A 54037-nucleotide genomic window follows, 5' to 3' on the forward strand; every position below is an offset into this window, starting at 1 on the left:
CGCGCGACGTTGTTCCGTCTGCTGGCCACGCTGGAACCGGTGAACCCCGGCTCGACCGGTCCGCGGCGGTACCGCGTGCTGGATGTCGCGACCGCTCGCAGCAACCGCGTGATTGTTGCAGAAATTCAAGCTGTGATTTGATCTCATTGTTGGGGCACAACAGTATCCAGCAGTCAGGTTCGCGGGCGGGGGTGTCGAAATGCCGGTACCCCAAGGAAACCCGAACCCGGCCAAGAAGGCCGAGCAGCACGCCCGAGCGTGGCAGCTGAAACTGGACGGCAAGACCGACCGCGAGATCGCGAAGATCATGGGCGTCTCGCACACCACGGTCCAGAACTGGCGCGACGCGGACATCAAGAAGTTCCTCGCCCCGGCCGCCGCGCAGTACCGACAGATCCAGCTGGAGCAGATCGAGGGCGTGATCGCCGACTGCCGCGAGGTCCTGAGGTCCGACGCTCCGGTCGTATCAATGGGCAAGGTCGCCTTGGTCGACGGGGTTCCGGTCATCGACCAGGAACTCAAGCTCAAAGCTTATGACCGGATGCTCAAGGCGTACGAACGGCTGGCGAAGCTGCTCGGGCTGGACGCGCCGACCAAAGCGGAGTACGAGGACAAGACCCCGCCGCGCCCGGCCGAGCTGGACGCGCTGATCTGCCAGACCCGCGAGCAGGTGCAGCAGCGGGAAGCCGAGATGACCGGCGAGAGTCAGTCGAGCTGAATCACTAGCTTGTCGCGAGCGGCCATCCATACGAATTGGTCGGCGCTGCCGTCGTATGGCGTCTGACCGCCGGTGTTCGGCATGGCGATGACGATCTGCTCGGCGCTGCGCACATGCCACTCGTTGTGGGAAATGGGATCGACGTAGCGGCCGGGCACCGGACGGAATCGTTTGCGCAGCTCCTCCTTCGACAGTCCGAGCGCTGCCGCGATGAGCGTCCAGGACCGATCGAGTCGGACGCATTCCGACATGGCGTCTCGCCAGATCTGCTGATCCGACATGTTCGTCATCTGCCCGACATTGCGCAGGTGGATCAGATCCGGCTCGGAGCCGGACGGCAAAGCCACGTTCTCAGTCATGGCTGGTAGGCCGCACGTGCCCCGCCTGGCGTTTCAGTTTCGCCGATCACGATTGGGGTGCTCGTGAAGATCTTCGGATGGCTGGCCGACCGGTCCGGCTGCGGCTACTACCGGCTTATGCTGCCGGGTGCGGAGCTGGCGAAGCGCGGGCACGACGTGATGCTGGACGGCGCGCTGCCTGCGGCGGCGAAGAGCGGCGAGTGCGACGTGGTGATCGGCCAGCGCACTTGCAACGAGGGCGCGTCGGTTACCTGGCAGAAGATTGCGCGCGCCGGGCACACCAAGCTGGTGTTCGAGACCGACGACCTTCTGTCCGCCGTGGACCCGTCGAACAGAGCGGCGCACCGCTTCTACGACGCCGAGACCGTGCGCCGCTACCACGAGAACATGGCCGTGGCGGACGTGATCACGGTGACGACGGACCGGCTCGCCGAGCACGCGCGCACGGTCAATCCGACCGCGGCAATACACGTGCTGCCGAACATGATTCCGGCGTGGCTGCTCGGCCACGAGCGCCCGAGTGCCGGCGACCTGGTGACGATCGGCTGGCGCGGCGGGCTGAGCCATGGAAGAGACTTCGGCGAGCTGGCCAAGCCGCTGCGCCGGTTCCTGCAGCACCCGAGCAATCGCGACCGCGTGGAGTTCCACGCGATGGGTGCGCCGTATCACGAGCGCGTCGCCACGCGGCACGGCCGGACCCGCTGGACTGGCTGGCACGAGGCCGTCGGCGACTTCCTGCGCGCCGTCGACTTCGACGTGGCGGTGATCCCGCTGCGGCCGTCGGTCTTCAACGAGGCGAAGTCCGACCTGGCGCTGGTGGAGATGTCCGCGCTCGGCATCCCGTCCATCGTGTCCGTATGGCCAGGATCCCCCTACACCGCTCACGCCGCCGCTGGCCCCGTCGCGCGTTTCGCCGGTGACTGGGCCGAGCACCTGCACGACCTCGTGAACGACGCCGAGGCGCGCGAGCAGCTGGGCAAGCAGGCCCGGGAATGGGCCGCTGGCCGAACGATCGAAGGCAACGCATACCGGTGGGAAGAGGCGTACTCATGATCGCGTTCGTGTGCTTCAGCGACGAGCACCGCGGCGGCGAGGAACACACGCTCACCGACGAGCAGACGAGGCGCATCCTCACCTACGCGTCGCAGGACTTCTTCGAGGAAGGCGTGGGGTGCTGCCCGCTGGTGACGCTGCGGCTCGGCGACGAGGCTGTGGCGTCGGAATCGCACGTCTTGCGGTACCGGGAGGCACACCGGCCGCACAGCGTCGAGCCGGGCCGGTGGACTGAGCTGCCGGACGCCGGAACGGGCGGGCCGTGCTGATGAGCGTGTACACCGACTGTCCGCCCTGGGTTCTCATCCTCGAGGACACAGAGAGCGTCCGAGGCCCCGGTTGGTACCAAGGCGACTGCCTTCACTGCGGAGTCTTCACCACCGGAGCTGAGCCCGTCGTCGAGGAATGGGCTTCGGAGCACTGGGATTGCCGGGAGGCCAGCGAATGAGCACTGCCGTGATTGTGCCGTGGGGCACCGACAACGGCCCGCGCGAACGAGTCTGGACTTGCGTGCGGAAGCTCTGGGAGCGGACCGACTGCGACCTGATCGTTGCCGCTGACCCACTGTTCACCGAGCGCGGCAAGTTCTCCGTGAGCCGGGCAGTCAACCAGGCCGTGCGCCTGGCCCCGGCCGAGTACGACCGGTTCGTGCTCTTCGGCGCGGACTTCCTGCCGTGCGTCGCTACCGTTCGATGGGCAGCGACTGAGCTGGACGGCCAGCCGTGGACGCTGCTCTTTGACCGTGGCGTCGGCCTGTCCGAAGAGGACACCGCGCGCTGGATCGAGGCCGGTAGCCAGGTCGCCGCCGGATTCGGCGAGCGGTTCTCCTCGCCGTGCGTCGGCCCGATCGCGTTCACCCGCGTCACCTTCGAGAAGGTCGGCGGGTTCGACGAGCGTTACGAGGGCTGGGGCTACGAGGACGTGGACCTCTGGTACCGGCTGCAGCGCGACGTGCCGCGCACCGCGGCGCAGAACTACCCGGGCACCGCGCTCGTGCAGTTCTGGCACCCGGTCACGCATCACGACATGTCGCAGGCCAACCCGAACGTCCGGCTGTTCGCCGAGACCTGGGGCTGAGCGGCTGCCTGGCGGAGTCGGGCAGAGCCCTCGGCCCAGGCCAGCGCACTGGCAGGACGCGGAGGGCACCTCACTCAGTAGACGGACGGCCCGGCTGATTCGTCCTTGTAGCTGTCAGATTCGTGTGCACTGGTCCATTCGCCGGGAGCGAACACGGCGATTGGGCTGACGGTGCTTCCCTGCCTGTAGACGTACAGGTGTCCGTTGTTCACGTTGAACATCGCGGCGTTTTCGTACGTGTGTTTGTCGCCGTGGTTGTGAACCTCGATCGCCATTGATCACTCCCTGCTCGGTCTGGTGCCTTTAGGTCGGGCGGGCAGGCGCGGTCGTTACGGGTGGTGAGCAATGTTCGATCTCGTTGCCCACCTCGCCAGTATCGACCGGAGGCTGCTGGACGATCCGGAAGGCCGCCGGCTGTTGACCCGGCTGGACCCGTTGCTGTTCGCGCTGGTCTACCTGCCGCGACACCTGAAGGGCCAGGAGACCGGGGACGAGATCACGTTCTCCGAAGCGCACTTCGAGTGGTGCGAGCTGGCGAAGCGGTACGTCCGGCCGATCAGCTCGTACGAACCGGGGGCACTGCGGGACGCGATCATCGCGCCGCGCGGGCTGGGCAAGAGCACATGGTGGTTCTTGATCATCCCGATGTGGCTCGCGGCGCACGGGCACCGGAAGTTCATCGCCGCGTTCGCGAACAGCGACACCCAGGCGACGGACCACCTCGGGACGTTCAAGCGCGAGGTCGAGGGCAACGAGCTGCTGCGCGCGGACTTTCCGCGGCTGTGCGTCGCGGCCCGCCGTCCGTCCGGGACCACGGTGTCGGACTCGCAGCACATGTACGTGTCGGTCTCGGGTTTTGTGTTCGCTGCCCGGGGGATCGACTCGCAGGTGCTCGGTCTGAAGATCGAGAACCGGCGGCCGGATCACATCATCCTCGACGACGTCGAAGGCACCGAGGGCAACTACAGCCCGGCACAGAAGGAAAACCGGCTCAAGACGATCACCTCGGGCATCCTGCCGATGAACAACCTCGCCTCGGTCACGATGGCGGGCACTGTCGCGATCCCGGGCGCGATCATCGACGACGTGGCCGCGAAACAGCGCGGCGAAAAGTACCCCGAGTACGTGGACGACGAGCACCTGGTGCCGCGCTACTACGACATCATCCAGACCGACGACGACGGCACCGAGCGCAGCCTCTGGCCGGAGCGTTGGCCGATGGACTGGATCAACACCGTGCGGCACACGCGGTCTTTCCGGTCCCAGATGCGGAACAACCCGATGGCCGCGGACACCGCCTTCTGGTCCGGCGATGACTTCGCCTACCGCGAGGACCTGCCGATCACGCACCAGCTGCTGAGCATCGACCCTGCCGTGACTACCAAGGCGAAGTCGGACTACACCGGGCTCGCGGTGGTCGGTGCGACCGCGCCGGGCCCGCGTCGGGCGTGCGTGGTGCGCTATGCGCGGCAGGTGAAGATCCCGCCGGGGGAGCAGTTGCGGTCGCTGGTGCTGGAGATCCTGACGGAGTTCCCGGACATCGGCGGCGTGCTGGTGGAGACGAACCAGGGCGGGGACGCGTGGTTGGCGATCCTGCACGACCTGCCGGTGAAAGTGCGCACGGTGTCGCAGTCACGGCCGAAGGAAGTCCGCGCCGGATCGCTGCTGGCGAAATACCAGCGTGGCCGGGTGTTCCATCATCAGCGGCTGCACCAGCTCGAAGCGCAGATGGTCGGCTTCCCGCTCGGCGCGCACGACGACCTCGTGGACGCGGTCGGCAGTGGTGTGGATGTGTTCCTTAAGGACGTGCCCCCGCAGCAGGTGAGCGCGCGGGAAGCAGCGTGAGGGGGTTGCGGTGGCGGATCTCGACGACGCCCTGAAGTCCATGCAGGACGCAGAATCGGGCTACGACAAGGCGAAAGCGTATTCCGACGGTCCGGTGGAAGAGGTGTTCACCTCCCGGCGGGTGCGGCGGCTGCTGCGCGACCAGGGCGTGAGTTTCGAGACCCTGCACGGAAACGTCGTGATCAACGCGGTGGCGAACAAGCTGCGGATCGAGTCGATTGCCAGCGACACCGACGCGCGCACGAAGATGATCGCGGACGCGGACGAGGCCAATCACATGGCCCAGATCCGGCCCGAGGTGATGCGCCGCGCGCTCCAGCTCGGTGACAGCTACCTGATGGCGTGGCCGGTGCTTGACGAGAGCGGCGGCGTGGTCGCGGGGGAAGTGCAGATCTCGGTGCACGGCCCGAAGACTATGCGCGTGATCTACGCCGAGGACGGCGCGGAACGGTTCGCAATCCAGAAGTGGTGCGTCACGACGCCGCTGGGCGTGAAGCGCACGCGGGTCGACCTGATCTACGCCGACCGCATCGAGCACCTGATCTCGAAGGGCGCGCGGGCGAGCAAGGCCGGGGACTTCCAACCGTACGAGACCGACGGCGACCCAGCCGAGGAGGACAACCCGTACGGCGAGCTGCCGGTGTTCCACTTCCGTGCCTCGGGCCTGCCCGGCGAGTACGGCACGCCGGAGCACGCCTGCTTCTACGGGACGCAGAACAAGCTGCTGAAGCTGGAGATCGGGCACATGGCGGGCGTGGACTTCTTCACGCTGCCGCAGCGGCTGGGCCTGCGCGACGCCGGGAAGGTCGGTCCGTCCTCGGTAGACGACCTGGACGAGGACGACTTTCTGGCCAGTCCGGATGGGCAGCGCACGGAAAGCGCGCTCGGAGACCGCAAATCCAAGCTATCGAGCGAGCCGGGCTCCTTCTGGGACTTGACGGGCTACAAGGATGTGAAGCAGCTCGACCCGAGCGACCCGGGCGTGTTCCTCGACCCGCGCGAGGCGTACTTGCGCGAGGGCGCGCTGGTGTCCTCCACACCGCTGCACATGTTCGACCGCACGGGCCAGATCCCCAGCGGGGAGAGCCTGAAGACCGCGAACGAGCCTCTGGACGACAAGAGCCGGGCGCACAAGACCGTGTTTGACGGCACGTGGCGCGCGTTCTACCGCTTCGTGCTGAAGCTGCTGGGCCAGGATGACGCCCCGGTGTCGATCTCGTGGGCTCCGATCGAGTCCACCGACGAAACGACGAAGCTCGCCCAGGCCAAGCAGAAGGAAGAGCTGGGCGTCCCGCTCGACCAGGCGCTGACCGAGGTCGGGTACAAGGCCGAGGACGTCAAGCGCTGGCTGGATGAGGGCGACGGCGGGCTGACCGTGCGCGTGGGGCTGCTCGCGCAGCTCGGTGACGCGGTGGCGAACTTCTCCACTGCCGTGGCCGGCGGCCTGATGGACGCGGCCAGCGTGCAGGCGGTCATCGCCAAGATGATCGGCGACGTGACGGGCCCGAGCGATGACGGCACCGGTTAGCGTCGTCCCGGCCGTGATCGTGGCCCACGACGGGCAGGCGCTCCAGCTGGAGGACGCAGCCGCGGCTGCCGCGGCCGGTCCGGTCCGGGACGCGCTGAAGTCGGCGCTGTCGTGGGCGCACGTGGTCTGGTCGCAGCGCTTCGGCAAGCCTGCCGGTCTTCGGTCCGGTGAGGACTTCGACGCTTACGTGGTCGAGCTGGCGACGCGTATTCGTGAGGTGAGCATTGCCCCGGCACCTGCGCTGCGGGACTTCGCGCATCGTGCGCGGGTTCTCGGTGCGGTGCAGGGCCTGGCCGAGGCCAACGCTCCGCAACGGAATCTCGGCAACGAGATCCGGGAGGAGACCGGCCAGCACATCGACGAGGCCACTGCGGCGGCTCGGGCGAAGCTCGCGCAGGCGGCAGACCTTGTGGAGTCGTTGCGGCGCGGCAGCTTCAAGACGGTCAACCGGCAGCTGGCCGTCGCGGACCAGGCCGGGAACATCATAGAGCGCACCGCGCGGACCGTCACCAACGACGAGCTGAACGAGGGACTGGCCGCCGCTGCCGAGCACGTGGGCGGGCGGCTGGTGTGGATCGCCGAACGCGACGCGTGCGTGATGTGCCTGGCGTTATCCGGTCATGTGGTCGAGCCGGGCGACGCGTTCGACTGGCGGCTGACCTTCGGTGCCAAGGCGTATCCGCCGATGGACTACAACGCCGACGGCGAACTGGTCGAGTCCGAGCTGGAGCGCCCGCCTCGACATCCGTACTGCCGGTGCCGGGTCTCGCCCTGGCTCGGGCACGACGAGGCCGGAGCGCTGTCGGTGACCCATGACTGGGCCGACGCGATCCGTGACGCGGTGGCACGGGGCGACACGGTAGCCGCAGACGCCGCGCGGCGGGCTGCTGCAGCAGCAGCCGACTCGGCCAGCTTCGACCTTCCGTCGGCACTGCGGCGCGAGGCGGAGCGCTCGGTCTTGCGCGGCGATGCACTGCCGTCCGAGTCCGAGAACGTTCGCTTGCAAGCCGCCGACCGCCTGCTGGCGCGGATCGGCTCCGCGAAGAACTCCCGCTCTCCGTCCGGCTGGCGTGTCCCGGCCTCGGTGAAGCAGCGGGCTGAACGCGCCGTGAAACGCGGCGCATTCACCAGATAGCCCGTGAGGGCATTCGAGAGAGGACGCCGTGATGGCGGTCAAGACGCTCAACTCCCGGTTCCGCCAGTTCGCCCGCGATGCGGATTCCGACGGTGGCACGGGCGGCGGAGGTACCGGCGGTGGCGATGGCCAGGGCACCGGCGGGACCGACAACGGCAAGAACGGCGGCGCTGAGTGGACTCCGCCGACGAAGGCCGAGTACGAGGCGCTGCAAGCGAAGTTGTCGGCCACCAACGCCGAGTCCGCGCAGCGGCGGGTGAAAATCCGCGAGCTGGAGCAGCAGCACGAGACCGACGCGGAAAAGGCCAAGCGCGAGGCCGACGAAGCCGCTGCCGCTCGGTACAAGCCGACGGCGGTGAAGGCCAGCGCCCGCGCGGCGCTGCTGGAGGCCGAGGCGAAGACCGACCGCGTGGCCGCGCTGATCGGTCTGGTCAACGTGTCCGCGTTGGACATCGACGGCAAGGGCGAGGTGACCGGGCTCGACGCGGAGGTGAAGCGCGTCAAGGCCGAGTACCCCGAGTTCTTCAAGGCCGAGGGCGAGGGCGAGAAGCCGCGGCCCGGACGGCTCACGGCGGGCGGCAAGCAGACCACGTCGACCGAAAAAGACCCGTGGGACATCATCGCCGCTCGCTACGGCGGCTGAGCCTGCCCACCCAGAACCAAGAGCAGCCCGTGAGGGCATCCAACCGCACCCGTGACGGGGATCGCGGTGCCTTTCCCTGCAATCCCAAGAGAAACGGAGAGCCGTCATGGCTGTCGCTTTCACCGGGGCGGGCTGGATCCCGATCGAGACCAACCCCGAAGTCATCCAGAAGGTCCAGCAGGTTTCTGCTGTCGAGCGTTTCGGTCACCACGTGCCGATGGGCTCGAACACCAAGTACACCCCGCGTTCGGGCGGTGTGCACCTGGCGCGCTGGGCCAAGTCCCAGAGCGCGCCGGCCGACAGCTCGCCGAACGACTCGGTGCTGCTGGCCTCGGACAAGATCGGTGGCAAGGTCACCGTGGCCGAGGAGGACATGAGCGATTCGCTGGCGTCCATCGCCAAGACGAAGTCGCTCGACGCGGGCACGAGCTACGGCAAGCTGTTCGACAACATCTGCCTGGGCATCACTGCGGCGAAGGCGTCGAGCGGCTGGCTGTTCGACTCGCTGTACTACGTCCTGACTCAGGCCGATGCGACCACGGGCTACACCGCCAACGCGAACCTGACGCTGGCCGGTTCGGGCGGCATCACCTACGACAACCTCTCGGCGTCGCTCGGCCTCTACGAGGTGGGCGACTTCTTCGACGAGGCCGAGACGGTCGTCATCGCGCACCCGTCGTTCAAGCAGGTTCTGCGCGGCATCAAGGACGCCAACGGCGCGCCGATCCTGAACGAGTCGACGGGCGGCGTCGCGGGCGGCGGCCAGGGCGGCACGCCGAAGCTGTTCGGCTACGACCTCCAGTGGTCCATGGGCTGCAAGACCAGCGCGTCGGGTTCGGATTCCCCGACCGGGAATCCGTTCATCGTGTCCGGCAACCGGCAGTTCCTCCAGGTCGGCGACCGCAACCCGCTGGCGGTCAACTTCCAGGACAGCCAGACCGGCATCGGCGTCGACACCGACGAGAACGTGCTGTACTTCCGCGCCCGCAAGGCGTTCGCGGTGGGTGCGCCCGGTGCGTTTTCGATGCTGGTGAAGAACTGACGCTCGGCGTGACGGGGTCGCGCAGCGAACCGCGCGACCCCTCCCCGGAAGGGAGAGCGCCATGGTCGACAGCTGGGCCACGGTGGGTGACGTGTTCACCTACGCCAAGGCCACTGTGGACGACGACGCCGTGCTGCGCGCGCAGGCGACGATCGACCTGCACGCAGGCCGGGTCTATGCGGATGCGGCCAAGGTCGGCGCGCGGGACAAGTACTGGCTAAAGCTGGCCGTGGCGTACCAGGCCGCGTGGCAGCCCTCGCAGCCGGATCTGTTCGAGCGGCAGGAGATCACGAAGACCGGCGGCAGCAACTCGACGCAGGGCACCGACACGTGGCTGACTCTCGCACCGCATGCGGCGCAGGCGCTGCGGATGGTGTCGTGGCTCGGCTCCGGTTCGTTCCACGTGCGTGCACCGGGCGAGCCGGTGAGCCTGCGGCGCGAGGTGTACGGCGACGACGGGGGAGACCCCGGCACCTGGCGGAGCCTCTGATGTGGGCGCTCGCGACGTGCCGGGCGTCGATCTTCCGCGGCTCAACCCCTTCGCCGTACGGGGATCCGGTTCCGGACAACACCACCCCGGCGGCCTCGGGCGTGCTGCTCGCGGTCGACGAGCGCATGGCGCGCACGTGGGACCCGGCTACGCAGACGCCGCGCGTGGTGCGGGTCGTGTCCGGCGCGGTGCCGTCCACCACGGACATCCGCACGGGCGACCGGATCCGCGACGACACCAACGGCGTGCTGTACCTGGTGCAGAACGTCATCCGCCCGCGCACGCCGGGCAGGACACCGGACACGGCGCTGGAGCTGAAGCGCGTCGGCGACGACGGGGGGTGAAACCGTGGCGGAGTACCGCGAAGAGCCCGGCTGGCAAGAGAAGATCGCCGCCGATGTGCGCGATCTGTTCGGCAAGCTCGTGGGCGAAGTGCTGGACGACGCCAAGCGGCTGGTCCCGGTCGACACCGGGCACCTGCGCGAGTCGCTGTCCAGCGAGATCAACGGCGACACCGCGCGCATCGGCTCGGACCTGAACTACGCGCTGTACGTGGAGGAAGGGCACCGCGTCGGCTATCGCGGGCCGGACGGCGAGACGGTGTTCACGGGCGAAGTCGTTCCGCCGCAGCCGTACCTTCGCCCTGCGCTCTACCGCAGGCGGGGCGCGTGATGACCCCGTTCATCTACGCCTCGGACGAGGCAGTGACGCGGGCGTGGCTCGCGCAGCTGGACGGGCTCTCGGCCGCGATGGTCGGCGAAGTCCTTCCCCGCGAAGCGAGCAGCTGGGCCGCAACGGGTTTCCTCACCGTCGCGGTGGCCGGTGGCGGCACGGTGCCGGAATACCGGTTCGAGTCGCCGGTGATGGACGTGCGCGGCTGGGCGACGACGCCGGGCACGGACGCGCCGCCGTGGAATATGGCGCGCAACCTCGCGACCTCGGTGCAGGCAGGGACCTATCGGCGGGAGCCGCGGTTCCTGGAGCTGGCCGGGTGCGGCGAGAACGCGGTGGTGAAAACCGCGTGGGTCCTCGGGAAACCGAGGCGGGCGTACGGCGATTTCGGCGACTACGCCGTCTATGCCCTCGACCTGGTCCTGAACTGGGTCCCGGTCGCCAAGAGCACCCCGTGAGGGGACTGGTCAACCAACCGTTCGGGCCGCACGGCCCACAGTCCTCTTTGGAGTGATCATGGCCGATACCGCTGGCCTCCAGCCCGGGAACCTGGTGATGGGTCCGGCCCGGCTGTACATCTACCGTTTCGCGTTCGACCCGACGCTGGCCTACGAGCCCGCGCTGACTGACGTGAATCTCGCCCCGGCCGCGAGCGCCTGGTACGACACCGGCATCACGCTGGGCGGCACCGATGTCTCCGTCGAGTCGAAGTGGACGCCGCTCACCGGCGATCAGCTCGTGGACAAGCTCGGCGCTCGGCTGACCGACCGCGACATCAAGGTGACGGGCAACCTCTCTGAGATGACCCGGACCAACCTCGCGTACGCGTGGAACATGACCGCAGGTCCGACCGGTGCGAACTACGCCGTGTCGGACCTGAACGCCGGACAAACTGCGAACCGCGCGCCGTACCGCACGCTGATGGTCGACGGGCTCGGTCCGGACGTGACTGATGGTTCCCGGTCGCTGAAGCGTCGCGCGATCCTGCGCAAGGCGCTCCCGTCCGGCAACACGAAGCTCAGTTGGACCAAGACGGACCAGCAGGTGCTGGCGATCGAGTTCCAGACGTTCTTCGTCTCCGAGACGGTGAGCCCGATCCGGATCATCGACGAAGCCTGAGCCTGATCCATCCCCAGACGCAGCCCCGCGTCCGTGCGCGCCTGACCGCCGCGGACGCGGGGCTGCCCCCATTCCTTTGTCCTGTCAGGAGGACCGCGTCATGGCCGCATCCGCGCCCCGCAAGACCGCCGCCCGCAAGAACGCCCCGCGCAAGCGCACGGCCGCGAAAGCGCCGGCCGACCTCGGGCTGGTGCTCGACGACGACGCCGCGCGCGCCGAAACCGACAAGCTGATCGCCGACCGGGAACCGCTGTTCACGATCGGCGGCACCACGTACACGATCCCGAAGCAGGTGCCGCCGTCCTGGTCGGTGAAGGCGTTCACGATTGCCGCCACGCAGGGCGAGTCCGCGGCGATCTCGTACGCGGCGGAGAAGCTGTTGACCCCGGCCGCGTGGGAAGCGCTGCGGGAGTGCGAGACGGTCACCCCGGCCGCGTGGCAGCAGGTGTTCAAGGCGCTGATGGACCGGATCCTGCCGGAAAGCGGGTTCGGCCCAAAAGCCTGACCGACGCCTGGCACGAACGGCTCTCGGCGGTCGGCTGGTTCTTCCAGCACCTCGACGACGTGCTGAGTGACATGTCGGTGTTCCACCGCGTAGACGAGCTGGACCAGCTGCCGGTGTCGGTGTTCCTGCCACGCATGGTCCGCCTGCCGGTCTACGACGGCGCGGTGCGTCATGCGTTGCGTCTTGAGGCCGAGGGCACGGCGGGATCCAGCGAGTTCGTCCCCGGCCAAGCGGGATACCAGGACGAGGCCCCTTCGGTAATTGCGCACAGCCGGGACCAGTTGGCCGCGCTGAACCAGACCCGCGAGTACGGCCCGCGCGGCGTGAACGAGGCCGGGGTGTTCGACCTCGGGTGAGGGGGTTCCGGTGGCAGGCGAGTTCAAGTTGGCCGGCGCTTACGTCGAAGTCAATTTGCGGGACAACACCTCGGGCGACGAGAAGCGGATCCGAGCCCGGATCGAGGGCGAGTCGGCGGTCCGGTGGGACACCGCGCTCAACGACCCCAAGAACACCGAGGCCGTCAAGAAGAAGGTCTCGGCCGGGAAACCGGTCCAGTTCGACACCGACCTGGACGACAAGCTGGCGCAGGCCAAGGCGGAAGAGTTCGTCGCCAAACGGCGCACTGCCGTCATCGACCTTGACGCGGACATCGCCAAGCTGCGCACCAAGCTGGAGGAGCTGAACAAGAAGCGCGGCACGTCGGTGGAGGTCGACGCCGACATCCGCAAGGCCGAGGCCGAACTAGCGGCGCTGGTCGCCCGGCGTCGCACGGTGCAGCTGGAAGTCGAGGCGAAGACGCGGCCCGCCGAGGACGATCTGGCGCGGATGGCCAAGCGCGCCAACGCCCAGTTCGATGCGCTGCGGTTCACTGCGCTGTCGGTGGGTCTGCCCGCTGCTGCGGCTGCCGGTGCGGTCGGTGTCGGCGCGTCGCTGGCGTTGGTGGCCGGTGGTTTCGCCGCGCTGGGCACGTACATCGCCTCGACCGACGAGGGCATCGCGACGAAGTTCACCGACCTGGTGGACCACGTCGAGAGCGACGCGAAGCAAATGGGCGGCTCGTTCAAGTCCGAGGTGTCCGGCGCGCTCGACGACGTGGGCCGGTCGTGGGAGCGATTGAGCCCGCAGGTGGAGGCCGCGGTGGGCGCGTCGGCTCCGGCCGTGCGCATCCTCACCGGCGCGGTGACCGACTTCGCCGAGAACGCGATGCCGGGCGTGGTGACTGCCGTCGTGGCGTCGGAAGCGCCGCTGCAAGGCTTCCGCGCCCTGGTCGGGCAGACGGGTACCGGCGTCGGACAGTTCTTCGCGAACGCCTCCGCCGGAGCCGCTGGTGCCGGGCAGGGAATGGCGCTGCTCGGCGGAATCGTGCAGTTGCTGCTCGCCCGGTTCGGCACCCTGTTCGCCAACCTGGCGCAGGGCTCGGCCGGTCCGCTGCACTCGCTGTACGTGATCACCGACGACATCACCGGGGCTCTGGTCGACCTGACCGCGCAGGGTTCCGGCGCGATCGGGTTCCTGCAGGGGTTCACCAACACCGGCACCGGTGCCGTGGCGATGCTGCGGCTCGTGCTCGGCCTGGTGTCGTTGCTGCCGCCCGAGCTGACGCAGCTGGCCGGATCGCTCACCGCGTCGACCATGATCCTGTCCAAGCTCGGGGTGGACGCGGGCAAGGGGTTCGAGGGCTTCGCGGACAAGGTGCGCGCGGCCGACGGCGTGGGCGGGAAGTTCAAGGCCACGGTCGGCGGGCTGGCCGCCGGTGCGTTCCACCCGGCCGCGCTGGCGGCTGCGGCGCTTGGAATCGGGCTGGACATCCTCGGTCAGAAGCAGCAGGAGGCCGCAGCGAACGCCGCCGCGCACGCCGAGCGGGAGCGGAACCTGGCGCAGGCGCTGCGGGATTCCGGCGGCGCGATCGACGGCAACGTGCGCTCGCAGGCGGCCTACGACCTCGGAAACTACAAGGTCGCCGACGGTGTGCGGAACCTGAACAAGGACGTGCTGAACCTGGTGGGGCAGCAGGGTTTGCAGCAGCTGCAGGACGCCTACTTGGGCAACACGCAGGCGGGCGACACCCTGAAAGCGTCGCTGACCGGCATCGCGACCGAGCACCGCAAGGTGGCGACCGGGTTCCAGGCAGCGCGCGCCGCGTTCGACGACCACATCAACTATGTGGACGGCGTCGCTTACGCCTACGACGGCACCGGGTTCGCTGCGCAGCAGCTGCTCGACATCATCGGCACCGAGGGCGGAACGTTCGCCAACGCGTCGCAGGACGCGAACGCCAACGCGCAGGCGCTCAACGGCGTTGCCAAGGCAGCACAGGAAGTCACGCCCGCGCAGTACGCGGCCAAGGTCGCGGCGGCCGGTCTCAGCGCGGCGTTCGTCACGCTCAACCAGGCGGCCGGTGACACGGCGGCCAAGGGGCAGGCGGTCATCGACGTGCTCGACCGGCTCGCCGGGCGGCACAAGTCCGAAGAGGAGGCGCTGCAAGCCTGGAACGACCACCTGCGGGGGATCGGCGACTCGTTCAAGGACCTCGGTTTGTCCAAGCACACCAAGGATCTGATCGACAACTCGGGTGCGGTCAACACCGCGTCCGAGGCCGGGTCCAAACTGCAGGACACCTTGGAACGAGGGGCCGCGGACATGGCCTCGTACGCGCAGTCCCTGAAGGACGGCGGCGCGTCCGCGTCGGACATCACCGCCAAGCTCGGACCGATGCGGGACGCGTTCGCCCAGCAGCTGAAACAACTGGGGCTCAACGATTCCGAGATTCAGACGCTGCTGACGCACTACGGCATGGTGCCCGCCGACATCACCACGACGCTGGGGCTGGAAGGCGACGACGCCGCTCAGAAAAAGGTGCAGCAGGTTGTCAGCCAGCTCAAGGCGCTGCCAGCGGGGCAGTCGGTCAAGCTGTCGGCGGACGACAAGCCCGCAGCCGATGCGCTGGCGAGGCTCGGGCAGCTGGTGGTGTCGCTACCGGACGGCACTTTCCAGGTATTCGCGAACACTGCGGAAGGAAAGCACGCTGCGGACGTCCTGATCGGGAACGTCAACCAGCTCAAGGGAACCGTGTCGGTCTACGGCAACACGGTACCCGCAGGCTCGGCGGTGGCGAACTGGCAGACCGTCACCAACAGCACGGTCGGCAACACGCGGACCACGACCGACATCGACCCCGCGACGGGGAAGGTCCGGCAGTGGAAGCAGACGACCGATTCCACCGGTGCCGTGACGACCACGTTCGCGACGACCGACCCGGCGACGGGCGCGGTGCGGCTGTGGAAGCAGAACGCCGACGGCACGTGGGCCGAGGTGCACGCGAAGGCCGACGTGGCGGCAGCCGAGAACGCGCTGAACAACGCTGCGCGGGACCGGCAGGCCACGATCCGGGTCGTCACCGTCGGGAACACCTCGTACGGAGTCGGGGCCGGAGGCGCGTCGACCAGCATGCAGTACGGCCCGCGGGCACTGGGCGGGATCGACTTCCCTGGCGTAGTGCCCATGGCTGCCGGTGGCGTGCTGGACAGCATTCCCCGCATCCCCAGCATCGCGACCGTGGTCCCGCCGGGGACGGAACGCATGATCGGCGACAACAAGCGGGTGCCCGAGGCGTTCGTGCCGATCGACCCGTTCTCGCCGCGATCGCAGGCGATCACCGACGAGCTGAACATGCGGATGCGCCGCCCTCGCGGTTCGGACGGGGCGAGCATCGAGCAGCACTTCCACATCTATCCGCCGGCCGACTCGGATCCGCAGCGGATCGCGGCGTCGGTCTCCAGCCAGGTCGGCTGGTCGATGAGGGGAGTGTGAGGTGCCGACGCAGGTCATCCTCCCGACGTATTCGATCGGTTCGTGGGCGGCCAATGTGGACGACGACCAGGGGTGCCGCTGGGTGATCTCGCCCGGCGGTGCCTCGTTCGTCACCGACGGCCTGTCACGGAAAATGCACACCAACGAGAGGCCGTTCGGGTCGGGCGCGTACCGCTCGCGCTCGTACCCGGCGGCCCGCGCCGGTTCGCTTCAGGGATGGTGCGACGCGGGCGACCGGGTTTCCCGCATCGCGGCGAGGAAGCGCCTGATGGGGATCTTCCCGGAAGGCGGGCAGGCGCTGCTCGTGGTCGACGACGGGATCGACCCGCAGCAGATCACGGTAGAGCTGGACGCGGAGACGCCGCGCTGCTCGGTGTGGGCGGACGGTGGCGGGTTCGACTGGCAGCTGCCGCTCTACGCGGCCGACGGACGGCTGCTGTCCACTGTGGAACGGAAGGCGACCGCGGACCTGGCCAACGGATCCACGGACGGCCTCGACTGGGCGGGCGGCACGCCCGGCGGTCTCGACTGGGGCAACGGCGGCCTGGACTGGGGCATCAGCGGCGCGAACAACGTGCTGGCGCTCCAGAACAACGGCACCGCGACCACGTGGCCATTGCTGCTCGTCACCACGCCATCGACACTGACGAACCCCGCGTGGACAGACCCGGTCACCGGCGGAGTTCTCACCTATACCGGATCGATCACGGCCGGGCAGACGCTACGGATCGACTGCAGCCCGTTCAACCCCGCGCCGGTGACGCTCGACGGCATCGACCGCACGGGCGCGCTCGGTTCGGCGCGCTTTATCTCCATTCCGCCCGGCTCCTCTCGGGCGATCCAGTTCACCGGCGTGGGGGCCGGATCCACTGTCGCCTTCTGGCGCGACGCGAACAACTGAAAGGGGGCTGTCATGGCTGCAGTGAACGCCGACGCCGACGGCACCTGGTCCGCGATGCCCAACGGCAACCGGGTCAACAACGCGAGGCAGGGCCGCGCCCTGATCCAGTCGCTGTTCCTCGGCGGCTCAACCACTTCTCCGCTGTCGGCGGTCCGTTCCGGCGTGATTTCGACGGCGTCGGACGGCACGCAGGCGTACGACCTGCGGGTGACCGTCCAGTCCGGCCGGACGCTGCTGGTGCAGCCGGGGTCGGCGATCATCGGCCGGTCCGGGCAGGGCGGCTACCTGTCGTGGGAGCTGCCTGCCGCGCGGTCGGTCACGTGCGACACGCCTCCGGCGTCCAACCCGCGCAACGACATCGTGGTGTTCCGCAACTACGACACGTTGCAGGGCGACACGATCCCGGCGAGCGGCGGCATCCCGGCCCGGATCGAGATCATCACCGGCACGCCCGGAGCGGTTCCGGTCGACCCGGTCACCTGGGACGGCCTCGGCCTGATCAGCTCGTGGCCGGCGGCCGCGTCCGGCGGCGGCACCGGTATCCCGCTCGCGCGGGCGAGGGTCGCCACCGACGGCACGGTGACACTGACCGACATCCGCCGCAGCACGGCCCCGATCGGCGGCGTGCGGGTGCTGCTGCCCGGGGACTCGCTCACCGATCCGTCGTACATGCCGGGCGATTTGAGCTGGTACAACGGTCTGCGGGTCTGGGACGGCACGACCTGGCGTGGTATCACGCCGAAGCAGTACCAGACGGCCACGTTCGCGACGCAATCCAACGTCTCCGCGTTCCCCTGTGTGCTGGGTTCGGTGGCGATCCCTGATCCCGGCTGGCCGTACCGGCTCAAGTTCGACGCGATGGTCGCCATGAGTTCGGGCACCAGCGGCGGTTTCGACTTCGTGCCCCGGGACGGGTCGGCATCGGGGGCGAACCTCGCCGGACCGCTGTCGATCGCACCTACCGACGGCCGAGCGGGCGGCACGAACCCCGTGCCGTACACCTACAACGCAGCGTCGGACGCCGTGCTCACCGGCGGGCGCACCGTGTACATGGTCGTCAACCGCTGGACAGGCGTCGGGAACAACATCGGCATCAACGGGGGCCCCGGCAACCGGCTGACCGTCACGGTGAACCCGGCGTGAGCACCGAACGCGAATACTCGGCGATGGTGTACCAGACCACCACCGGCCGGGTGCTCTACGACCTGGACCTGCTCGCCGAACCGGACTGGTCGGCGCTGATCAACGACGCGGGCGGCTGGAAGGTCGCCGTCCCGCTCGACGGCGGACCGCGGACCGCGCGCATCCGGGAGTGGTGCGTGCCGGACCGGCACTCGGTCGCGGTGCTGCGCGGAGACGACTTCGTGTGCCAGGCCGGGCCGATCACCCCGTATCAGCCCGACTCGGAGACGACGGACTTCGTCGTGTCCGGCAAGGGAATCTGGGACATCCTCGACCGGCGGGTGCTGCACAACGCCGGATGGAACCCGGCGACGCAGCGGCTGACCGATCCGGCGGCGGACATCACGATCAACGGGACGCTGCCTTACATCGCCAGGGAGATCGTCAACCACCAGATCAACATGTCCTATATCTCGGGCAGCAATTTGCCGATCGATCTGCCGACGATCAGCCCGGGGAGCGGCAACACGCGGACATATCACGGATACGACCAGGCGTACGGCGGTGCGCGGCTGCGCGAGCTGACCCAGGTCGACCAGGGACCGGACGTGTTCTTCCAGCCCTACCTCACGACGGTGAACGGGCAGCGCTACATCCGGCACCGGATGCTGGTCGGCAGCCCGTACCTGGTGCAGCCGGGTGTTGATCTGCGCTTCTTCTACCGGCGGACGCTGACGAAGCTCGACATTGTCGGGGGTATCAAGCCAGGTGCGGTGCGGTCGTTCGTGAAGGGCGCGGGCCAGGACGCGGGCCAGCTCTACGGCACGGCCACAGCCGCGGACCTGATCGACGCCGGGTGGCCGCTGACCGACGACGTGGACAGCAGCCACGCCGACGCGTCCGTCCAGTCCACTCTGGACAGCTGGGCGACCGCGAACGTTGCGCTGTCCTCGTCGCAGCCCGAGCAGTGGCAAGCCACTGTGCTGGCGGACGCGGACCCGCAGCTGAGCACCTACAACCCGGGTCACTTCGCCACTTACTCGGCGACCGATCACCACTACCTGCCGGACGGGAACTACCGGTGGCGCGTCATCGGGATCTCGCGTACCAGCACGACCCCGCGCGACCGCGTGGACCACCAGCTGCAGGCCGTGCGTACCGGATAGGAGGCGCGCCCGTGGTCGCCAACCACCCCGTCGAGCGTCCCGGCTCCGCGGACTACATCGTCAACCAGCTGACCGCGCTGCAGCAGCAGGCCGAGACCCAGGCCCGGCAGTCCAAGTTCCCGTTCGTCGTCTCGCACGACGACCCGGTGCTGGGGCGGATCACGGACATGCAGATCGTGCCGAACCCCAGCGGGTCGGGCGGCGCAGTGGTGTCGGTCTTCGACGGTTCGGGAAACCTGGTGCTGGGCACCGACCCGGACGCCGGCTACGGCCTCGCCCAGCCGCAGGCACAGGTCCCGATGTACCCCACCAACCCGGGACTGATCTTCAACTCCGGCAACACGTTCGCGTCCTATTACACGGGCCAGGTCCAGCAGAACAACAGCTGTTTTCTGGCGCAGTGGCGGATGAACAACAGCTGGGGCGGGACCGGCGCGGCGAGCGTTGTGGAGAGCTACGTGAAGGTCTTCGACTCCGTGACCGGCTGGAACTGGACATCCCCGACTGTCACGACGGGATCGTCCACCACAACCGCGCCCGGTTTGCTCACCACGGCCGGGCCGTACGCGGTGCAGGTGCCGGAAGCCAGCATCGGTCATTACTTCGGAATCGACATTTTCACCCGCGTCGTGTCCGGCGGAGCCAGTTCGGCGATCGCGGTCACTCCGGTCACGATGATCGGTTGCGGCTACGCCTTCGCGCAATCCTGGTTCGGCGGAACGACATCGCCCTAAGGAGAGAGGGGCTCATGACGATCACGTTGCGGCGCAGCCGGTCCCCGTTCCAAATCGGTGTTCTGCTGGCTCTGTTCCTGCTCTCGGCAGCCTCAGCGCTGTTCTTCGACGCGATGGCCACGAGCAGCGCCCGCGAGCTGGGGCCGCTGCTCGGCAGGCTGATGTACGGCGGGATGGCTCTGGCCGCGTGTGTCGGCCTCGCAGGTGTGTGGCTCGACGACGTGGTGGGGCTCCTGGTCGAACGAGTCGGTTTGCTGTCGCTGTCCTGTTGGAGCCTCGCGGCCGGGCTGGCAGTGCTGGCGAATTCCGGTATCCGCGGCGGCCAGTTCGGCGGCTACATGCTCGCCGTAGCCCTGATGTCGTTATGGCGCGCCTGGCAGATCGGCCGGGAAGCCCGCGAGCTGGCAACCGTCCGGCATCTCACCACTGTGGACAGACCCGAGGGGGAAGAGTGAAAGACTGGATCCCGGTCGTCGTGGCGTTCCTGGGTGCTGGCGGTGTTGGCGTGCTGCTGGACCTTGTGCGAGCGCGGAAACAGGCGAAGAAGATCACCGCCGAAACGGAACTGACCGACGCGAACGCCGCGGACAAGCTGACCGGCGCGGCACTGAAACTGGTCGAGCCGTTGACCAAGCAGTTGCAGGCGGCCGAGGACCGGTGCGGCCGCCTGAACGACCAGTTGCAGGCGGCGCAGGCCGAGGTGCAGCAGCTGCGTACGCAGGTCGAGTTGCTGACCAAGGACGTGGCCGCGAAGCAGTCCGAGATCGACCGCCTGCGCGGCGGGGACGCGTAACCGCAAGAGGAGGAATCCCGATGTCAGAAGCCGAATACCACCCGGCCGACCCGCACTTCAACCCCGCACACCCGGATCACGACGGCTGGGCGCGAGGAGCGAAAGCGCCGCAGATGCCCGCCGAGGCGCAGATTGTGCGCGATTTCGCCGCCGACCCGGACCAAGCGCCGGCCGCCGAGGCAGGGATCGTGCAGGCGCTCGCCGACGGTGTAATCGCTGCCGAGCACGTGGCCCTGCCGGACGGCGAGCCCGACGACAAGCCGAAGCCCAAGACCAGCCGTAAGCAGTCTCCCTGACCGCAAGCACACAAGAGCCCCCGTCTCCTGCATACGCAGGCGGCGGGGGCTCTTGTCGTCTGGACCTGCGGAAAGCAGGTTGCTGTCGGCCCCGCATGTAGAGTATGGGTGACCGCTTGTTCCGTCGGGGAACGTCATCTTGCGGTCCTGATCCCTGTCGGAGGGATAACTATGGTTCTGTCACGTCGCGCCCAAGAGTTCGCTGCGGAGATCAAGCAGCACGACTGGTCGGATGCCCCTTACCGCGCAGATCGCGCAGGCCACCAGCGCGAGACCGATTCGAATATCGGCGGTGCTCCGCAGCTGCTCCAGGGCCAGACCGACACCGTGCGGATGAACGTGATGTGGGTCGTGGCCCAGGTGCTCGGCTACCAGGAGGGCGAGGCGTTCAACCTGTACGAGTTCGCCGAAGCCTGTGGAGTAAACACCCGGACGCGCTCCGGAAACCTGGACGGTTCGATTCGGGCGGGCCTCCGCTTCCACACGCCCGGCCAGTACGCCATCCCTGGCACCTGGTGGTCGTTCGACACGAACGGCATTGTCTGCGGGGAAGTCCTTCCCGGGCTCATCGGCGAGCAGGGACCGCAACTGTGCCGTCGCGATCGTGATCACGAAGGCCCGCACTCCAACAAGGTCGTCTGACCTATTGCAGTAGAGAAGCCCCGTGCCGACCGTTCGGATGCGGGGCTTCTCTGTTGTTCCAGCGCGCGGTCGTGACGATCAGCGCCCGGCCTTCTGCTTGAGCGTGGTGAGGACGTCGTTGGCGACGTCGGCCGCGAGCGGGCAGGGGTCGACCTTGCCCATCTTGCCCGTGCGCGGTGCGACGTCGACCAGGAAAGACAGCCGGTCCGTGACGCCGACCAGTACATCGCAGGTGTTGGGGGTCGGGCCCGGCTGAGTGGCGTAGGCGACGGCGGGGAAACCCTGAATCGGCGGCAGCACGTCCCAGCGCTTCATCTGCGGTTTGACGTTCACGTAGGCGTTGCTAAGGCCGTCATTGCTCGCAGGGTAGTAGGACACGCCGATGGAGGCGGTCGTCTCGGTGTTGGTCCACGAACAACTCGGCACTGGATGGCTGTCGGGCTTCCCGGCGAGCGCGGAGCCGAGCTGGTCGGTGATCTGCTGCGAGGTGAGCGCCTGGCACGGATCGCCGGAAAGTGCGTTGTCCGGCAACGGGTTCTCGACTTTCGGCGCACCGCCGTAGGGCGGGGTCTGGCTCGACGGTGCGGTGGCCGACCCCGGCGGGGTCGCTGTGCCGTCCGTGGGCGACGAGCAAGCCGCGGCGAGGAGGGCGAGGCCGAGCACCGCTGTGATGGCGCGCAGATTCATCAGATCTTTCCTGGGGGTTCGTTGCCGGGGTCGACGTTCTTGACCGTCTTGGCCTGGTCCTGCTCGTTCTGGCCGATCGTGGCCAGCGCCTTCTCGATGCGGTTGGCCAGCTCGGTGACGTAGGCCAGCTGCTGGTCGATCGCTTCGGCTCCGTGGGAGTACGCGCCGAGCTGGCCTTTTCCGTCGCCGACCATCGCGACGTTCGCGGCCACAGTCGACGGGTCCTGCGACGGCGGCTTCATCGTGAGCAGCTGGGCGACCTTGCGCTTCATGTCCTGAAGCCGGACCTTGTAGCCGTTCAGCTCATCGAGCATCTTCTTCGCGGTGTCCGGTTCCAGCGCGAACCCGTCCTGCCGGGGCTGGCTCTCCCACGGGTGGTAGATCGAGAAGTTGGTGTCCTCCCACACGAGCCCTCCCCACTCGGTGTCTGCATTTGCAGACAGTCACGGATGGTATCGGATCGCCGACTGCGCGCGTGGCGGAATCGGGGAGGTAGGTTGCGCTGCATGGCGAAAGAACCGCAGTCGGAAGCCACGCGTGAGCTGGGCGTGCGCGTGAGGGATCTGCGGGAGCAGCAGAGAATCGGCCAGGAGGAACTAGCCCGGCGGGCGGGGGTTCACTGGACCTTCGTGAGTCAGGTAGAGCGCGGCCTGCGCAACCTCAACCTGCACAACCTGCTCAAGTTCGCTGCCGGGCTGGGTGCCGATCCGGCCGAGCTGGTGCGGGGGCTCAGGCCACCGGAGAACTAGGTATCAGCTGTCCAGGGCCATCAAGTACGAGGCGAACCTGTCAAGCTCCGCGGCACAGGCCAAGTAGAGGATCCGCTGCTTCTCGTCGCCAATAACACCGAGTGCGCCGAGGATGGCCGCGACATCGAGCATCTTGGGTGGGCGCTGCCCGAATTCCCAGCTGGAGAGCATGGACGGATTAACGCCGATGCGCCGGGCCAGCTCGCGGACACCCCACTTCCGGGTCTCCCTGGCTGCGCGGAGCGCGCTCCCCAGCATGTTCGGCGGCGGCCCTTGCTCACCCGCGACAGGTCTTGTCTGCACGCCCGCCTCCGCCAACTGGTAATGACGTCCTGATGACACATCGTGCCATGTGTCCACTGAACTGGTCAAGACAAGCGGACCAGTGTCAGAATGGGGAGCATGGTGGATCGGACGAGTGGCGTGCCCGCGTTCCGGTAGGTGGCAGCCGACCTTCGCGGGAAGATCGCATCCGGCCAGTATGCAGCCGGCGACCAGCTCCCGAGCGAGCGTGAGCTGGTAGACACCTACGGCGTGTCCAGGCCGACGGTGCGGGACGCAGTCGACGTGCTCCGGCGCGAAGGTCTCGTGATCGCCGAGCACGGGCGCGGCGTGTTCGTGCGACCGCCAGCCAGCATCCGACGCATCGCGCGTTCCCGGCTATCGCGCGAGGCGCGGGCGAAGAACCGCGGTGCGTTCCTAGCTGATGCTGCGGAACGTGGTTTCGCACCCTCGTCGTCGGTAAAGATCCGGTTCGAGCAGGCGGACTTGCGCACGGCTGAGCACCTTACGATCGAAGAAGGCGTGGAAGTGACTGTGCGGGACCGGGTGATGCGGGCCGACGGCATGGTCGTTCAGCTCGCGGTGTCGCGCCTGCCGCGCGAGCTGACACTCGGAACAGCCATCGAGCAGGCGGACACGGGCAGCGGCGGCACATACGCCCGACTGGAAGAAGCTGGGCACACGATCGGGTCGTTCGCGGAGCATGTCGGCGCTCGGATGCCTACGCCGGAAGAGGCGTCTTTGCTCCAGCTCGCCGACGGCGTCCCAGTTCTGACCGTCACGCGTGTGGCCTACGGCGAAGACGGGCGACCGCTGGAGATGAACGACATGGTCCTTGCCGCCGACCGATATGAACTGTCTTACGAGTGGCCCGCCGACTGAGCGCATGAAGAAGCCCCAGCGACCCGACTGGGACACCGGGGCTTCTTTGCTGTCGCAACTACTTCTCGACGATCGTGACTCGAAGGGTATTCGCGTTCAGCTCTGGCTTGCCGTCGTCGAACGTGATCGACGTGTTGGCTCCGGGGCCCGCGCTCACGGCCGTGACCGTCCGCGTGTTGTTCTCCGGCGGGTTCGAGATCCAGACGTCGCCGACCTTCAGGTCGCCCCAGCCGACTTCGCGCCGAGGGGTGTTCGTGTCCTCGTTCATAGCCTCGAATCTTTCCATCTCAGGCGAGTACTGACTACGGCTCGCTGTTGGGCTAGGCGGCGTTCGCCCGGTTGACTCGGCAGGCCACGGTGTTGGTGTGCTCCAGCGGAACCCGCTCGGTGTTCGCGATCCGCCGATCGTCGTAGAAGACCGCGCACCCGATGGTGGTGTCTCCGATCGGCGCGGCCACGTACACCACCAGGTCCAGCTGATCGGCCGCCTTCTCGGTCTGGAAGTGCGCCGAGTCTCCGCCGGACTCCGGCAGGTTAATCGGCCCCGTGTCGCCGAATACCTCGCCCTTGACGCGGAAGACGGTTCCGGGCGCACCTGTAATGGACACGACGACCTCATGCTGTACGGGCGGACCGCATTTGCGGTTACCCATCGTGTGGCAGTCCCAGCACGGCTCGTCCTCCGCGCAAGGGGTCGCCGTTGCCGGGATGGTCTTGCCGGGCACGGACACTGCGAGCGAGCCGGAAGCCTGCAGCGCCAGCAACGCTAGACCGACGATGACGAGACCGAGCCCGACGAGGATGGCAGCGATAGCCGCGATGCGCTTCATCGGTCCGACTCCGAGTCATTGTCCGCCAGTTCGCGCCAGAGCGAGGCGGCAGTGTTCTCGCCGAGCGCGTCGAGAAGGTCCGCGATCGCCCCGGCTTCTCCGCTGGCCATGGTCGGGGCCAGCTCCCGCACGGTGTCTTCCGCTGTGAATGCCTCCGCAAAGGCGGTGAGTGCCTGATTCATTTCGGGCTCCGTTCGGGATTGAGGATGTGCACGCTGAGACCGGCAACGGGCGAGTGCTCGAACCGGCCGACGACGGCGAGCCCGGCACCGTGGACCGACCGCACGATCAGGTCGGGAGTGTTCGTAATCTGGTAGAGCAGCACCGCGCCGGGCAGGTTCAGTAGCCCGGAGGCCGCGAGATTTTCGGCGTAGTTGCCTTCGGCCAGCCGCAGACCAGTCGGCAGCTGATTGCGCACACCGGCGTGACGCATGTGTGTCGAGGCTTCGGCGCTAGCCGCGGCAAACGTGCACGCGACGATCTCCGGGCAGCGTTCCGGCGCGTGCGGCATCAGCAATTCGCGGACCTCGCGGCTCACGTTCAGGCTGCCGGGGTAGTTGTCGTAAAGGTTGACCGGCGAGCCGTGTAGGTAGCCGCGTACGGCGTCGGGGTTCACCGGGCGTCCCACTGGGCGTCGATCTGCTCGGGGGTGATGCCGGTGTGGAGGGCCTTGTTGACGCGCCCGGCCAGCCGAGCGGCCGCTTCGCGCACGTCCCCGTCGGCGGCGGTATGCGTGCCTTGTCGCACTGCGAGCAGGTACCGCAGCACGCGGGACGTGTCGTTGGCCTCGGTGATGTTCATCGGGTGCTCCTTTTGCGCCCGGCACGGACGGCGCGGGTAGCTAGTAGGTTGAAAGTGATGACCCACGTGCCGATCGCGAACCAGGCACAGATCGCGATGAGCAGCAGGACAAGAAGCCACGCGGGCATTGCTAGTTCTCCTTGATTAGCTTCATTTCAGGGATCTCGCGGTAAGGCAGATTCGCCCATCCGCGGTAGCCGTAGTCGCCGTCGCCAGGGTCGCCCTGTTCGATGGCGACATTGTTTTCATGTGCGCTGATCTCGATTTCGTCGCGAGCCAAGAGATCGGCCCACTTCTGCAATGCTGAACTCATTCTTTCGCCTCCAAATACCGGAAAGCCTTCTCGATTCGGCGGCGGCCAAGCGGGGCGGCAGGACGAGGTATCGGGAGCAGGGCGGTCAGCTGGTGCGGCGGGCCTTGGCGTACGCGCGGCCTTTGTGTCGTACGCAGAAGCCGCGAGCGAAGTGCCGCAGGTCGCAACCGTCAACCTGGCATCCGCGATTGCCCGGCGGCGCTGGCTGCAGGGCACGTTCGCGGTGCCAGTGGTTGCGGCACAGTCCGTGCGACTGCTTGCGGCGGGTGCAGCCGTCGCGGCCGCACTGCTGATCCGGGTTGGTCGGATGCTCGCCGCAGCGCTTCGCGTGCAGGTGGCCGTTGCATAGGCCGTTTGCGGCGTGGGTCCGTCCGCAGCCGTCTCGTTCGCATTCTCGGTATTGCGCAGTTTCCATTGTTGTCACCTCCTGTCGAGTAAGGAAACAACAGTCCATCATGCAGAAACTGCGCGGCGCAATTATTGTGTTTCCGCGATTTGCCGTGTTGGAATTTGTTTACCAGCTTGGTAAAACAACACGGAGGGCGACAATGACCACGAACGAAGAAACGCGCATCGGGTTCATGAGCGATGCGGTGCTGACCGGAAAAATCGCCTCGATGCAAGCCGAGCTGGACAACGCCAAGCTGAAAGGCGAGGTCCGCCGGATCACTGCCGAGGCCATCGACGCGATGCAGGCCGAACTGGATCGCCGCCACCCGGCGGCCCAGCAACACGGCGAAGCGGGCGAGTGTGACCGCGTTGACCAGAAGCCCGTTCGTGACGCGGCGCTGGACCGACTGGCGCTCGGATCGCGCTGTCACCGGTGCGGGGCCGGAACCGACGAGCCGTGCCGCACGCCGAAAGGCAACCCCACGGTCCCGCATCAGCGCCGGATCGACCGCGCGGTTCGGCAATACCAGTCGCCCGTGACCAAGGGGCCGACCGAGGACGACTGGAAGCAGGGCGACGTCGTCTTCTGGCTGACCGGACAGAACCCTGTGCCGGTCGTGGTCGTATCGCGCAACGGTGCGTATCCCGAGACGTTGGTGAAACCCACCAACGGCAAGCGGACCATCTGGGTCGCCGACCGCTACCTGACCGGCAAACACGCCTCTGGGTAGTCGACCGGTAGACGCTGCAACCTACAAAAACCGAAATCGAGTTAGCCTCCGAGGCTCGGCTACAAACGAAGGACCCGAACATGGCGAACACGACCACGAACCTCTGCGCCGACGGCTGCGGCGAGCGGACCAAGGGGGCGAAGTCCCGTTTCCTGCAAGGCCACGACCAGCGGCTCATTGCTGCGCTGTCGGACGTCGTGACCACCGGGCGGCTGAGCGCCAAGCAGCGCCGCGCGTTGGGGCTGCAGTCCTACGACGAGCAGGACGACATCCAGGAGCGAATCAACCAGGTGGCGGCTGCTATCGCGACTAAGTTCAGCGAGGGGCTGGCGCGCAAATTCGATTCGGCCGCTCACCGCAAGTGGGAGCAGGCGGGCAAGCAGATCGTTCCCGACCCCAGCCCTGTGCAACGCAAGAGCGAGCCCGCGAAGCGGTCGCGGGCGGTGCGTACCCGAAGGGCCGCAACGAAATGAACCGCATCGACAAGGTCTTCCGGGCCGCGATCTACGCCCGGGTCTCGACCGAGAAGCAAGCCGGGCAAGAGCAGACCAGCATCCCGGATCAAGTGCACCGCGGCCGGGGAGTGTGCAAGGCCAACAACTGGCCCGTGGTGGACGTGTACATCGACCCAGGTGTATCGGGCGAGGCTCTGGAAGAGCGGCCCGAAATGATGCGGCTGCTGCGGGACGTGCAGCTCGGGAAGATCGACGTCGTGATCGTCATCGACCTGGACCGCCTCGGGCGGGACGAGCTGGTGTTCGCACAAATCTTCCGGATCCTCGACACCTCCGAGACGTGGGTGCACGCGGAAGGGCAGCTGTTCGACCCGGAAAACCTGTCGCAGCGGCTGACGCGCGGCATCAAGGCGGTTGTTTCGGCCCACGACCGCCGCGCCCTGCTCAAGAAGATGGCAAACGGCCAGCGGGCTCGGGCCCGCGCCGGTGGCTGGCCAGGCGGTCCGGCACCGTACGGGCGTCGGCTGACCTGGCCCGAGACCGCGGGCGGGACCAAACCGAAGGCGGTCGTTGCGCTCGATCCGAAGGAAGCCGAAGTGGTCCTTACCGCTACAGATCTGCTGGTCGACGGCGACGGTACGAAGGTCTTCACCCTGGACCAGGCTTCTGCCCGGCTGAACGCGCTGGGCTATCGGACCAGGGGCGGCAACGGGTCGCTGGACCAGCGTAGTCCGAAGCCCTTTACCGCCCAGATCCTCGGATTTCTGCTGCGCAACAGAAGCTTGATGGGCGAGGCCACTTGGGGCAAACCGACCCGTTCCGGACGTCCCCATCGGGGGCGGACCAAGCTCCGGCGGGACGGAAGCCCGGTCTACGGCGAGTCGGTCACGATCGAGCTGGAGCCGATCCTGACTCCTGAACGGTTCGATGAGCTACAGCGCGCCCTGAACCGCAAGGACCACAAGCCCAAGGACGGCAACCGGCCCTACCCGCTATCAGGCACCCGCACACCGTGCGGCGGTCGGCTGAACGGCGTCTATCGCAACGACCGCAAGATCCGCTACTACCAGTGCAGCGGTGCCAAATGGCGCTCGGCCGACCAGCCCCGATGCGACTGCGCGCGATTGGAAGCGGACTTATTGGACGCCCGGGTGTGGGCCGAAATCGTCGGGCTGCTGACCGACCCGGACCGTCTGGAGCAGATGGCTGCTGACTATCTGTGCCAGCAACAGCGCATCGCGCCGGCCGCACCGCGCCAGCTCAAGAAGGTCGCCGAGAAGATCGAACGGCTGGAGCAAGCCCGCACCACCCGCGTGGCTGACGCGCTGAAAGCGGGACTCGATCCGAACGTGGTGGCCGACGCGGTCGCACAGATCGAGACAGAGCTGCGCGAGCTGCGAGACGAGCACGCCGCCCTACAAGTGACCGTGCGCCAGCTCGGCGCGGGACGTAAGCAGGTCGAAGCGGTCACGGCAATCACCGGGAAGGCGGCCCGCCGGTTGGCCGTCGCGTCGCTGGCCGACCAGCGTCGCATCTTGCAGCTGCTGCACGCGGAGGTGATGTTGTTGGAACGATCCAACAGCCCGGACCTGCAGGTCCGCGGACTGCTGCCGGGGGAGGCTGGTCGTTTTTTAGCCCGACCGGCTGAGTCGGCCGGTAACCCAACGAAGGTAGCGCTAAGGGCGTGCACGTGTTCGTGCCACTGGTTCCCGGTCTGTCCTTTGAGGACGTCGCGGCGGCGACCCGGGCGGTCGGTGCGCGGGCGGAGCGGATCGATCCGCAGCTGGCGACCACCGCGTTCATCCGGGAAGACCGGCACGGCAAGGTTTTTCTCGATTCGACCCGCGCGGGCGGGGCTACCGTGGCGGCCGTTTACAGTCCGCGAATCCGACCGGGTGCACCGGTGTCGTTCCCGGTTCGCTGGGCGGACGCGGACAACGTCAAACCGGCGGATTTCACCGTGAAGACCGCGATGGGGCTGCTGGGCAGCGCTGACCCGTGGGCGGAGGAATTGCCGGAGCCGCAGGAACTCCCGGCGGATCTCGTGGCCGAGGGGCATACGATCCCGGTCGCCCGGGTCGCGGCGATGCACGAGGGCAAACGCCGGGCCCGGGCGCGACGGGAGTCAGGGGAGAGCGAGTAGATCCTGGTGGTGCACGGTGACCTCGGTGATCTGCCGGTTCTCGGGCACTGCCAGCGTCGCGTCTTGTTCTCGTGCCGCGGCAACGAATCCGCGATACCAGGTGTCGATGAGTTCGCGGTGTTCCGGCCCGAGCCGCCACGGTGACGGTCTGGTGTGGACTGTCCAACCGTGTCGCTGGAACTCCGCCGCGGCGAAGGCGACGGCTTCCGGGCCCAGTTTTCCGTCTCGGCGTTGGTGGTTGTTGAATGCGTCGTTGAGTGCTTCGTCTGCCGCGTCCGAGGGCGTGAGGTGAGCTGATCCTGTCACGGACAGGGTGAGCAAAGCTGGACATTGAGCGTCTACACAGGACTTCACCAATCGCTGAATCTCCTCCTTGGTAAGAAGATCCAGCAACGCGGAAGCCGTCACTAAAGAAGTGCCGCTGATGTCCAGTCGGGTCACGTCAGCTTGTTCCGTCTCGACGCTGATCCCCTGGGGAAGGCTGCGCGCGGCGATCTCCAGCAACTGCGGGTCCTGGTCGTGCAGGATCCACCGCTGCGGCTTCGGAAGACGACCGCTCAACCAGCGTCCCATCGCTCCGGTGCCGCAGCCGAGATCCCGGATGACCGCCGGACTGGGCGGGAGCAACGCGACCAGATCGGCTGCCCGGGCCGCGGTGTCGGCGGGTTCTCTGAGTGTCAGCCATTCCGGCGCGTAACCGGAAGAGTCCACTGTGGTCACAACGAACGCTCGTATCCGGCCGAAGCGGCGTGGGATTCGTGCAGCGTCACCGAGATCTGCGCCAGCCCGCGCGCGTTCTCGCCGAGTTCCCCGGCGTGGATCCGGTCCGCGAGCCGGTCGGCGATCACCTTGGCGAGGTATTCCGTCGACGTGTTGACGCCCGCGAAATCGGGTTCGTCGTCGAGGTTCCGGTAGTTCAGGTCGGCGAGCACCTCGCCCAGCCGCTGCGTGGCGAGCCCGATGTCGACGACGATGTTGTCCGAGTCCAATTCGGACCGCCGGAACGTCGCGTCGACCACGAATGTCGCGCCGTGCAAGCGTTGCGCCGGGCCGAAAACCTCGCCGCGGAAACTGTGGGCGACCATGATGTGATCGCGCACGGTGACACTGAACAACGCGTTCTCCTTCAGGGGTAGGTGATCCGGTGAGCCAGTCCGCGCAGAGTTCCGTCCGCCAGTCGCGCCGCGACGTCCGGCAGTTCGGCGAAGGCGGATTCGCCGGTGACGAGAACGTCGAATGCCGGGTCCGCGAGCAGCCGCAACGCCAGCGCCATCCGATCGCCGTACCCGCGCCGCGCCGCGCGAGCAGGGGAGACGGTGCCGACCTGGCTGCCGCGCACGGTGAGCCGCCGCGAATGGAAGTTCTCGCCGAGCGGCACCGACACCTGACGGTCGCCGTACCAGCTCAGCTCGATCACCGTGCCCTCGTGGCCGAGCAGTTCCAGCGAACGCGCGAGCCCGGCGTCGGTCGCGCTGGCGTGCACCACGAGGTCGAGGTCGCCGGTCGCGGTTTCCGGGGTGGCGTAACGGATGTCAAACGCGTCCGCGACCTCCGCGCGGTCCGGATCGGGGTCGACGAGCTGGACGTCCACGCCGGGAAACCGGGACAGCAGCCGCGCGACACTGCAGCCGACCATCCCCGCCCCGACCACCGCGATCCGGTCGCCGACCAGCGGCGCCGCGTCCCAGAGCGCGTTGACCGCGGTCTCGACCGTCCCGGCGAGCACTGCCCGCGCCGCGGGGACGTCGTCCGGCACCACCGTGACCGCCGCCGCCGGCACGACGTACTCGGTCTGATGCGGGTAGAGGCAGAACACCGTGCGGCCGGTCAGCTCAGGCGGTCCGGAAAGGACCTCGCCGACGTTCAGGTAGCCGTACTTGACTGGCCACGGAAAGTCGCCCTCCTGATACGGCGCGCGCATGATGTCCTGCTGGCTCGCGGGCACGCCGCCGCGCAATACGAGACTTTCCGTACCGCGGCTCAACGCCGAAAATCGCGTTCGGACCAGCACTTCGTCGGCTTGTGGAGCAGGCGCCTCCGCTGATCGGACCTCCCCGCCCGCGGCCGAAGTGAACCAGAAAGCCCGCACCGCCCGTGTCAAGGTTGTCCTCCGTTGCTGCCGGATCGAGGCGAAATGGCTGTCTCCACCTGTACACGAACCCCGGCCGAGCTGGGTTCAACTGTCGTCCAGCAGGCGCCCGCGCTGCTGGCGCAACTCGCGCTCCTGACGTTGCTGACCGTCACAACCGGCCTGGGCCTGGCCGGCTGGGCAGTCGGCGTCGCCTACCTCCTCGGCCTGTTAGTGCTGCTCACCCAGGGCGCCTGGCGGATCCGCGTCTACCGGCTGGGCCCCGCCGACCAGGTGACCCTCGCCCGAGCGGCCCTGATCGGCACCGTGACGGCCTTGGTCGCCGACCGCCTGGGCGGGCACCCGCCGCTGGCCCTGATCGTCCCCATCGCAGCGGTCGCCCTGGCCTTGGACGCACTAGACGGCTACGTCGCCCGCCGCACCGGAACCGTCTCCGCGCTGGGCGCCCGCTTCGACATGGAGGCGGACGCTTTCCTGATCCTGGTGCTGAGCGTCCTGGCCGCCACGACGGTCGGCCCGTGGGTCCTGGCAATCGGCCTGATGCGCTACGCCTTCGTCGGGGCAGCCCGCCTGTGGCCGTGGCTCCGAGCACCGCTGCGCCCGAGCCGGGCCCGAAAGGCAGTCGCGGCCTTGCAGGGAATCGCTCTGACCGCCGCGGCGGCCGGACTCGCGCCGGTGGTTTTGGCGGGAATCGCGGTGGCGACGTTGAGCTGGTCTTTCGGTCGCGATGTGTGGTGGCTGTACCGGAACCGCGCCGCCTGAATTCCACTGCCGCGATTCTCCACGGCCGGGGTTTACGTATCGGAAACCGCGCTTCTCGCACTGTCGTGGCTCTTGTTTCCGCAGTACCGCGAAAAGGGCCAGCCGTTCGCCCCGTGCAGCTCTGTCTCAGCAGACTACCGCAGGTAGAACGACTGGCCCCGGGATGCGGTATCGGCCCCCCCTCCGGCTGATCGCCAACCTCCCAAAGCCCACTCTAGCGGTGCCCGAATATCTCCGCTTAACCCGTCCGTGGTTAACCGGCGCGTATTCCTTTTCGGGGTATTTGTCGGTGAGTCAATAGTGTGGGGAATTGCGCTCGAGCTGCGGATCCCTGGTGATTAGCGATCGCAAAAAGAAACCGTACGGGGATCTTGCTGGCTCCTCCGGTCAGGGGCGGCGGGGGTCGGTGACGCGATAGCTGTCCCACAGCGGTCCGCCTGCGCGGTCGAGCACCGTGCGGGCGACAGCGCCGAGCCGTGGCGCATCGGGCGCGGCGGCGGCCAATTGTTCGGCCAGCCGGGGGTCGTGGTCGTGGAGTTCGCGCCACAGCCATTTGCCGCTGCCCTGCCAGTGCTGTCCGGCCAGCAGGGCCAGCTGCGCGGTCTTGGTCAGCACCCGAGCGGCGATGAAGGCGATCTCGGCCGGGTCGCTGGCTCCGGTCAGGTCGTCGAGCAGGTCGGTGAGTTCGTACCGCTGAGCGTCGAGTTCGCCCGACGTCGCGGCGGCGGGGCCGGCGGTCAGCCGTTTTCGCATCTCGGCCTGCAGCCGGGAGCCGAGGCCGTCGCGATCGGCCACGAGCACTCCCTCGGCGATGAGCCGGGGGATTCCGGGCCAGCGGCGTGCCAGATTGTCGGCGCAGTAGGCCCGCAAGGTCTGTTCGTCGTGCACCAGCGCTTCCACCGGCCAGTTTTCCCAGCGAAACGAATGCCGGTACGGGGCGTCGCGGGGCTCGGTGATCACCACGAGGTCGAGATCGGACGTCGGCGTGCGCCGGTCGGTCAGCCCGCTGCCGCCGACGACCACGACCCGTGCGTCCGCGAACAACCGGCTGGCAAGCTCACCGGCGGCGGCGACTGGCTCACTGCTCCGCGGGTCCAACGCGCGGTCCCCCTTCCGTCAGCGCCTCAACCCTTGGCGCTCAACTGCCAAGACACGCCCCACCGGTCGTTGACCCACGCGAACGGGCCGAAGCCGTAGTCGTCGAGCGGCATCAGCGTTCCGCCGCCTTCGCCGAGGGCCTCGTAGATCCGCTTGAGTTCGTCGGCCGATTCGACGGTGACGAACAGCGAGGTCGACGGCGTGAAGTCGAAGGCGTGCTGGACGAAGCTGTCGCTGCACCGCACGCGCTGCCCGGCGACGGTGAACTCGGCCATCACGATCGTTCCCTCCGGGCCGGGGCCGCCGGCGGCGTAGCGCTCCTCGGACAGCACGGAGTCGCCGGGGAACAGCGAGGTGTAGAAGGCCATCGCCTCGGCGGCGTCGCGCTTCTGGAACATCAGGAACGGCACCAGGTCGGTCATCGGACTGCCCTTTCGCAGGTGGGGGGTCAGGTCCGAACGTGGCATTGACAAGAAGTTTTGTCAAGCGCGCAGCACGACGCAGGCGAAGCCGAACGAGTGCCGGTAATCCCGGAGCCACTCGTCTCGATGAGTGGCCGCGGCGGCGAGGGCTTCGGCCTGGTCAGGGTCTTCCGGGTGATCCAGGGCCCATTCGGTGAGGCTGCCGGTCCACGACCATTCGTAGGCGTCCAGTTCGCCGCGCGTGCTGGTGTGGCCGTGGGTCGGCGTCCAGCCCGCGGCAATCACCTGGTCGAGAAGTTCCGGCAGGTCGGGCAGGTCGCCGAAGATTTCGACGGCGGCGGGCGTTGGTTCGGATTCCCAGTAGGCGTCGCCGATCAAGGCGCGGCCACCGGGGCGGACGTGGGCTCGCAGCGCGGCGAGGGTGTCCGTCAATCCGCCGAAGGCGTGGGTCGAGCCGATGCAGAGGACGGTGTCGAATTCGGCTGCGGCGGGGAATTCGGCGGCTGACTGCCGGCGGAGGGTCAGGCGGTCGGCGACGCCCCGTTCGGTTGCGGCGGCGCGGGCGCGCGAGAGGGCGAATTCCGAAGTGTCGACGCCGACCGCGCGGAGTTTCGGGTACGCGGCGAGGGCGCGGATGAGCCATTCGGCACCGCCGCAGCCTAGGTCCAAGACAACCGCGTCCTCGTGCGGGATGCTGCGGTCTAGCAGGCGTTGGACCTCGTCGTCGCTGATCGGGGACGCGATGGGGTGCCGGGTGTGGGCGAGTGCGGAAAGTCGTTCACGGTTCACGCGCGCCACGCTGGCACGCGCGCCCCGAAACGCGCATCTCGTTTACGAGCGGGTGCGCATCGACGCCGACGGGGCGGTGCCGAGCACGCGAGTGGCGACCCAGGCCAGGCCGTCTGCGGTCTCGGCGGGTGTGCCCGACGGCTGCATCACGTGGCTCAGCACGGTGCGCACGACGAGGTCCATGACCACGGTGAGCTGGCCGTCGTCGAGCGGCGGCGAGTAGCTGCGGACCCGGCCGCGCAGGACGGCTTTCGCTTCGGTGAGCAGGGTGCCGGCGCGGGTGGTCAGCAGCGGCAGGAACTCGTTGTCGGTGCCGTGCGTCGCGGAGGCGATGGCGCGCAGGAGGATGTTGTCGTCGGCCAGTTCGAGGACCGCGCGGACGGCGTCGTAGATCGCCTCGACCAGGTCGTCCGGATGCCGGTCGAACGCGGTGCTCACGACGGCGAGGAACCGGCGCAGCTCGTGCGAGATCATCGACTCGGCGAGCGCGGTTTTCGAGCCGATCTCGTTGTAGACGGTCTGCCTGCTCACCCCGACCAGGTCGGCCAGCCGCGCCATGGTGACCGCTGACCAGCCGGATTTCGCGGTGAGTTCGATGGCGGCGGTGATGATGGGCTGCCGGTACTGGCCGCCAGTGGGCACCGGAAGGCTCATGGCGGTCATTCTAGGCGGCCGTTTCCAGTGCGAAGGCGACTGCCTCGGACCACGGCGCCCGCGCGGCGATCCGCTTGCGGTACTTCATGATGTCGCGCGGCCGGTCGACGGTGAACGCGCCGACGAGCCGGTCGCCGCGCCGGTACAGCGCGGTGAAGCCGTGCTCGGCCGGGACGGCGACGACGACCTCGTCTGCCCGCGGCGTCCCGACGAACTGGATGCGGTGCGAGTACCAATCGGACCAGAAGTACGGCACGGCGCTGAACACCCGCGCGCTCGCGGGGTCCAGCGCGTGCCGCGCCGCGGCCGCACCCTGCTCGGCCGCGTTCGTCCAGTGCTCCAGGCGCATCAGCTCGCCGTCGAACAGCGCGTTCGCCACGTGCGCGACGTCGCCGGCCGCGTAGACGCCGTGCGCGGCGGCGAGCGTGCCGTCGCAGATGACGCCGCCGTCGCGGTCGTGCAGGAGGAGTCCGCTGTCGCGCAGCCAGCCGGTGGCCGGTGCCGCGCCGATTCCCGCGACGACGAGGTCTGCGGGGAGGATCTCGCCGGTGGACAGCCGGACTCCGGTCACCGCACCGTCTTCCGTGGTGAAGCCAGTGACCCTGGTACCCAGCCGGAGGTCGGTGCCTGCCGTGCGATGCAGGTCCGCGCAGACCTCGCCGACTTCGGGGCCGATCGCGCGCACCAAGGGCGTCTCTAGCGTCTCCACAATGGACACGGGAAGGCCGCGTTTGCGAGCGGCTGAAGCGACTTCCGAACCGATGAAACCGGCACCGATCACGACTGTCCTAGCACCACTGTCCAATGCGGATCGAATAGCAACCGCGTCGTCCGCAGTGCGCAGCGAGTAGATGCCGGAGATCTCCTCGGTGTCCGGAAGAACCCGGGCAGTGGCTCCGGTAGCGATCACGGCTGCGTCGTAGGGGACTGTCGTGTCGCCGGTGCGGATCTCCCGGGCGATCGGGTCGAGTCCGGTCGCGGGAGTGCCCAACTGGAGTTCGACGCCGAGGTCGCGCAGGTCGTCCGCGCTGAGAAACGGTTCCACCGCAACGGGTCCGTCCGCCGCGAGGAACGCCTTCGACAGCGGCGGCCGGTCGTACGGCAGGCGGTCCTCCGCGCCGATGAGCACGATCCGGCCGTCGTATCCGGTCCGCCGCGCCGATTCGACCGCTCGCAGTCCCGCCAGCGACGCGCCGACCACCGCGAGCGTCATGACACCAGTTTCAGCGCGAGCACCGGGCAGGCGTCGACTGCCGCGGCGAGGTCGGTCCGGTGCTCCTCGCCGGGGTTGCCGTCGAGCACGACGACCGTGCCCTCGTCGCCCACCTCGAAGAAGTCCGGAGCCATCGCCTCGCACATGCCGAGGCCGTCGCACTTGTTCACATCCGCTTCGATCCGCATCACACACTCATCCTTCCGGGAGCGACGAAGTCGACCTTTTCCCTTACCCCGCAGTCGGGACAGCACCAACTGTCCGGAATGGACGACCACGGCGTACCGGCCGGGAAGCCTTCACGCGGGTCGCCGCGCTGCTCGTCGTAGACGTATCCGCAACCGGGGCACATCCCGCCTTCGCTGGCGTCGCCGCGCACGTCGTCCGGTGCGGAAACCGTTTCGGGAGCGGAAGAGCCATACCGGGCAAGGACTTTCTCCCGCTTCGACGGCTGGATGTTCGCCCGGCTGAGGTCGCCGTCGAAGTGGTTGAGCACCCGCTGGTCCATCACGCGCCGCCACAACGGCGGGAACAGCGCGAGCACGATCATCCCGGCGTACCCGGTCGGCAGCACCGGGGATTCGGCGAAGTCGCGCAGGGTCTGGTAGCGGCGCGTCGGGTTGGCGTGGTGATCGCTGTGCCGCTGCAGGTGATACAGCAGGACGTTGGTCGCGATGTTGTTGGAATTCCAGCTGTGGCTGGGATCCACGCGCTCGTACCTGCGGCGCTCCGGCGGGCCGACCTTCTGCCGCCGCATCCCGTAGTGCTCCATGTAGTTCACGACTTCGAGCAGCGAGAACCCGATCACCGCCTGGATCACCAGGTACGGCAGGATCCCGACGCCGAGCCACGCCACCATCGCGACCCACAGCACCGCGGACATCAGCCACGCGTTGAGCACGTCGTTGCCGATCCGGAACGGATGCTTGTCGCGGCGGGCGTACCGCTTGCGCTCCAGGCCCCACGCGGATTTCAGCGAACCGAACACCGTGCGCGGCCAGAACCGGTAGAAGCTTTCTCCGACGCGGCTCGATGCCGGGTCCTCGGGAGTCGCGACACGCACGTGGTGCCCGCGGTTGTGCTCGATGTAGAAATGCCCGTAAAAGCTTTGCGCCAGCGCGATTTTCGACAGCCAGCGCTCGTGGCTTTCCTTCTTGTGGCCGAGTTCGTGCGCGGTGTTGATGCCGATCCCGCCGATGCAGCCGATCGAGATCGCCAGCCCGATCTTGTCCGCAACGGACAGTTCGCCGCGCGCGATCAGCCAGAACGCGAAGACGAACCCGACGTACTGGATCGGCAGGAACAGGTAGGTGATCCACCGGTAGTACCGGTCCTGTTCGAGCCGCTCGATCACGTCGTCCGGCGGATTGCTCCGGTCGAGGCCGGCGACCAGGTCGATCGCGGGCACGATCGCCAGGATCACGATCGGCCCGATCCAGAACCAGACGCCCCAGCCGGTCGCGGCGTGCAGGCCGATCGCGAGGAACGCGAGCGACGGCACGACCAGCCCGATCAGCCACAGGTACCGCTTCTTGTCGGTCCAGCGTTCGGTCGACCCCAGCGGCACCGTGCCGGTCATCTCGCTCATCGCGCCCTCCTCCGTTGGCTGGCTTTACACGAAGGTAGGTCATGTACACCTCGGTTGACAAGGGGAGATGAAATGTAAAGTTGCCACGGCTGGGTGAATCCGCAGGCGGAGCGGTCAGCGAGCCGCGGTTACTCCGCGTCGACCGACAGAAGCTGGTGCCCGTCCCAGGTGAACCGGGCAGTGGTGACCGCGTCGTCGCCGTCGGCACCGGTGATGAGCTGGTGGATCCCGATCCCGCTGAGTTCCGCGTAGACGCACCATTCGTGGTCGGACGTGAGCATGAGATCCAGGTCCAAGGCGGACAAGAGGGCGAACACCTGGCCGCGGTTCGTCGTGTCGACGCCGACGAAGACCTCGTCGAGAAGGATGACCCGGGGCGCCTCCGGCACGGCCTGGTAATGCGCGGCGACGGCGGCGAAGAGCGGCAGGTGAAGGGCGATGGCCTTCTCCCCGCCGGACAGCGCGCCGTGCAGTTTCCGGGTCAGCGGCTGCCAGCCCTCGCCGTTGGCCCGGTCGACCTTCACCACGAACCGGTGCCACGCGGTGTAGTCGAAGACCTTGGCCAGCTGCTGCTCCCAGCCGGTGGCGGTGTCGTCGGCCTTGGCCTCCTCGATCCGGTCGCGGAAGAACTGGTGCAGGGATTCCCGATCGGCCGCGGTCAGCCGGACCGGATCCTTCAACAGGAGGTCGCGGGCCGCCTTCGTGCCGGGCGGAAGGTCGGTGGCGACCTGCCAGACCAGCCGGACCGCGACCTTCGACGCGGTGCGCACCTGCTCCAGCCGGTTGTTCATGTTCTCGACCAGTTCGTTCGCCTGGCGGATCCGCGCGGCGAGGTGCCGTCGCGTGTCGCCGGTGAGCGTCTGGTCGAAGAGTTCTCGCTCCCGCTCGGTGATCTCGCGGCGGCTTTCCTCGGCTTCCGCGTGCAGGATCTTCAGCAGTTCGGCCGCCCCGACCCGGATCCCGTCCACCACGGCGGTGAAGATCTGCACGTCCTCGTCTGTTTCGAGGTCGAGGTCGGCACGGGTGTGGAGGACGTCCCGGCACGTGTGCATGGACTCGGACAGCCGGTGCAGCGCGTCGCCGATGTTGCTCGGGGAGTGCGGGACACTCGGCCAGGCAGTGGCTACCAGCCGTGCGGCAGCCAAAGCAGCGCGCACGCCGTCGCTTGAGCCGAGGACGGTCTCGAATCGCTCAAGGTCGCTCAGCCCGCTGTCCGCGGGAAACACCCCGGACGCCAGCCTGCGGAAGCGGAGCGCTGCCGCGTCGCGGGCGGCTACCGCTTTCTTGTGTTCGGCCGCGTCCGTCTCCTGGCGGTTGCGCCATTCCCCGACCTCGATCGCCAACTCGGTATGCCGGCTTTGCGTGGACTTCCGCGCGGTTTCGAGTTCGTCGAGGTGCCCGCGAAGCTTTTCGATCTTGGCCGCGACCTCGCGATACTCGACGCCGGCGGTGCTGTCTACTGCTTCGAGGGTCGCGGCTAGCTCCCCATGCTCCTCCTCGGCTTCCTGCGCTTCTTCTGCCCGCTGACGGGCATCGCCGGCAGATCGGTCCGCCTGTGTGGCCAAAGAGGAGAGCACCTGCCGCGCCGAGCGCAGTCCGTCGTGGATTTCCAGCCAGTTCTCGCACGCGGTGCGGAACGCGCGGGTGGCCGAGGCCAGATTCGCCAGCGCGGCCCGTTCGACGGGCATCCCGTATTCGGCGGCGCAGGCGGTCAGCGTCCGCAGGGCATCCGCGACCTCGCGTTCTCGCCTGCCTACCCGATCGATGCGCTCGCGCACGAGCCGATCGGCCGCGGCGAGCCCGATCTCCGCTCGGTCGAGGTGCCTGGCGGCGGTGTTGAGGACAGTGTGCGGAGGCAGGCTCGCTCGCTCGTCGCGCACGGTTCCCCGGCGTAGGGACAGCGCGGACAGTTCCGTCTCGAGGCTGGCTATTTCCGTGTCCAGCAAAAGAATTTCGTTCCGCAGTTCCTCGATCCGCAGCTCGCGAGCGCGCCGGCGGGCCGCCGCGCCGATGTAGGCCGGGCGCTCCTTGCGCCAGCTGCCGGTGAGGTTTCCGAGCCGCCACGATCCGTCCGCCCCGATCGCGGCGGGGCCTTCGGCCGGCAGCACGTCGCCGAAACCCACCGAAGCGAGCAGCCTGCGCATCACGGGCGCCGGGACCTCGCCGTCGGGCTCGGGGGAAAGAACGTCCGCGAGCGAACGTCCGGCCGCCGCGGGCAAGGAGTCCGGGTCGGCGAAGACGTCGTGTCCCTGGACCTCTCCGCGCGAGCCGACCCAAGCGTCCAGCAGTCCCGCGCCTTCGAGAGCGGCTTCGATTCCGGCACGGTCGCTCTCCGGACTGGCGGTGGAGAAGTCGACAAGCCGCCACAACGGCGCACCGGTCATCCGCGTCCGATCAGCGGTGCGGGTCGGCGGTGCGGGCGGGGGAAGGTCTTTCTCGGACTGGAGCCGGGCGATCTCGGCGCCGCAGTCGTCCCGTCGCCGCCGCAGTTCGGCCGCCCGCGCTTCGCGGGAAGCTTCCTGCCGGGTGATGTCCTCCAACGCCGTGTTGACCGCGCGCTCCGCCTCGGCGTTCAACGCCCGCTCTGATTCGAGGAGGTCCAGCAGCAGGTCAGGCTCGGGAAACGGCAGTTCTCGGCAGGCATTTGCCCACGCGAGCACATCGGTTCGCAGCTGTTCCAACGCGGCTGTCCGCTGCTGCGCGGCAAGATCCAGTTCTTCCTTCGCCGCGGAGAACGCCGACCTCGCTTGCTCCAGTTCCTCCTCCGCCTGGCCTCGTCGCTCGACGGCGCGCTCGTGGCTGTCCAGCGCTTCCTCGACTGTCCGCAGCTGCTCCTCCCGGCTTTGCCCGGCGGCGCGCAGCAACGGCCGGGCCTTGGCCGGGTTGTCGCCGTCCAGTTGCGTCGCGATCTCGCCGTGCACGCTGGGCATCCCGGCGCGCACGGCGGCCTGCCGGGTCTCGTCGGCCAGGTTCCGTACGTGCTCCGTCCGGCGGCGGACGTCTTGTTCCGCGACGCTCCTGTCTCGCTCGTCTTCCTCCGCTGCCTTTTTCTTCCGGCTGGACTCGGTCAGCAGCCGCTCCGCCCGGGACTTGGCTTCGCCCGTTCGCCTGCGAAGAAGTTCCAGTTCGGACCCGCGCTGGTATGCCTCGCTCTCGATCAGCCCGGTCTTGCGAGCCGACGAGGTGCGGATCTGCTTGGCCAGTTCTTCGATCTGCTGCTCGGCGGCTTCCTTTTCCCGTGTCGCGGTTTCGTACCGGGCCGCTGACTCGTGCGCTGTCGAGGCTCGCTTCTCCATCTCGGTGGTGGCTGAGGTGAGCGTGCCCGCGCCGGCGCGCAGCACTCGCTGGGCGTACGTCCGTTGCCGGGCAGCCAGCGCGCGGGTCGATTCGACCAGCTCCTCCAGCTCTTTCAGCCGCTCGTGATGTTTGTCCAGCCTCTCGAAACCCTCGGCGAGGTCGGCGATTTCCTGCTGGCCCAGCGGCGGGAGTGCCTTGGAAAGCAGATCGGACAGCATGCCCGGGTCCAGCCGCTGCGACAGCTTCGGCATGCGCAACTGGAGCAGCGCGAGGATCAACGCGTCGAACCGCTGTTCGCTCAGCCCGGGGAAAAGCGTGGTGCGGACTTCGGCCCGGTAGTCGGTCGCGTTCCCGTAGAGCGTGCCGTCGGAGCCGAGCCGTTGTTCGAGCACCTGGCGGGTCAGCGGCTGACCGGAATCGTTGACCAGGCTGAGGCCGCCGGGGACCCCGATCCGCTGGGACGTCGTGAAATAGTCCGGGTGCACGGCCGAGGTGCGGGAACTGGCCTGAAGCCGGGCGCCGCAGGTGAACCGCCTCTCGGGGGTTCCCGGGAAACGGAACTCCAGCCAGACGTATCCGACCCGGGTCACACCGGTCGCGCCTTCGCCCATGAGGTTCCAGTGCATCGTGCGCTCGCCGGTGCCGAACGTGGACAACCTGTTCGCGCGGAGGCTCGCGTCGAAGAGGAACGGAAGGAGCAACTCGAGCGCCTTCGACTTGCCGCTGCCGTTCGGGCCCCGGAGCAGGAGCCGGCCGTGGTGGAATTCGAAGACCTCGTCGTAATACCGCCAGATGTTCAGGATCCCGGCGCGCGCCGGTTGCCAGCGGTCCGCCTGACGGGAGAACGGGTCCTCGGCATGCCGGGGGAGTTCGGTGACCGTCATCCTGACGCTCCTTCGGAATCGGCGGTCCGGGCCTCGCGGACGGTGTAGCGCGCCGCCGCCGGAAGCGGCCGGACGATTCCGGAAGACAGCTGCGCCAAACCGAATGCCATCAGCACCTCGATCGCGTCGGCGGCCAGCCGCTCGGCGCCGTCCGGACCGCGATATCCCTCGGCCCATCGGGGAAAGCGGCTGAGCAGTTCGCCCGCCTGGATCCGCAGCTGCTCGACGGTGACCGGACCAGTGAGCGTTTCCAGCAAGAGAAGTGCGGCCACCTTCGCGTTGCCCGCGTCGTCGGGGAACCGAGAATCCGTCGCGACGCTCTCGACGTCCACCAGCAGTACGCCCTCCGCGCGCTCTTCCAAGACAAAGCCGCCTTGTTCGGCGGCCCGGCGGAGCAACTGCCGTCCGGTGGGCGAGGCGAGGTACGCGCGTTCGGCATCGCTCAGGTCGTCGAAGTAGAGCACGGGATCGTCGACCAGCCGGCGGAAAACCGAGTGCCGGAGCCACAGATTGCGCTGCACCTCCGATTGCCCGGGGCGATCGCTGTGCGCGCTGGAGACGCCGTAGCGACGTTCGCGGGAAACCGCGGCGAGGAGTTCCTCGAAGCGAAGCGCGACTTCGTCGAGCGGCACCTCGAGACGAGAAGGCCCGATCGGCGCGGACAACAATCGCAGCACCAGCGTGCCGTCGATCTGGTGCAGCGCCTTGGCTTCGGCCGATTCGACGAACGATTCGGTCGAGCCGTCGACCGCGTCGAGGACGCCGTAGTGCTCCAGCAGCCGGAGGACGTCGACCAATGCCCTTCGTTCTTCGCGGCTGGCGGTGTCCAGCGTCGTGATCGCCTCGTCGGCGGCGGTGGCTTGAACCACTCGCTTCGCGAGCAGCCCGATGGTGGTCACCGGCGTCGCGAGCAGCTCGGCTGCGGTAACGCACAACAGCACGTAACGTCGTCGGTCGAACGGAGCTTTGCCGGAGCGGAGCCGGCGCAGCGGCCGACGCGGGTCGTCGGCTATCCGCACCTTGGCCAGACGCGCGTAACCGAGCCGCGGCTCGATCGTCAAGGCCCAGCCGCAGTAGTAGTCGAACCATTGCCGGATCGGCTCGCCGCGCCGCCGGATCAGGTCGAACGCGTCCGGCTTGCCGCGTTCGGTGATCAGCGGGGAGGCGAGGAGCTGACGGATTCCGAGCGCGACCTCCTCGCGCTCGGCCGCGGCCAGCTGATTCGCCAGCTGGCTCATGATCCGCCGCCTCCGCTCGCCCGCCGGGCCTGGCTGCTGCCCGCGGTGCGGATCTCGATCTCGTAGTCGGGGCCGTGGAAGAGCCCGCGCGGAGTGGAGAGCCTCGCGACGGCTCCGTCGGCAGGCGGTCGAAGCAGAATCTCGATCCGGCCGTCGGAAGTAGTGCTCTGGCGGACACCGCCTCGTCCCGGGGCGGTTCCGAGGGCGCGGCCGAGCAGGTCGAGCAGCCTTTCGAACACGGCGTGGTCGAGCCCGCCGAAGGCGGAGAGCCGGATCGGCCCGCCGGTGTCGAGCAAGTCCCAGGCGGCTTCCAGTTCGGCTCGCTCCGCACGGGCCTGTTCCGCCCTCGCTGCCTTGATCGCGGCGACGTCGCGGACCTTGCCGGTGCGGCTGAACCGTTCGGTTTTCCCCGAGGTGCGCAGCAACGGGGAGACCTCGACCGGCGGAGCTTCTTCCCAGGAGGTGCTCGAGCTGATCAGCTCGGGATCGTGATGGGCGAGATGCGCGTGCCGAGCCGGGCTGAGCCCGAAGACCGTCGACCACAACCGGTGCAGGTCGCCCTGCGCGGGGACGACGGCGAACCACCTGGCCAGCTCGCGGAAATCGGCCGCCGCGCTGCTGGCCCGGCGTCGTGACTCGGTGATCCGGTCGAGGACTTGCAGCAGCGTGATGATCGCGCGCCGGGCGACGACATGCAGGTGCTCGGCCCGGGGCGTCGACCCGTCCGACGGCAGGAACCAGGCGCGGAGTCCGTCCCATCGAGCCCGGCGACGCGCCAGCCATTCAGGACCGGGATCGGCTCCCGACAGCCGGGGGAGATCCGCCCCGACCAGCGCGCGCTGGTGCATCAGCCCGGCCCCGCGGTCTTCGACCCGCTGGATCCGGACGCCGATCGTGTGCCTCCGCTGCTCCAGATCGGTCAGGAATTCCTCGAGATAGGCCACGGTGGACGCCTTGACCTCGTGGAAGGTGGCGAGGGTGGTTCCTTCCGAACGCAGCAGCCGCTGCAGTTCGCCGTTGAACTGCTTGGTGTTCGCGCGCAATGCTTCGAGATGGCTTTCCAGTTCGGTCAGCGCGGTGAACACCCGGCGATCCGAACCCGCGTCCAGTTCGCGCGCCAGGTCGGCGAGCCGGTCGGCGATCGCGTCGAGAACCGCTGTCTGCAGCGCTCCGGCCGACGCGAGCATGCTCATCGCGTGCACGACGCCGGCGAACGCGGCTTCGCCTTGCCGCGTCAGAGAATACTGCAGGTTGCGCCGCTCGTACTCGGCGGCTGAGCGGTAGTTCTCCGAATGGTTTTGGACGATGTCGACGAGATGCCACGCGTGAAGCTGTTCCAGCGCGCGCCGGAGTTCCTCGTCTTCGAGCGCGTCGAGCCAGCCGACCGAACGCAGGCGGGCCCGGACGTCGTCCACTCCGAGGGAAGTCTCCAGCCGCTCGTTCGCCTCGCCGAAAGCGTGCAGCACCGACACGTACAGCCCGGCCAGGTCTCCGCTGGTGAAGCGGAACATCTCAGGCGGGACACGGATCGGGTCCATGCGTCCTCCTGCCATCGTCACCGGCAACGGTACGGGAGGGCACCGACACTTCAGCGGTTCGGCAGCGCCAGCCCGCTCCAGCAGAAAGTCCGTGAGGGGAACCCTCACGGACTCTGATTCCCTCAGGGTTCCCCTCACGGACCTCCGCATCACGCACCGGACCCGGCGGCCGACTCGGCGATCTCGTCGAGCAAGCTGTCGGCAACGCGTTCTTCCGGCACCGTTTTTCCTTGCTCAGCCAGGTGATTCGCCAGTTCCGGATCCCAGGGAACCGGGGTCGCCCGTCCCGTCGGAGGGCCGTCGGCGACCGCGGCGAGGTAGTCGGCGCTCGTCATCCGCCAGGGCTTCGCACCGGTTCGGGCTACGACATTCGCGGCTATTCGCAGCCCGTCGCCATCGAAATCACCGTGGTAGTAAAGAGTTGTTCCGATTTTCGCCAGCTGCTTCAACAAGGCGACTCCGGCGCTGCTCGGCCAGCCGGAGGTGCACATCAGCGGAGGACAGGAACTGCCGAAGCGAGCCAGCGCGAGGGCCAGCACGCTGGGATTCTCGAACACCCAGACCGCGCTCGGCGCGGCGGTCAGCCTGCTGCCGCGGAGCTGCTGCGACGTCAAGACCGCCGCGGTTCCCGCGTCGCGGCACGCGTCGAGGATCCGGCCGACGACGTGGTCGCCGGGGAGCCGGAGCCCGGCCGCGAGCACGGTTGACGACAGTTCGTCGTCGGCGATGCCCGCTCGTTCCCACAGCGCTCGGCGTTCCGGCGCGTCCGCTGGCGGCGGCACGTCGTAGATCGCGGTCAGGGCTTTGAGGACGAGATTCGCGGTGCGGGTGCCGTCGTCCAGCGCATGAGTCGCGTCGAGCACGGAATCGGCGAATACCGGCAGCGGCACCCCCGTGGCCGGCAGTTCGGAAAGCACGCGCAGCGCGTGTTCGAGTTCGAGCCGGGTGCGTTCGATCGAGCTCTCGATCAAGCCCGCCCGGCGAATGCCTGCCGTCCAGGACCGCAAGGCCGGTTGCGCGGTGACCACGGGATGGCCGTCCAGCCAATCCCACAGACCCGCGCGGGCCTCAGCGGCCGTCCGGCGATCCTCGGCGCGGTTGCCGATCGGGCCGACCAGCCTCGCGACGACTTCGCGCGCCCCGGCTCCGACGGCTTCGCGAAGGGTCTCGTCCAGCCGGGCCAGGGCGATGTTCGTGTACTCGCCGGGAAACTGTGCCAGGCCGAGCAGGTCGGCGACGGCCGTTTGCTGCTCGGAATCGAGCGGGCCGACCCGGACGCGGCTGACCGGGAGTCCGGACGAGAGCCTGGCGTGCACCGCTTGCCACACCGGAGCCAGTGCCGCGGGAAGCTGGCCGACGGGGTCCACTGTGGCGAGTGTAGGGGTCCTGAGCGGCAATACCGGTTCAGGCGCTCACGAGACGCGGGCGTGCCGCAGCACCTCGACCACCGGGTCCAGCCGCGTGTCGGCGGTGCGCCGGATCAGGAAGGTGGTCAGCGTGGCGGCCAGATCGTCGACCGGCAGGACCGCGCATTCGTTCGGGTCCAGCGCCAGCGCCGTCGCGGATTCGACCGGCGCGAGGGTGAAGCTCTTGGTGCTGCGCAAGAAGATCAACAGCCCGCTGACGTCGGAGAACTGCGCCTCCGGATCGACCAGCACGCCCTTGGCGGCGAGCTGCTCGGCCCGCCGGGAGCCGAGATCCCAGTGCCGCGGACCCTGCAGATACTGGAATCCGCGCAGGTCGGCGAGGGTGAGCGAGGTCCGGTCGGGGAACCGCGACGCGTCCACCACGGCGCCGAGCGGTTCGCGGTAAAGCACGATCGTGGACAGCCGGTCGTCGGAGGTGCCCAGGTGCGACACGGCGAGGTCGAGCGAGTTGCTGAGCAGCGCGGATTCCATCCCGAGCGACGGCATCTGCCGCAGCGTGAACCGGTAGGAGCCGTCCAGCGCGCGGATCGATTCGCTGAGCTGGCGGCGGTGCGCGGGATTGAGCACGTCGGGGATGGCCAGGCGGACGTCGGCGCGCTGGTCGCGGGTGCGCATCCGGGCCGGAATGGCGTCGAAGCCCGAAACGACCGATTCGGCGAGCGGCAACAGCGCTTCGCCTGCCTCGGACAGCCGGGTGTGGTGGGTGGAGCGGTCGAACAGCGGCTCGCCCAGCTCGCGTTCGAGGTCGCGAATGCGCTGGCTGAGCGGCGGCACGGACATGTTCAACGCCCGCGCCGCACGGGTGAAGTTCAGCTCGCGCGCGACCGCGAGGAAGTACCGCAGGTGGTGGATCTCCACGCTGAGCAGCGTACCCACGGTGTTATCACCGTGGTCATACCGATCTGATGCACTCGGTCATTCCCTTCTGGTGAGCAAGCGCTTAGCGTCAGTGCTGAAGCAAAGATCGTCAACGGGAGGACCGCGAAGATGGATGCCACCGGACCGCTTTCCGGGGTTAAGGTGCTCGACCTGTCGTCCGCGGTGATGGGCCCGTACGCCACGCAGATCCTCGGCGACTTCGGCGCCGACGTGATCCGGGTCGAACCGCTGCGCGACGTCGCCCGGCACTCGCCGGCCAACACCGGCCGCACGCCCGGGATGGCCCCGCTGTACATGCAGGTCAACCAGAACAAACGCAGCATCGAACTCGACCTCAAGGACCCCGCCGGCCGCGAAGACCTCTTCGCCCTGCTCGCCGACGCCGACGTCCTCGTCACCAACATGCGCGCCGCCGCGCTCGACCGGCTCGGCCTCGGCTACGAGCAACTGCGCGAACGCTTCCCCCGCCTCGTCTACGCCCACGCGCAGGGCTTCGCGCCCGGCTCGTCGCGCGCCAACCGGCCCGCCTACGACGAGGTCATCCAGGCCACGTCCGGCCTGGTCAGCCTGCAGGACCGGGCGGGCGGCACGCTGCAGTTCGTCCCGACTTTCATCGCCGACAAGACCGCCGCGCTGTACCTGCTCAACGGCGTGCTCGCCGCGCTCTTCGACCAGCAGCGCACCGGCAAGGGCCAGCAGGTCGAACTGGCGATGGCCGACGCGATGATCGCGGTCAACCTGGTCGAACACCTGGCTGGCGACGTCTTCGTCCCGGCCGCCGGCGACGTCGGCAACCCGCTTTCGCTCAGCGACACGCACGCCGCGATGCGCACGGCCGACGGCGGCGCGATTTCCGCGGTGCCCTACACCAACGACGCCGTGCGGACGCTGCTGATCGGCGCCGGCCTCGACGACGCCGCGGCCGATCCGGCCTGGGACTCCCCGGTGATCGACCGGGAGATTTTCACCGCGGGAGTGGAGAAGGTCTTGGCCAACTCCGCCAGCCGCACCACCGCGGAGTGGGAGGAATACCTGACCTCCCGCGACATTCCGTACGCGGTCGTCGTCGACATCGCCGACCTGCCGACCGACCCGTACGTGCGGGAAGTCGGGCTGATCACCGAGCGGGAACACCCGACCGAGGGGACGATCCGCGTAGTGGAGAGCCCGCTGCATTTCTCGCGGACCCCGGCCGGGTTCCGCAGGCACGCCGAACGCGCCGGAGCGAGCACCGCCGAAGTCGTCGGAGCCGTACGCACCACTGAAGGGGTTTGATCGATGGATCTCGAACTGTCTAAAGAGGACCTCGCGTTCCGGGACGGATTGCGGGAGGTGTTCCTCGGGGCGATTCCGGAGGAAATCCGCAAGCGCAGCGCACTCGGCCTGATCACGCGCGACGACATCGTCACGAGCCAGCGGATCCTGAACGAGCACGGTCTCGCCGTGCCGCACTGGCCGACGCAGTGGGGCGGCCAGGACTGGACCCCGACCCAGTCCCACATCTACGCCTCCGAACTGCAGCGCAACGCGGTGCCGCAGCCGCTCGCCTTCAACGCGAGCATGGTCGGCCCGATCATCGCCGAGTTCGGCAGCGAGGAGCAGAAGCAGAAGTTCCTCCCCGCCACCGCGAATCTCGACATCTGGTGGTCGCAGGGCTTCTCCGAGCCGGAGGCCGGTTCGGACCTCGCCGGGCTGCGCACCACCGCTCGTCTTGACGGTGACCACTACGTCCTCAATGGACAGAAGACCTGGACCACGCTCGGCCAGTACGGCGACTGGATGTTCGTGCTCGCGCGGACCAACCCGGACGCGCCGCGCAAGCAGCAGGGCCTGTCCTTCCTGCTGCTGGACCTGAACACGCCGGGCATCGAGCGCCGTCCGATCAAGCTGGTCGACGGGTCCGCCGAGGTCAACGAGTTCTTCTTCGACAACGTGGTGATCCCGGCGGAGAACCTCGTCGGCGAGGAGAACAAGGGCTGGACGTACGCGAAGTTCCTGCTCGGCAACGAGCGCAACGGCATCGCCCAGGTCGGCACCGGGCAGCGGATCTTCGCCGACCTCGCCGCGGCGGCCGCCGATCTGCCCACAGAGGACGGTCCGCTCGCTGACGACGCGGAGTTCCGCGCGGCCATGCACACAGCGAAGACCACGCTGCTCGCGCTCGAAGCGACCCAGATGCGGGTGACCGCTGCGTCGGAAAACGGCCAGCCGAGCCCGGTGTCGTCGCTGCTGAAGATGGAGGGCACGCAGACCCTGCAGGCGCTGACGAAGCTGCGCATGCGCGCGGCCGGTTCCGACGGCATGCTGCTGGACACCGAGTCGCCGGTGCGGGCCGACGAGGCCTCGGTGGTGGCCGCGGCGCAGTACCTGAACCAGCGGAAGCTGTCGATTTTCGGCGGCTCCAACGAAATCCAGCGCGGCGTCATCGCGAAGACGATCCTCGGTCTGTAAGGGACGGCGACTCATGAACCTCGAATTCAACGAAGACCAGAAGCTGCTGTTCGAGACCGTCGACACGGCGGTCGGCCGCGGCTACCCGGCAGGCGGCCGCGCGGCCGCGACGAGCAGCGAACTCGGCTGGAACGACCAGGTCTGGAACACCCTCGGCGAGCTGGGTCTCGCCGGCCTCCCGATCTCCGCCGACCACGACGGCGCCGACGCCGGCCCGGTCGAGGTCTACGCCACGCTGGAGGCGATGGGCAAGCACGCGGCGGCCGAACCGCTGCTCGACGGCGTGTTCCTGCCGTCGTGGATCATCGCCGAACTGGGCACCGACGACCAGGTCAAGGCGCTGCTGCCGGTGCTCGCCGCCGGTGGCACCACGATCGCGGTCGCGCACGCCGAGCCGGGACGTCCGTGGGGCGTCGCGCCGTCGGTGTCGGCGGCCGGTTCCGCGCTGACGGGCGTGAAGTCGCCGGTGCGCAACGCCGATCAGGCCGACAAATTCCTGGTCACCGCGGTCGACGAGAACGGCCGCACCGGGGTGTACCTGGTCGAGGCGACCGCTGAAGGCATCACCCGGGTCGACGGCCGGGCCGCGGACTGGGGTCACACGTCGCAGGTCGAATTCGCTGGTACGCCAGCGGTTCTGCTCGGCACCGCGGACTCCGACGCCCCGGCTGCGTTGCGTCGCGCGTTCTCGCGGGCGCGGATCGCGGTCACCGGCGAGGCGATCGGCCTGATGGAGACCGGGCTCGCGATGACCGTCGAATACCTCAAGACCCGCAAGCAGTTCGGCGTTCCGCTGGCGGCGTTCCAGGCGCTCGTGCACCGTGCCGCCGATCTGTACGCGAAGGTCGAACTGGCTCGTTCGCTGGCGCTGTGGGCCACCGCGACGGTCGAGGCATACGACAAGGGTGCGTCCACAGTGGACCTCGACGCCGTGGCCGACGACGCGTTCGTGTTCGTGTCCGACGCGGCGACCGCGACCGCCGAGGAGATTGTCCAGCTGCACGGCGGGATCGGAATGACTTACGAATCAGAGGTCGCGCACCACGCGGCGCGACTCATTGCCATTACGGAGAGTTACGGCGGAGTGAGCGCGGCCCGTCGCCGCGCGCTAGCGTCGGACGCGTTGCTGACGCCGCCGAGTGCGCTGCTCAACAACGCGGACGCGGTCACCGCCTGAGAAAGGAGTGCGCCATGCCGGTCGTCGCGATCGTCGGCGCTGGGGTCATCGGAGTTTCGTGGGCTCGGCTGTTCGCCGAGGCGGGCTGGACGGTGCGCGTCACCGATCCCCGCCCGGACCTGCGGGAAATCGTCGCCCGAGACCTCGCCGGGCTGCCCGCCACGGCAGTCGCGGACCTCGCGGAAGCCGCTGCCGGGGCCGACTTCGTCCAGGAGTCGGGCCCGGAGCGGATCGAGCTGAAGCGGGAAATGTTCGCGACGCTCGCCGCCGCCACGCGCGACGACGTAGTACTGGCGTCCTCCTCGTCGTCGCTGTTGCCCTCGGTGATCGCCGAGGGCAACGCGGCGGCCTCGCGGATCGTGATCGGGCACCCGTTCAACCCGCCCGAACTGATGCCGCTGGTCGAGGTGGTGCCCGGGGTTTCGACCTCCGAGGAGACCGTGACGAAGGCTGTCGAGGTCTACCGGGGGCTGGGCAAGAAGCCGATCACGTTGAAGAAGGAAGTGCCCGGCTTCGTCGGGAACCGGCTGCAGAAGGTCTTCAACGACCAGGCGATGTACCTCGTGCAGCAGGGCGTGATCTCCGCTTCGGACCTGGACGAGCTGGTCAAGGCCTCGCTCGGGCCGCGGTGGGCGACCATCGGGCCGTTCGAGAGCATGCACCTCGGCGGCGGCCCGGACGGGATCCGGCACCTGGTGACCCACGTCGGCTCGCAGATGAAATTCGAGATCGGCCGCCCGGACCGGGAACACCTCGACGCGGTGATCGACGAGGTCGAGCAGACCTACGGCACCGCGGACACTTACTCGTCGCGGGTCGAAGCGCGAGACAGCCGTACCCGCGCGCTGCTGGACGCGCTGGAGAAGGAATGACTCTCACCGAGCAGCTCGAAGCCGCGCTCGCCAAGCCAGCCGCCACCGACGAGTACGACCCGCACCAGCCGCTGGCCGATCTCCTTGGCTCAGTCGGCCTGCAAGAATCCGACGCCGGCGGCCGGATCGAATTCACCGGAGCCGACCCGGTCCTGCCGGGCGCACTGCGCCTGGCCGGGGCGACTTCCATCGCGCTGGCGGCGAAATCCGTCGCGGTGGCGAAGATCTGGCAGCTGCGCGGCGGACGCGGGCAGGACATTTCGATGGACCTGCGGACCGCGCCGCACCGGCTGTGCCCGTTCTACGACAAGAAATGGGAACTGCTCGACGGCTACCCGCAAGGCGATCCGGCGCGCGTCGATCCCGCCTTCGGCACGGATCGGTTCTACTCCACTTCGGACGGACGCTGGGTGCACCCGATCAGCCCGTACCCGAAACTGCGCAACGACGCGGCCGCGCTGCTCGGCGTTCCGGAGCGGGATGCCTTGGTGCGGCAGGCGATCTCGCAGTGGAACTCGTTCGAGCTGGAGGACGCAGCCGAGGCCGCAGGCGTCATCATGCCGGTGGTGCGCACGACCGAAGAGCTGATGGCGACCGAGCAGTACCAGTCAGTGCTGTCGACGATGCCGCCGGTGATCGTCGAGCGGATCGGCGACAGCCCGCCGGAACCGTTGCACCCCAACTCTTCTACGCCGCTCGAAGGAGTGCGCGCGCTGGGTCGGGCACACATCATCGCTGGCGCTGGCTGTGGCCGTGCGCTGGCTTTGCACGGCGCGGACGTGCTGAACGTCTGGGATCCGGGCGAATACGAACTCCCGGTGTTGTACGCGACGTCCAATGTGGGCGTTCGCTCCACCCGACTCGACTTCCGCCGCCCGGCCGATCAAGAGCGAATGCACTGGCTGCTCACCGGTGCCGATATCTTCTACGCCAATCGCCGTCCGGGATACCTCGCGCGGCACGGCCTCGACGCGGAAACCGCCGCCGAGATCCGTCCCGGGATCATCCACGCCGAAGTGACGCTCAACGGCAGCACCGGCCCGTGGTCCGGCCGCGTCGGCTTCGACCAGACCGCCGGTTGCCTGTCCGGAGTAATGCTGCTGGAAGGCGAGGGCGGAGTTCCGTCGCTGCCTGGGGTGCCGGTGGTGAACGACTACATCACGTCGTGGTTCTTGCAGCTGGGAATCCTGCGCGCCCTGATGCTCCGCGCGGAATGGGGCGGTTCTTATCGGGTGCAGGTTTCTTTGACTCGCGTCGCCTTGTGGTTGCTGAGCCTGGGAATCTTCGACAAGGGTTACGCCGCTGAAGTCGCCGGTGTCGCTCCCGGGCACGAATACTTCGACCCCGAGACCTTCACCGCGGACACGCCGCTCGGCCGGTATCGCGGTGTCACCGAGCAGATCCGGATGTCGGAAACTCCGGGCTATTACACGAATCCTTTGATCCCGAGGGGATCGCACCGTCCAGAGTGGAGGTGACATGTTCAGCGAGCTGGTAGTGCTGGGCATTCGCACCGGGACGATTTACCGCGTCGGACTTCCCGACGGGCAGGTTACCCCGCTGTACAAAGACGCTGGTGTCTCGCCGGACGGCGTTGTCGTCGCCGAGGGGACTGTTTACTGGACCACCATGGGCATGCCTACGCGCGACCCTTCCGTGCCGGGTGAAGCTGGCCTGGACTACTCGGCTCGCAACGGTGGCTTGCACGCAGTGTCATTCGATGGCACCGGGGCGCGCGATGTTGTC

64 protein-coding genes and 2 pseudogenes (2 of these 66 only partly in view) are annotated in these 54037 nt (G+C 68.2%); 40 read left to right on the forward strand and 26 right to left on the reverse strand.

Translation table 11 applies throughout. The annotated features are described in order from the left end of the window. Positions 1-141, forward strand: partial view of a hypothetical protein gene (locus ACFORO_RS25820; RefSeq protein WP_377869028.1) — the 3' portion only. Its footprint begins 666 nt before the window's first position; the window shows 141 of its 807 coding nt (coding positions 667-807); the start codon falls outside the window, past its left edge; it ends in the stop codon at positions 139-141. 58 nt (positions 142-199) lie between these two features. Continuing rightward, a complete protein-coding gene (locus ACFORO_RS25825; protein ID WP_377869029.1) occupies positions 200-718 on the forward strand; it encodes a helix-turn-helix domain-containing protein in 519 nt (172 codons plus the stop codon). Here the strand turns inward: ACFORO_RS25825 and ACFORO_RS25830 are convergent. Next, positions 706-1077 (reverse strand): hypothetical protein, encoded by a 372-nt coding sequence (locus ACFORO_RS25830; RefSeq protein ID WP_377896644.1) that lies wholly within the window; start codon positions 1075-1077, stop codon positions 706-708. The two genes, ACFORO_RS25825 and ACFORO_RS25830, sit on opposite strands and share 13 nt — an antisense overlap. Before the next feature lie 63 nt (positions 1078-1140). On the opposite strand from ACFORO_RS25830, the gene ACFORO_RS25835 reads away from it, so the two are divergent. From ACFORO_RS25835 to ACFORO_RS25845, 3 genes are all read left to right on the forward strand, one after another. Continuing rightward, positions 1141-2130, forward strand: coding sequence for a hypothetical protein (locus tag ACFORO_RS25835; protein WP_377869031.1), 990 nt, complete (start codon positions 1141-1143; stop codon positions 2128-2130). Then, positions 2127-2399 carry a hypothetical protein gene (locus ACFORO_RS25840; RefSeq protein WP_377869032.1) on the forward strand — a complete coding sequence of 91 codons (273 nt, stop codon included), beginning with the start codon at positions 2127-2129 and terminating at the stop codon, positions 2397-2399. Before ACFORO_RS25835 ends, ACFORO_RS25840 begins: the two co-directional genes overlap by 4 nt. 175 nt (positions 2400-2574) lie before the next feature. Then, the gene (locus ACFORO_RS25845) at positions 2575-3207 is read left to right on the forward strand and encodes a galactosyltransferase-related protein (protein WP_377869033.1); all 633 of its coding nucleotides are present in this window, start codon (positions 2575-2577) and stop codon (positions 3205-3207) included. A gap of 74 nt (positions 3208-3281) precedes the next feature. Here ACFORO_RS25845 and ACFORO_RS25850 read toward each other — a convergent pair whose 3' ends face one another. Continuing rightward, positions 3282-3482 carry a hypothetical protein gene (locus ACFORO_RS25850; RefSeq protein WP_377869034.1) on the reverse strand — a complete coding sequence of 67 codons (201 nt, stop codon included), beginning with the start codon at positions 3480-3482 and terminating at the stop codon, positions 3282-3284. A gap of 70 nt (positions 3483-3552) precedes the next feature. Here ACFORO_RS25850 and ACFORO_RS25855 point away from each other — a divergent pair, with 70 nt between their 5' ends. The 21 genes from ACFORO_RS25855 (at position 3553) to ACFORO_RS25955 (ending at position 21650) form a co-directional block, all read left to right on the forward strand. Then, complete coding sequence (locus tag ACFORO_RS25855; protein WP_377869035.1) at positions 3553-5052, forward strand: hypothetical protein; 1500 nt, start codon at positions 3553-3555, stop codon at positions 5050-5052. Positions 5053-5062: 10 nt separating this feature from the next. Next, complete coding sequence (locus ACFORO_RS25860; protein ID WP_377869036.1) at positions 5063-6580, forward strand: hypothetical protein; 1518 nt, start codon at positions 5063-5065, stop codon at positions 6578-6580. Next, positions 6564-7715 (forward strand): hypothetical protein, encoded by a 1152-nt coding sequence (locus tag ACFORO_RS25865; RefSeq protein WP_377869037.1) that lies wholly within the window; start codon positions 6564-6566, stop codon positions 7713-7715. Before ACFORO_RS25860 ends, ACFORO_RS25865 begins: the two co-directional genes overlap by 17 nt. A 31-nt stretch (positions 7716-7746) precedes the next feature. Further along, complete coding sequence (locus ACFORO_RS25870; RefSeq protein ID WP_377869038.1) at positions 7747-8358, forward strand: phage scaffolding protein; 612 nt, start codon at positions 7747-7749, stop codon at positions 8356-8358. A gap of 106 nt (positions 8359-8464) precedes the next feature. Beyond that, entirely contained in the window at positions 8465-9400 is a 936-nt protein-coding gene (locus tag ACFORO_RS25875; protein ID WP_377869039.1) for a phage major capsid protein, read from the forward strand. Between the two features lie 61 nt (positions 9401-9461). Beyond that, entirely contained in the window at positions 9462-9890 is a 429-nt protein-coding gene (locus ACFORO_RS25880; RefSeq protein WP_377869040.1) for a hypothetical protein, read from the forward strand. Next, positions 9890-10234: a hypothetical protein gene (locus ACFORO_RS25885; RefSeq protein WP_377869041.1), complete on the forward strand. Its 345-nt coding sequence runs from the start codon at positions 9890-9892 to the stop codon at positions 10232-10234. The genes ACFORO_RS25880 and ACFORO_RS25885 overlap by 1 nt, the downstream gene beginning before the upstream one ends. Before the next feature lie 4 nt (positions 10235-10238). Further along, the gene (locus ACFORO_RS25890; protein WP_377869042.1) at positions 10239-10562 is read left to right on the forward strand and encodes an HK97 gp10 family phage protein; all 324 of its coding nucleotides are present in this window, start codon (positions 10239-10241) and stop codon (positions 10560-10562) included. Then, positions 10562-11020 (forward strand): hypothetical protein, encoded by a 459-nt coding sequence (locus ACFORO_RS25895; RefSeq protein ID WP_377869043.1) that lies wholly within the window; start codon positions 10562-10564, stop codon positions 11018-11020. Before ACFORO_RS25890 ends, ACFORO_RS25895 begins: the two co-directional genes overlap by 1 nt. Before the next feature lie 58 nt (positions 11021-11078). After that, a complete protein-coding gene (locus ACFORO_RS25900) occupies positions 11079-11681 on the forward strand; it encodes a hypothetical protein (protein ID WP_377869044.1) in 603 nt (200 codons plus the stop codon). A 100-nt stretch (positions 11682-11781) separates the two neighbouring features. Then, positions 11782-12186: a hypothetical protein gene (locus ACFORO_RS25905; RefSeq protein ID WP_377869045.1), complete on the forward strand. Its 405-nt coding sequence runs from the start codon at positions 11782-11784 to the stop codon at positions 12184-12186. Continuing rightward, the gene (locus ACFORO_RS25910; RefSeq protein ID WP_377869046.1) at positions 12117-12542 is read left to right on the forward strand and encodes a hypothetical protein; all 426 of its coding nucleotides are present in this window, start codon (positions 12117-12119) and stop codon (positions 12540-12542) included. The genes ACFORO_RS25905 and ACFORO_RS25910 overlap by 70 nt, the downstream gene beginning before the upstream one ends. Before the next feature lie 10 nt (positions 12543-12552). After that, the gene (locus tag ACFORO_RS25915) at positions 12553-15996 is read left to right on the forward strand and encodes a hypothetical protein (RefSeq protein ID WP_377869047.1); all 3444 of its coding nucleotides are present in this window, start codon (positions 12553-12555) and stop codon (positions 15994-15996) included. A gap of 1 nt (position 15997) precedes the next feature. Next, complete coding sequence (locus ACFORO_RS25920; protein ID WP_377869048.1) at positions 15998-16897, forward strand: hypothetical protein; 900 nt, start codon at positions 15998-16000, stop codon at positions 16895-16897. 12 nt (positions 16898-16909) lie between these two features. Further along, positions 16910-18040: a hypothetical protein gene (locus tag ACFORO_RS25925; protein ID WP_377869049.1), complete on the forward strand. Its 1131-nt coding sequence runs from the start codon at positions 16910-16912 to the stop codon at positions 18038-18040. Further along, positions 18037-19185: a hypothetical protein gene (locus ACFORO_RS25930; protein ID WP_377869050.1), complete on the forward strand. Its 1149-nt coding sequence runs from the start codon at positions 18037-18039 to the stop codon at positions 19183-19185. The genes ACFORO_RS25925 and ACFORO_RS25930 overlap by 4 nt, the downstream gene beginning before the upstream one ends. 11 nt (positions 19186-19196) lie before the next feature. Further along, positions 19197-19919, forward strand: coding sequence for a hypothetical protein (locus ACFORO_RS25935; protein ID WP_377869051.1), 723 nt, complete (start codon positions 19197-19199; stop codon positions 19917-19919). Positions 19920-19933: 14 nt separating this feature from the next. After that, positions 19934-20374: a hypothetical protein gene (locus tag ACFORO_RS25940; RefSeq protein ID WP_377869052.1), complete on the forward strand. Its 441-nt coding sequence runs from the start codon at positions 19934-19936 to the stop codon at positions 20372-20374. Beyond that, a complete protein-coding gene (locus tag ACFORO_RS25945; RefSeq protein ID WP_377869053.1) occupies positions 20371-20712 on the forward strand; it encodes a hypothetical protein in 342 nt (113 codons plus the stop codon). Before ACFORO_RS25940 ends, ACFORO_RS25945 begins: the two co-directional genes overlap by 4 nt. Positions 20713-20732: 20 nt before the next feature. Then, positions 20733-21008 (forward strand): hypothetical protein, encoded by a 276-nt coding sequence (locus ACFORO_RS25950; RefSeq protein ID WP_377869054.1) that lies wholly within the window; start codon positions 20733-20735, stop codon positions 21006-21008. A 171-nt stretch (positions 21009-21179) separates the two neighbouring features. Further along, positions 21180-21650: a hypothetical protein gene (locus ACFORO_RS25955; RefSeq protein WP_377869055.1), complete on the forward strand. Its 471-nt coding sequence runs from the start codon at positions 21180-21182 to the stop codon at positions 21648-21650. A 78-nt stretch (positions 21651-21728) separates the two neighbouring features. Here the strand turns inward: ACFORO_RS25955 and ACFORO_RS25960 are convergent, their stop codons facing one another. Both ACFORO_RS25960 and ACFORO_RS25965 read right to left on the reverse strand, forming a co-directional pair. Beyond that, positions 21729-22337 carry a DUF3558 domain-containing protein gene (locus ACFORO_RS25960; protein ID WP_377869056.1) on the reverse strand — a complete coding sequence of 203 codons (609 nt, stop codon included), beginning with the start codon at positions 22335-22337 and terminating at the stop codon, positions 21729-21731. Then, positions 22337-22744, reverse strand: a complete 408-nt coding sequence (locus ACFORO_RS25965; RefSeq protein ID WP_377869057.1) for a hypothetical protein — start codon at positions 22742-22744, stop codon at positions 22337-22339. The genes ACFORO_RS25960 and ACFORO_RS25965 overlap by 1 nt, the downstream gene beginning before the upstream one ends. 99 nt (positions 22745-22843) lie before the next feature. Between ACFORO_RS25965 and ACFORO_RS25970 the strand changes: the two genes are divergently transcribed. Next, the gene (locus ACFORO_RS25970; RefSeq protein ID WP_377869058.1) at positions 22844-23086 is read left to right on the forward strand and encodes a helix-turn-helix domain-containing protein; all 243 of its coding nucleotides are present in this window, start codon (positions 22844-22846) and stop codon (positions 23084-23086) included. Positions 23087-23089: 3 nt separating this feature from the next. Here ACFORO_RS25970 and ACFORO_RS25975 read toward each other — a convergent pair whose 3' ends face one another. After that, positions 23090-23389, reverse strand: a complete 300-nt coding sequence (locus tag ACFORO_RS25975; RefSeq protein ID WP_377869059.1) for a helix-turn-helix domain-containing protein — start codon at positions 23387-23389, stop codon at positions 23090-23092. A gap of 138 nt (positions 23390-23527) precedes the next feature. On the opposite strand from ACFORO_RS25975, the gene ACFORO_RS25980 reads away from it, so the two are divergent. Next, entirely contained in the window at positions 23528-24250 is a 723-nt protein-coding gene (locus ACFORO_RS25980; protein WP_377896645.1) for a GntR family transcriptional regulator, read from the forward strand. Between the two features lie 58 nt (positions 24251-24308). Here the strand turns inward: ACFORO_RS25980 and ACFORO_RS25985 are convergent, their stop codons facing one another. The 6 genes from ACFORO_RS25985 to ACFORO_RS26010 form a co-directional block, all read right to left on the reverse strand. Continuing rightward, positions 24309-24518 (reverse strand): hypothetical protein, encoded by a 210-nt coding sequence (locus tag ACFORO_RS25985; protein ID WP_377869061.1) that lies wholly within the window; start codon positions 24516-24518, stop codon positions 24309-24311. Between the two features lie 52 nt (positions 24519-24570). Further along, positions 24571-25080 carry a hypothetical protein gene (locus ACFORO_RS25990; protein WP_377869062.1) on the reverse strand — a complete coding sequence of 170 codons (510 nt, stop codon included), beginning with the start codon at positions 25078-25080 and terminating at the stop codon, positions 24571-24573. Then, positions 25077-25262 carry a hypothetical protein gene (locus tag ACFORO_RS25995; RefSeq protein ID WP_377869063.1) on the reverse strand — a complete coding sequence of 62 codons (186 nt, stop codon included), beginning with the start codon at positions 25260-25262 and terminating at the stop codon, positions 25077-25079. Before ACFORO_RS25995 ends, ACFORO_RS25990 begins: the two co-directional genes overlap by 4 nt. Continuing rightward, positions 25259-25696 (reverse strand): hypothetical protein, encoded by a 438-nt coding sequence (locus ACFORO_RS26000; RefSeq protein WP_377869064.1) that lies wholly within the window; start codon positions 25694-25696, stop codon positions 25259-25261. Before ACFORO_RS26000 ends, ACFORO_RS25995 begins: the two co-directional genes overlap by 4 nt. Further along, entirely contained in the window at positions 25693-25881 is a 189-nt protein-coding gene (locus ACFORO_RS26005; protein ID WP_377869065.1) for a hypothetical protein, read from the reverse strand. Before ACFORO_RS26005 ends, ACFORO_RS26000 begins: the two co-directional genes overlap by 4 nt. Before the next feature lie 130 nt (positions 25882-26011). Continuing rightward, positions 26012-26194, reverse strand: coding sequence for a hypothetical protein (locus tag ACFORO_RS26010; protein ID WP_377869066.1), 183 nt, complete (start codon positions 26192-26194; stop codon positions 26012-26014). A 124-nt stretch (positions 26195-26318) separates the two neighbouring features. On the opposite strand from ACFORO_RS26010, the gene ACFORO_RS26015 reads away from it, so the two are divergent. From ACFORO_RS26015 to ligD, 5 genes and pseudogenes are all read left to right on the forward strand, one after another. Continuing rightward, positions 26319-26543, forward strand: coding sequence for a hypothetical protein (locus ACFORO_RS26015; RefSeq protein ID WP_377869067.1), 225 nt, complete (start codon positions 26319-26321; stop codon positions 26541-26543). Between the two features lie 106 nt (positions 26544-26649). Then, positions 26650-27315 carry a zinc finger domain-containing protein gene (locus tag ACFORO_RS26020; protein WP_377869068.1) on the forward strand — a complete coding sequence of 222 codons (666 nt, stop codon included), beginning with the start codon at positions 26650-26652 and terminating at the stop codon, positions 27313-27315. 80 nt (positions 27316-27395) lie between these two features. Continuing rightward, complete coding sequence (locus tag ACFORO_RS26025; RefSeq protein WP_377869069.1) at positions 27396-27788, forward strand: hypothetical protein; 393 nt, start codon at positions 27396-27398, stop codon at positions 27786-27788. Beyond that, a pseudogene (locus ACFORO_RS26030) lies at positions 27785-28924 on the forward strand (recombinase family protein); the annotation flags it as partial. The gene ACFORO_RS26025 and the pseudogene ACFORO_RS26030, both read left to right, overlap by 4 nt. A gap of 521 nt (positions 28925-29445) precedes the next feature. After that, positions 29446-29913, forward strand: a pseudogene (gene ligD / locus ACFORO_RS26035) (non-homologous end-joining DNA ligase LigD); the annotation flags it as partial. Here ligD and ACFORO_RS26040 read toward each other — a convergent pair. Genes ACFORO_RS26040 through ACFORO_RS26050 form a run of 3 tightly spaced genes read right to left on the reverse strand, consistent with a single transcriptional unit; the run spans position 29896 to position 32014 of the window. After that, positions 29896-30633 (reverse strand): class I SAM-dependent methyltransferase, encoded by a 738-nt coding sequence (locus ACFORO_RS26040; protein ID WP_377869070.1) that lies wholly within the window; start codon positions 30631-30633, stop codon positions 29896-29898. The pseudogene ligD and the gene ACFORO_RS26040 sit on opposite strands and share 18 nt — an antisense overlap. Beyond that, positions 30630-31028, reverse strand: coding sequence for a 6-pyruvoyl trahydropterin synthase family protein (locus ACFORO_RS26045; RefSeq protein WP_354743200.1), 399 nt, complete (start codon positions 31026-31028; stop codon positions 30630-30632). Before ACFORO_RS26045 ends, ACFORO_RS26040 begins: the two co-directional genes overlap by 4 nt. Before the next feature lie 11 nt (positions 31029-31039). Then, positions 31040-32014 carry a zinc-dependent alcohol dehydrogenase gene (locus ACFORO_RS26050; protein WP_377869071.1) on the reverse strand — a complete coding sequence of 325 codons (975 nt, stop codon included), beginning with the start codon at positions 32012-32014 and terminating at the stop codon, positions 31040-31042. Positions 32015-32047: 33 nt separating this feature from the next. Between ACFORO_RS26050 and ACFORO_RS26055 the strand changes: the two genes are divergently transcribed. After that, a complete protein-coding gene (locus ACFORO_RS26055) occupies positions 32048-32764 on the forward strand; it encodes a CDP-alcohol phosphatidyltransferase family protein (protein WP_377869072.1) in 717 nt (238 codons plus the stop codon). 387 nt (positions 32765-33151) lie between these two features. Here ACFORO_RS26055 and ACFORO_RS26060 read toward each other — a convergent pair whose 3' ends face one another. The 12 genes from ACFORO_RS26060 to ACFORO_RS26115 form a co-directional block, all read right to left on the reverse strand. After that, the gene (locus ACFORO_RS26060; protein WP_377869073.1) at positions 33152-33862 is read right to left on the reverse strand and encodes a nucleotidyltransferase domain-containing protein; all 711 of its coding nucleotides are present in this window, start codon (positions 33860-33862) and stop codon (positions 33152-33154) included. A gap of 26 nt (positions 33863-33888) precedes the next feature. After that, a complete protein-coding gene (locus tag ACFORO_RS26065; protein ID WP_377869074.1) occupies positions 33889-34284 on the reverse strand; it encodes a VOC family protein in 396 nt (131 codons plus the stop codon). A gap of 60 nt (positions 34285-34344) precedes the next feature. Beyond that, positions 34345-35073, reverse strand: coding sequence for an SAM-dependent methyltransferase (locus ACFORO_RS26070; protein WP_377869075.1), 729 nt, complete (start codon positions 35071-35073; stop codon positions 34345-34347). 42 nt (positions 35074-35115) lie between these two features. Continuing rightward, on the reverse strand, positions 35116-35736 hold the full coding sequence (locus ACFORO_RS26075) for a TetR/AcrR family transcriptional regulator (RefSeq protein ID WP_377869076.1): 621 nt from the start codon (positions 35734-35736) through the stop codon (positions 35116-35118). Position 35737: 1 nt separating this feature from the next. After that, positions 35738-36940: an NAD(P)/FAD-dependent oxidoreductase gene (locus ACFORO_RS26080; RefSeq protein ID WP_377869077.1), complete on the reverse strand. Its 1203-nt coding sequence runs from the start codon at positions 36938-36940 to the stop codon at positions 35738-35740. Then, positions 36937-37128: a ferredoxin gene (locus tag ACFORO_RS26085; RefSeq protein WP_354743252.1), complete on the reverse strand. Its 192-nt coding sequence runs from the start codon at positions 37126-37128 to the stop codon at positions 36937-36939. Before ACFORO_RS26085 ends, ACFORO_RS26080 begins: the two co-directional genes overlap by 4 nt. After that, positions 37128-38528 carry a fatty acid desaturase gene (locus ACFORO_RS26090; protein ID WP_377869078.1) on the reverse strand — a complete coding sequence of 467 codons (1401 nt, stop codon included), beginning with the start codon at positions 38526-38528 and terminating at the stop codon, positions 37128-37130. Before ACFORO_RS26090 ends, ACFORO_RS26085 begins: the two co-directional genes overlap by 1 nt. A 128-nt stretch (positions 38529-38656) precedes the next feature. Next, positions 38657-42709: a TIGR02680 family protein gene (locus tag ACFORO_RS26095; protein ID WP_377869079.1), complete on the reverse strand. Its 4053-nt coding sequence runs from the start codon at positions 42707-42709 to the stop codon at positions 38657-38659. Continuing rightward, positions 42706-43947, reverse strand: coding sequence for a TIGR02678 family protein (locus tag ACFORO_RS26100; RefSeq protein WP_377869080.1), 1242 nt, complete (start codon positions 43945-43947; stop codon positions 42706-42708). Before ACFORO_RS26100 ends, ACFORO_RS26095 begins: the two co-directional genes overlap by 4 nt. Beyond that, positions 43944-45485, reverse strand: coding sequence for a TIGR02677 family protein (locus tag ACFORO_RS26105; protein WP_377869081.1), 1542 nt, complete (start codon positions 45483-45485; stop codon positions 43944-43946). Before ACFORO_RS26105 ends, ACFORO_RS26100 begins: the two co-directional genes overlap by 4 nt. A gap of 149 nt (positions 45486-45634) precedes the next feature. Further along, positions 45635-46852 (reverse strand): TIGR02679 family protein, encoded by a 1218-nt coding sequence (locus tag ACFORO_RS26110; RefSeq protein ID WP_377869082.1) that lies wholly within the window; start codon positions 46850-46852, stop codon positions 45635-45637. A 45-nt stretch (positions 46853-46897) separates the two neighbouring features. Next, positions 46898-47770 carry a LysR family transcriptional regulator gene (locus ACFORO_RS26115; protein WP_354743226.1) on the reverse strand — a complete coding sequence of 291 codons (873 nt, stop codon included), beginning with the start codon at positions 47768-47770 and terminating at the stop codon, positions 46898-46900. Positions 47771-47899: 129 nt separating this feature from the next. Here ACFORO_RS26115 and ACFORO_RS26120 point away from each other — a divergent pair, with 129 nt between their 5' ends. The 6 genes in view from ACFORO_RS26120 to ACFORO_RS26145 are tightly spaced (at most 14 nt apart) and all read left to right on the forward strand, a layout consistent with a single transcriptional unit that may run on beyond the window. After that, on the forward strand, positions 47900-49066 hold the full coding sequence (locus ACFORO_RS26120; protein ID WP_354743228.1) for a CaiB/BaiF CoA transferase family protein: 1167 nt from the start codon (positions 47900-47902) through the stop codon (positions 49064-49066). 3 nt (positions 49067-49069) lie between these two features. Further along, positions 49070-50242, forward strand: coding sequence for an acyl-CoA dehydrogenase family protein (locus tag ACFORO_RS26125; RefSeq protein ID WP_377869084.1), 1173 nt, complete (start codon positions 49070-49072; stop codon positions 50240-50242). Positions 50243-50255: 13 nt separating this feature from the next. Further along, positions 50256-51419 carry an acyl-CoA dehydrogenase family protein gene (locus ACFORO_RS26130; protein WP_377896646.1) on the forward strand — a complete coding sequence of 388 codons (1164 nt, stop codon included), beginning with the start codon at positions 50256-50258 and terminating at the stop codon, positions 51417-51419. Between the two features lie 14 nt (positions 51420-51433). Then, positions 51434-52291, forward strand: a complete 858-nt coding sequence (locus tag ACFORO_RS26135) for a 3-hydroxyacyl-CoA dehydrogenase NAD-binding domain-containing protein (protein WP_377869086.1) — start codon at positions 51434-51436, stop codon at positions 52289-52291. After that, a complete protein-coding gene (locus tag ACFORO_RS26140; RefSeq protein ID WP_377869087.1) occupies positions 52288-53769 on the forward strand; it encodes a CoA transferase in 1482 nt (493 codons plus the stop codon). The genes ACFORO_RS26135 and ACFORO_RS26140 overlap by 4 nt, the downstream gene beginning before the upstream one ends. A 1-nt stretch (position 53770) precedes the next feature. Further along, positions 53771-54037, forward strand: the 5' end (the start) of a protein-coding gene (locus ACFORO_RS26145; RefSeq protein ID WP_377869088.1) for a hypothetical protein. It continues 615 nt past the right edge of the window; 267 of the gene's 882 nt are visible here — the first part of the coding sequence; it begins with the start codon at positions 53771-53773; its stop codon lies off the right edge, out of view.

The sequence above is a fragment of the Amycolatopsis halotolerans genome, assembly GCF_042647905.1.
Lineage (GTDB): Bacteria > Actinomycetota > Actinomycetes > Mycobacteriales > Pseudonocardiaceae > Amycolatopsis > Amycolatopsis halotolerans.

Coding starts and splice junctions, on each gene's coding strand:
- ACFORO_RS25950 (WP_377869054.1), top strand. CDS start 20,733: ATGTCAGAAGCCGAATACCACCCGGCCGACCCGCACTTCAACCCCGCA.
- ACFORO_RS25885 (WP_377869041.1), top strand. CDS start 9,890: ATGTGGGCGCTCGCGACGTGCCGGGCGTCGATCTTCCGCGGCTCAACC.
- ACFORO_RS26005 (WP_377869065.1), bottom strand. CDS start 25,881: ATGAACATCACCGAGGCCAACGACACGTCCCGCGTGCTGCGGTACCTG.
- ACFORO_RS25960 (WP_377869056.1), bottom strand. CDS start 22,337: ATGAATCTGCGCGCCATCACAGCGGTGCTCGGCCTCGCCCTCCTCGCC.
- ACFORO_RS25900 (WP_377869044.1), top strand. CDS start 11,079: ATGGCCGATACCGCTGGCCTCCAGCCCGGGAACCTGGTGATGGGTCCG.
- ACFORO_RS25925 (WP_377869049.1), top strand. CDS start 16,910: ATGGCTGCAGTGAACGCCGACGCCGACGGCACCTGGTCCGCGATGCCC.
- ACFORO_RS25955 (WP_377869055.1), top strand. CDS start 21,180: ATGGTTCTGTCACGTCGCGCCCAAGAGTTCGCTGCGGAGATCAAGCAG.
- ACFORO_RS25995 (WP_377869063.1), bottom strand. CDS start 25,262: ATGAATCAGGCACTCACCGCCTTTGCGGAGGCATTCACAGCGGAAGAC.
- ACFORO_RS26125 (WP_377869084.1), top strand. CDS start 49,070: ATGGATCTCGAACTGTCTAAAGAGGACCTCGCGTTCCGGGACGGATTG.
- ACFORO_RS26090 (WP_377869078.1), bottom strand. CDS start 38,528: ATGAGCGAGATGACCGGCACGGTGCCGCTGGGGTCGACCGAACGCTGG.
- ACFORO_RS25850 (WP_377869034.1), bottom strand. CDS start 3,482: ATGGCGATCGAGGTTCACAACCACGGCGACAAACACACGTACGAAAAC.
- ACFORO_RS25985 (WP_377869061.1), bottom strand. CDS start 24,518: ATGAACGAGGACACGAACACCCCTCGGCGCGAAGTCGGCTGGGGCGAC.
- ACFORO_RS25880 (WP_377869040.1), top strand. CDS start 9,462: ATGGTCGACAGCTGGGCCACGGTGGGTGACGTGTTCACCTACGCCAAG.
- ACFORO_RS25840 (WP_377869032.1), top strand. CDS start 2,127: ATGATCGCGTTCGTGTGCTTCAGCGACGAGCACCGCGGCGGCGAGGAA.
- ACFORO_RS26020 (WP_377869068.1), top strand. CDS start 26,650: ATGCAGAAACTGCGCGGCGCAATTATTGTGTTTCCGCGATTTGCCGTG.
- ACFORO_RS26135 (WP_377869086.1), top strand. CDS start 51,434: ATGCCGGTCGTCGCGATCGTCGGCGCTGGGGTCATCGGAGTTTCGTGG.
- ACFORO_RS26140 (WP_377869087.1), top strand. CDS start 52,288: ATGACTCTCACCGAGCAGCTCGAAGCCGCGCTCGCCAAGCCAGCCGCC.
- ACFORO_RS25830 (WP_377896644.1), bottom strand. CDS start 1,077: ATGACTGAGAACGTGGCTTTGCCGTCCGGCTCCGAGCCGGATCTGATC.
- ACFORO_RS25940 (WP_377869052.1), top strand. CDS start 19,934: ATGACGATCACGTTGCGGCGCAGCCGGTCCCCGTTCCAAATCGGTGTT.
- ACFORO_RS25865 (WP_377869037.1), top strand. CDS start 6,564: ATGACGGCACCGGTTAGCGTCGTCCCGGCCGTGATCGTGGCCCACGAC.
- ACFORO_RS25990 (WP_377869062.1), bottom strand. CDS start 25,080: ATGAAGCGCATCGCGGCTATCGCTGCCATCCTCGTCGGGCTCGGTCTC.
- ACFORO_RS25855 (WP_377869035.1), top strand. CDS start 3,553: ATGTTCGATCTCGTTGCCCACCTCGCCAGTATCGACCGGAGGCTGCTG.
- ACFORO_RS26105 (WP_377869081.1), bottom strand. CDS start 45,485: ATGGACCCGATCCGTGTCCCGCCTGAGATGTTCCGCTTCACCAGCGGA.
- ACFORO_RS26100 (WP_377869080.1), bottom strand. CDS start 43,947: ATGAGCCAGCTGGCGAATCAGCTGGCCGCGGCCGAGCGCGAGGAGGTC.
- ACFORO_RS26120 (WP_354743228.1), top strand. CDS start 47,900: ATGGATGCCACCGGACCGCTTTCCGGGGTTAAGGTGCTCGACCTGTCG.
- ACFORO_RS26010 (WP_377869066.1), bottom strand. CDS start 26,194: ATGAGTTCAGCATTGCAGAAGTGGGCCGATCTCTTGGCTCGCGACGAA.
- ACFORO_RS25870 (WP_377869038.1), top strand. CDS start 7,747: ATGGCGGTCAAGACGCTCAACTCCCGGTTCCGCCAGTTCGCCCGCGAT.
- ACFORO_RS26130 (WP_377896646.1), top strand. CDS start 50,256: ATGAACCTCGAATTCAACGAAGACCAGAAGCTGCTGTTCGAGACCGTC.
- ACFORO_RS25895 (WP_377869043.1), top strand. CDS start 10,562: ATGACCCCGTTCATCTACGCCTCGGACGAGGCAGTGACGCGGGCGTGG.
- ACFORO_RS26080 (WP_377869077.1), bottom strand. CDS start 36,940: ATGACGCTCGCGGTGGTCGGCGCGTCGCTGGCGGGACTGCGAGCGGTC.
- ACFORO_RS26065 (WP_377869074.1), bottom strand. CDS start 34,284: ATGACCGACCTGGTGCCGTTCCTGATGTTCCAGAAGCGCGACGCCGCC.
- ACFORO_RS26095 (WP_377869079.1), bottom strand. CDS start 42,709: ATGACGGTCACCGAACTCCCCCGGCATGCCGAGGACCCGTTCTCCCGT.
- ACFORO_RS26075 (WP_377869076.1), bottom strand. CDS start 35,736: ATGACCGCCATGAGCCTTCCGGTGCCCACTGGCGGCCAGTACCGGCAG.
- ACFORO_RS25875 (WP_377869039.1), top strand. CDS start 8,465: ATGGCTGTCGCTTTCACCGGGGCGGGCTGGATCCCGATCGAGACCAAC.
- ACFORO_RS25970 (WP_377869058.1), top strand. CDS start 22,844: ATGGCGAAAGAACCGCAGTCGGAAGCCACGCGTGAGCTGGGCGTGCGC.
- ACFORO_RS25845 (WP_377869033.1), top strand. CDS start 2,575: ATGAGCACTGCCGTGATTGTGCCGTGGGGCACCGACAACGGCCCGCGC.
- ACFORO_RS26025 (WP_377869069.1), top strand. CDS start 27,396: ATGGCGAACACGACCACGAACCTCTGCGCCGACGGCTGCGGCGAGCGG.
- ACFORO_RS25825 (WP_377869029.1), top strand. CDS start 200: ATGCCGGTACCCCAAGGAAACCCGAACCCGGCCAAGAAGGCCGAGCAG.
- ACFORO_RS26055 (WP_377869072.1), top strand. CDS start 32,048: ATGGCTGTCTCCACCTGTACACGAACCCCGGCCGAGCTGGGTTCAACT.
- ACFORO_RS25905 (WP_377869045.1), top strand. CDS start 11,782: ATGGCCGCATCCGCGCCCCGCAAGACCGCCGCCCGCAAGAACGCCCCG.
- ACFORO_RS26085 (WP_354743252.1), bottom strand. CDS start 37,128: ATGCGGATCGAAGCGGATGTGAACAAGTGCGACGGCCTCGGCATGTGC.